General features: G+C 64.5%; 53 protein-coding genes, 1 tRNA gene and 1 pseudogene (1 of these 55 only partly in view). 22 read left to right on the forward strand and 33 right to left on the reverse strand.

All coding sequences use genetic code 11. From position 1 onward, the window contains the following. On the forward strand, window positions 1–1,865 hold the 3' portion of the coding sequence (locus RFN30_RS09460) for a M23 family metallopeptidase (RefSeq protein ID WP_320262078.1). It extends 115 nt beyond the left edge of the window; only the last 1,865 of its 1,980 coding nucleotides appear in the window; its start codon lies beyond the left edge, outside the window; its stop codon occupies window positions 1,863–1,865. Between the two features lie 56 nt (window positions 1,866–1,921). Here the strand turns inward: RFN30_RS09460 and RFN30_RS09465 are convergent, their stop codons facing one another. Beyond that, window positions 1,922–3,478, reverse strand: coding sequence for an MFS transporter (locus RFN30_RS09465; RefSeq protein WP_320261819.1), 1,557 nt, complete (start codon window positions 3,476–3,478; stop codon window positions 1,922–1,924). Window positions 3,479–3,640: 162 nt separating this feature from the next. On the opposite strand from RFN30_RS09465, the gene RFN30_RS09470 reads away from it, so the two are divergent. Further along, a complete protein-coding gene (locus RFN30_RS09470; protein ID WP_320261820.1) occupies window positions 3,641–4,273 on the forward strand; it encodes a TMEM175 family protein in 633 nt (210 codons plus the stop codon). On the opposite strand, the gene RFN30_RS09475 is transcribed toward RFN30_RS09470, so the two are convergent. The 10 genes from RFN30_RS09475 to RFN30_RS09520 all read right to left on the reverse strand — a co-directional run bounded on the left by RFN30_RS09475 (window position 4,247) and on the right by RFN30_RS09520 (window position 17,309). Further along, a complete protein-coding gene (locus tag RFN30_RS09475) occupies window positions 4,247–5,755 on the reverse strand; it encodes a L,D-transpeptidase family protein (RefSeq protein WP_320261821.1) in 1,509 nt (502 codons plus the stop codon). The two genes, RFN30_RS09470 and RFN30_RS09475, sit on opposite strands and share 27 nt — an antisense overlap. Before the next feature lie 141 nt (window positions 5,756–5,896). Next, window positions 5,897–6,256, reverse strand: a complete 360-nt coding sequence (locus RFN30_RS09480) for an MmcQ/YjbR family DNA-binding protein (RefSeq protein WP_320261822.1) — start codon at window positions 6,254–6,256, stop codon at window positions 5,897–5,899. Between the two features lie 176 nt (window positions 6,257–6,432). Next, the gene (gene clpB / locus RFN30_RS09485; RefSeq protein ID WP_320261823.1) at window positions 6,433–9,039 is read right to left on the reverse strand and encodes an ATP-dependent chaperone ClpB; all 2,607 of its coding nucleotides are present in this window, start codon (window positions 9,037–9,039) and stop codon (window positions 6,433–6,435) included. A 267-nt stretch (window positions 9,040–9,306) separates the two neighbouring features. Next, window positions 9,307–9,828, reverse strand: coding sequence for an SRPBCC family protein (locus RFN30_RS09490; RefSeq protein ID WP_320261824.1), 522 nt, complete (start codon window positions 9,826–9,828; stop codon window positions 9,307–9,309). After that, a complete protein-coding gene (locus RFN30_RS09495) occupies window positions 9,806–10,171 on the reverse strand; it encodes an ArsR/SmtB family transcription factor (protein WP_320261825.1) in 366 nt (121 codons plus the stop codon). Before RFN30_RS09495 ends, RFN30_RS09490 begins: the two co-directional genes overlap by 23 nt. Before the next feature lie 195 nt (window positions 10,172–10,366). Next, on the reverse strand, window positions 10,367–11,440 hold the full coding sequence (locus RFN30_RS09500; protein WP_320261826.1) for a DUF4167 domain-containing protein: 1,074 nt from the start codon (window positions 11,438–11,440) through the stop codon (window positions 10,367–10,369). Between the two features lie 310 nt (window positions 11,441–11,750). Next, window positions 11,751–12,620 carry a peptide chain release factor N(5)-glutamine methyltransferase gene (prmC, locus tag RFN30_RS09505; RefSeq protein ID WP_320261827.1) on the reverse strand — a complete coding sequence of 290 codons (870 nt, stop codon included), beginning with the start codon at window positions 12,618–12,620 and terminating at the stop codon, window positions 11,751–11,753. After that, window positions 12,613–13,692: a peptide chain release factor 1 gene (gene prfA / locus RFN30_RS09510; RefSeq protein WP_320261828.1), complete on the reverse strand. Its 1,080-nt coding sequence runs from the start codon at window positions 13,690–13,692 to the stop codon at window positions 12,613–12,615. The genes prmC and prfA overlap by 8 nt, the downstream gene beginning before the upstream one ends. A 9-nt stretch (window positions 13,693–13,701) precedes the next feature. Beyond that, window positions 13,702–15,972, reverse strand: a complete 2,271-nt coding sequence (ptsP, locus tag RFN30_RS09515; protein WP_320261829.1) for a phosphoenolpyruvate--protein phosphotransferase — start codon at window positions 15,970–15,972, stop codon at window positions 13,702–13,704. Window positions 15,973–16,055: 83 nt separating this feature from the next. Beyond that, window positions 16,056–17,309, reverse strand: a complete 1,254-nt coding sequence (locus RFN30_RS09520; protein WP_192257662.1) for an aspartate kinase — start codon at window positions 17,307–17,309, stop codon at window positions 16,056–16,058. Window positions 17,310–17,530: 221 nt separating this feature from the next. Between RFN30_RS09520 and RFN30_RS09525 the strand changes: the two genes are divergently transcribed. Beyond that, complete coding sequence (locus RFN30_RS09525) at window positions 17,531–17,827, forward strand: antibiotic biosynthesis monooxygenase family protein (protein WP_320261830.1); 297 nt, start codon at window positions 17,531–17,533, stop codon at window positions 17,825–17,827. A 127-nt stretch (window positions 17,828–17,954) separates the two neighbouring features. Next, entirely contained in the window at window positions 17,955–18,704 is a 750-nt protein-coding gene (gene ubiG / locus RFN30_RS09530; protein WP_320261831.1) for a bifunctional 2-polyprenyl-6-hydroxyphenol methylase/3-demethylubiquinol 3-O-methyltransferase UbiG, read from the forward strand. Between the two features lie 13 nt (window positions 18,705–18,717). Here ubiG and RFN30_RS09535 read toward each other — a convergent pair whose 3' ends face one another. Together RFN30_RS09535 and RFN30_RS09540 are read right to left on the reverse strand one after the other, a co-directional pair. Next, window positions 18,718–19,227, reverse strand: coding sequence for a flavin reductase family protein (locus RFN30_RS09535; RefSeq protein ID WP_320261832.1), 510 nt, complete (start codon window positions 19,225–19,227; stop codon window positions 18,718–18,720). A gap of 15 nt (window positions 19,228–19,242) precedes the next feature. Then, window positions 19,243–20,361, reverse strand: a complete 1,119-nt coding sequence (locus RFN30_RS09540) for an LLM class flavin-dependent oxidoreductase (RefSeq protein WP_430698832.1) — start codon at window positions 20,359–20,361, stop codon at window positions 19,243–19,245. 117 nt (window positions 20,362–20,478) lie between these two features. Between RFN30_RS09540 and RFN30_RS09545 the strand changes: the two genes are divergently transcribed. Next, window positions 20,479–21,075, forward strand: coding sequence for a winged helix DNA-binding protein (locus RFN30_RS09545; RefSeq protein WP_320261834.1), 597 nt, complete (start codon window positions 20,479–20,481; stop codon window positions 21,073–21,075). Here RFN30_RS09545 and RFN30_RS09550 read toward each other — a convergent pair whose 3' ends face one another. Continuing rightward, window positions 21,076–21,990, reverse strand: a complete 915-nt coding sequence (locus RFN30_RS09550; RefSeq protein WP_320261835.1) for a DMT family transporter — start codon at window positions 21,988–21,990, stop codon at window positions 21,076–21,078. It abuts the gene before it with no gap. A gap of 102 nt (window positions 21,991–22,092) precedes the next feature. Here RFN30_RS09550 and RFN30_RS09555 point away from each other — a divergent pair, with 102 nt between their 5' ends. After that, window positions 22,093–22,578, forward strand: coding sequence for a MarR family winged helix-turn-helix transcriptional regulator (locus RFN30_RS09555; protein WP_320261836.1), 486 nt, complete (start codon window positions 22,093–22,095; stop codon window positions 22,576–22,578). Window positions 22,579–22,600: 22 nt separating this feature from the next. Here the strand turns inward: RFN30_RS09555 and RFN30_RS09560 are convergent, their stop codons facing one another. The 4 genes from RFN30_RS09560 to RFN30_RS09575 form a co-directional block, all read right to left on the reverse strand. Then, window positions 22,601–23,026 carry a DUF1178 family protein gene (locus RFN30_RS09560; RefSeq protein ID WP_320261837.1) on the reverse strand — a complete coding sequence of 142 codons (426 nt, stop codon included), beginning with the start codon at window positions 23,024–23,026 and terminating at the stop codon, window positions 22,601–22,603. After that, a complete protein-coding gene (locus RFN30_RS09565) occupies window positions 23,023–23,883 on the reverse strand; it encodes a carbon-nitrogen hydrolase family protein (RefSeq protein ID WP_320262079.1) in 861 nt (286 codons plus the stop codon). The genes RFN30_RS09560 and RFN30_RS09565 overlap by 4 nt, the downstream gene beginning before the upstream one ends. A 2-nt stretch (window positions 23,884–23,885) precedes the next feature. Then, the gene (grxC, locus tag RFN30_RS09570) at window positions 23,886–24,155 is read right to left on the reverse strand and encodes a glutaredoxin 3 (protein WP_040998470.1); all 270 of its coding nucleotides are present in this window, start codon (window positions 24,153–24,155) and stop codon (window positions 23,886–23,888) included. Between the two features lie 76 nt (window positions 24,156–24,231). Next, complete coding sequence (locus RFN30_RS09575) at window positions 24,232–25,032, reverse strand: ComF family protein (RefSeq protein WP_320262080.1); 801 nt, start codon at window positions 25,030–25,032, stop codon at window positions 24,232–24,234. 64 nt (window positions 25,033–25,096) lie between these two features. Between RFN30_RS09575 and RFN30_RS09580 the strand changes: the two genes are divergently transcribed. Further along, window positions 25,097–25,969 carry a methyltransferase domain-containing protein gene (locus RFN30_RS09580; protein WP_320261838.1) on the forward strand — a complete coding sequence of 291 codons (873 nt, stop codon included), beginning with the start codon at window positions 25,097–25,099 and terminating at the stop codon, window positions 25,967–25,969. Between the two features lie 193 nt (window positions 25,970–26,162). On the opposite strand, the gene RFN30_RS09585 is transcribed toward RFN30_RS09580, so the two are convergent. The 5 genes from RFN30_RS09585 to argJ all read right to left on the reverse strand — a co-directional run bounded on the left by RFN30_RS09585 (window position 26,163) and on the right by argJ (window position 29,334). Further along, a complete protein-coding gene (locus RFN30_RS09585) occupies window positions 26,163–26,345 on the reverse strand; it encodes a Flp family type IVb pilin (protein WP_320261839.1) in 183 nt (60 codons plus the stop codon). 111 nt (window positions 26,346–26,456) lie between these two features. Then, entirely contained in the window at window positions 26,457–26,774 is a 318-nt protein-coding gene (locus tag RFN30_RS09590) for a hypothetical protein (protein ID WP_320261840.1), read from the reverse strand. A gap of 120 nt (window positions 26,775–26,894) precedes the next feature. Further along, window positions 26,895–27,317, reverse strand: a complete 423-nt coding sequence (locus tag RFN30_RS09595) for a (deoxy)nucleoside triphosphate pyrophosphohydrolase (RefSeq protein ID WP_278206507.1) — start codon at window positions 27,315–27,317, stop codon at window positions 26,895–26,897. Beyond that, window positions 27,314–28,093, reverse strand: a complete 780-nt coding sequence (locus RFN30_RS09600) for a GNAT family N-acetyltransferase (RefSeq protein ID WP_320261841.1) — start codon at window positions 28,091–28,093, stop codon at window positions 27,314–27,316. The genes RFN30_RS09595 and RFN30_RS09600 overlap by 4 nt, the downstream gene beginning before the upstream one ends. Continuing rightward, the gene (argJ, locus tag RFN30_RS09605) at window positions 28,093–29,334 is read right to left on the reverse strand and encodes a bifunctional glutamate N-acetyltransferase/amino-acid acetyltransferase ArgJ (RefSeq protein WP_320261842.1); all 1,242 of its coding nucleotides are present in this window, start codon (window positions 29,332–29,334) and stop codon (window positions 28,093–28,095) included. Before argJ ends, RFN30_RS09600 begins: the two co-directional genes overlap by 1 nt. Window positions 29,335–29,519: 185 nt before the next feature. On the opposite strand from argJ, the gene RFN30_RS09610 reads away from it, so the two are divergent. After that, window positions 29,520–30,113, forward strand: coding sequence for a TetR/AcrR family transcriptional regulator (locus RFN30_RS09610; protein WP_320261843.1), 594 nt, complete (start codon window positions 29,520–29,522; stop codon window positions 30,111–30,113). Between the two features lie 58 nt (window positions 30,114–30,171). On the opposite strand, the gene RFN30_RS09615 is transcribed toward RFN30_RS09610, so the two are convergent. Then, complete coding sequence (locus tag RFN30_RS09615) at window positions 30,172–31,089, reverse strand: peptidylprolyl isomerase (RefSeq protein WP_320261844.1); 918 nt, start codon at window positions 31,087–31,089, stop codon at window positions 30,172–30,174. A gap of 264 nt (window positions 31,090–31,353) precedes the next feature. Between RFN30_RS09615 and secA the strand changes: the two genes are divergently transcribed. Then, on the forward strand, window positions 31,354–34,086 hold the full coding sequence (gene secA / locus RFN30_RS09620) for a preprotein translocase subunit SecA (protein WP_320261845.1): 2,733 nt from the start codon (window positions 31,354–31,356) through the stop codon (window positions 34,084–34,086). 116 nt (window positions 34,087–34,202) lie between these two features. On the opposite strand, the gene RFN30_RS09625 is transcribed toward secA, so the two are convergent. After that, the gene (locus RFN30_RS09625) at window positions 34,203–36,803 is read right to left on the reverse strand and encodes a helix-turn-helix transcriptional regulator (RefSeq protein WP_320261846.1); all 2,601 of its coding nucleotides are present in this window, start codon (window positions 36,801–36,803) and stop codon (window positions 34,203–34,205) included. Window positions 36,804–37,047: 244 nt separating this feature from the next. Here RFN30_RS09625 and RFN30_RS09630 point away from each other — a divergent pair, with 244 nt between their 5' ends. The 5 genes from RFN30_RS09630 to RFN30_RS09650 all read left to right on the forward strand — a co-directional run bounded on the left by RFN30_RS09630 (window position 37,048) and on the right by RFN30_RS09650 (window position 42,558). Then, a complete protein-coding gene (locus RFN30_RS09630; RefSeq protein ID WP_126091742.1) occupies window positions 37,048–37,320 on the forward strand; it encodes a DUF4242 domain-containing protein in 273 nt (90 codons plus the stop codon). 495 nt (window positions 37,321–37,815) lie between these two features. Next, window positions 37,816–38,319: a hypothetical protein gene (locus RFN30_RS09635; protein WP_320261847.1), complete on the forward strand. Its 504-nt coding sequence runs from the start codon at window positions 37,816–37,818 to the stop codon at window positions 38,317–38,319. 322 nt (window positions 38,320–38,641) lie between these two features. Then, a complete protein-coding gene (locus RFN30_RS09640; RefSeq protein ID WP_320261848.1) occupies window positions 38,642–40,045 on the forward strand; it encodes a lipopolysaccharide biosynthesis protein in 1,404 nt (467 codons plus the stop codon). After that, complete coding sequence (locus RFN30_RS09645; protein ID WP_320261849.1) at window positions 40,045–41,325, forward strand: GNAT family N-acetyltransferase; 1,281 nt, start codon at window positions 40,045–40,047, stop codon at window positions 41,323–41,325. The genes RFN30_RS09640 and RFN30_RS09645 overlap by 1 nt, the downstream gene beginning before the upstream one ends. Window positions 41,326–41,397: 72 nt before the next feature. Then, the gene (locus RFN30_RS09650) at window positions 41,398–42,558 is read left to right on the forward strand and encodes a YncE family protein (RefSeq protein WP_320261850.1); all 1,161 of its coding nucleotides are present in this window, start codon (window positions 41,398–41,400) and stop codon (window positions 42,556–42,558) included. Between the two features lie 105 nt (window positions 42,559–42,663). Here RFN30_RS09650 and RFN30_RS09655 read toward each other — a convergent pair. The 3 genes and pseudogenes from RFN30_RS09655 to RFN30_RS09665 all read right to left on the reverse strand — a co-directional run bounded on the left by RFN30_RS09655 (window position 42,664) and on the right by RFN30_RS09665 (window position 45,174). Next, window positions 42,664–43,073, reverse strand: a pseudogene (locus tag RFN30_RS09655) (organic hydroperoxide resistance protein). Window positions 43,074–43,107: 34 nt separating this feature from the next. Then, window positions 43,108–44,142 (reverse strand): alpha/beta fold hydrolase, encoded by a 1,035-nt coding sequence (locus tag RFN30_RS09660; RefSeq protein WP_320261851.1) that lies wholly within the window; start codon window positions 44,140–44,142, stop codon window positions 43,108–43,110. A 30-nt stretch (window positions 44,143–44,172) separates the two neighbouring features. Next, the gene (locus RFN30_RS09665; RefSeq protein WP_320261852.1) at window positions 44,173–45,174 is read right to left on the reverse strand and encodes an aldo/keto reductase; all 1,002 of its coding nucleotides are present in this window, start codon (window positions 45,172–45,174) and stop codon (window positions 44,173–44,175) included. Window positions 45,175–45,326: 152 nt separating this feature from the next. Here RFN30_RS09665 and RFN30_RS09670 point away from each other — a divergent pair, with 152 nt between their 5' ends. The 4 genes from RFN30_RS09670 to RFN30_RS09685 all read left to right on the forward strand — a co-directional run bounded on the left by RFN30_RS09670 (window position 45,327) and on the right by RFN30_RS09685 (window position 49,319). Continuing rightward, a complete protein-coding gene (locus RFN30_RS09670; RefSeq protein ID WP_320261853.1) occupies window positions 45,327–46,211 on the forward strand; it encodes an AraC family transcriptional regulator in 885 nt (294 codons plus the stop codon). A gap of 245 nt (window positions 46,212–46,456) precedes the next feature. Next, the gene (locus RFN30_RS09675; RefSeq protein ID WP_320261854.1) at window positions 46,457–47,221 is read left to right on the forward strand and encodes a glucose 1-dehydrogenase; all 765 of its coding nucleotides are present in this window, start codon (window positions 46,457–46,459) and stop codon (window positions 47,219–47,221) included. 53 nt (window positions 47,222–47,274) lie between these two features. Next, the gene (locus RFN30_RS09680) at window positions 47,275–48,252 is read left to right on the forward strand and encodes an oxidoreductase (protein ID WP_320261855.1); all 978 of its coding nucleotides are present in this window, start codon (window positions 47,275–47,277) and stop codon (window positions 48,250–48,252) included. A 200-nt stretch (window positions 48,253–48,452) separates the two neighbouring features. Beyond that, window positions 48,453–49,319, forward strand: coding sequence for a YncE family protein (locus RFN30_RS09685; protein WP_320261856.1), 867 nt, complete (start codon window positions 48,453–48,455; stop codon window positions 49,317–49,319). Between the two features lie 43 nt (window positions 49,320–49,362). On the opposite strand, the gene RFN30_RS09690 is transcribed toward RFN30_RS09685, so the two are convergent. After that, window positions 49,363–49,447, reverse strand: a tRNA-Leu gene (locus RFN30_RS09690). Between the two features lie 329 nt (window positions 49,448–49,776). Here RFN30_RS09690 and RFN30_RS09695 point away from each other — a divergent pair. After that, window positions 49,777–50,364 (forward strand): YqaA family protein, encoded by a 588-nt coding sequence (locus RFN30_RS09695; RefSeq protein WP_320261857.1) that lies wholly within the window; start codon window positions 49,777–49,779, stop codon window positions 50,362–50,364. 24 nt (window positions 50,365–50,388) lie between these two features. Beyond that, a complete protein-coding gene (locus RFN30_RS09700; RefSeq protein ID WP_320261858.1) occupies window positions 50,389–50,907 on the forward strand; it encodes a disulfide bond formation protein B in 519 nt (172 codons plus the stop codon). Between the two features lie 221 nt (window positions 50,908–51,128). On the opposite strand, the gene RFN30_RS09705 is transcribed toward RFN30_RS09700, so the two are convergent. Beyond that, entirely contained in the window at window positions 51,129–51,686 is a 558-nt protein-coding gene (locus tag RFN30_RS09705; protein ID WP_040970486.1) for an HNH endonuclease, read from the reverse strand. A gap of 111 nt (window positions 51,687–51,797) precedes the next feature. Further along, window positions 51,798–52,457, reverse strand: coding sequence for a DNA-3-methyladenine glycosylase family protein (locus RFN30_RS09710; protein WP_320261859.1), 660 nt, complete (start codon window positions 52,455–52,457; stop codon window positions 51,798–51,800). A 239-nt stretch (window positions 52,458–52,696) separates the two neighbouring features. Between RFN30_RS09710 and gluQRS the strand changes: the two genes are divergently transcribed. Further along, window positions 52,697–53,572 carry a tRNA glutamyl-Q(34) synthetase GluQRS gene (gene gluQRS / locus RFN30_RS09715; protein ID WP_320261860.1) on the forward strand — a complete coding sequence of 292 codons (876 nt, stop codon included), beginning with the start codon at window positions 52,697–52,699 and terminating at the stop codon, window positions 53,570–53,572. A gap of 217 nt (window positions 53,573–53,789) precedes the next feature. Here gluQRS and RFN30_RS09720 read toward each other — a convergent pair whose 3' ends face one another. Beyond that, a complete protein-coding gene (locus RFN30_RS09720) occupies window positions 53,790–54,077 on the reverse strand; it encodes a hypothetical protein (RefSeq protein WP_126087443.1) in 288 nt (95 codons plus the stop codon). A 160-nt stretch (window positions 54,078–54,237) separates the two neighbouring features. On the opposite strand from RFN30_RS09720, the gene RFN30_RS09725 reads away from it, so the two are divergent. Next, the gene (locus RFN30_RS09725; RefSeq protein WP_320261861.1) at window positions 54,238–55,140 is read left to right on the forward strand and encodes a DMT family transporter; all 903 of its coding nucleotides are present in this window, start codon (window positions 54,238–54,240) and stop codon (window positions 55,138–55,140) included. On the opposite strand, the gene RFN30_RS09730 is transcribed toward RFN30_RS09725, so the two are convergent. Then, complete coding sequence (locus RFN30_RS09730) at window positions 55,110–55,961, reverse strand: YihY/virulence factor BrkB family protein (protein WP_320261862.1); 852 nt, start codon at window positions 55,959–55,961, stop codon at window positions 55,110–55,112. The genes RFN30_RS09725 and RFN30_RS09730 overlap by 31 nt on opposite strands. Window positions 55,962–55,976 lie beyond the last annotated feature (15 nt).

Raw genomic sequence — 55,976 nt, forward strand, 5'->3', positions numbered from 1 at the left:
CTTTTCTGACCGGCGTGACGTCGAGCGTGCTGATGGGCGTGGCCCTGTTCGCGGCGCTTGACGGGCGCCAGCAGCTGGCGACGCCGCCGGAAATCGCCGAGCTCATCAACCTTGCCAGCGGCGGCGATGATTCCGGCGAGCAGGCCAAGACGACCAGGCTGGTCGCGCCGCGCCAGATCGCCAGGGCCAAGGACCGCCGGCGCATGGAAGTGTCAATGGTCACCAAGGTCGGCGATCGCGACGTTATCCACACCATGCCCTTCGTGCAGATCAAGATGGCGCTCGCGGCCGGCCACACCACGAACCGCCCCTACCCGCCATTCGATCCGCTACAGGTCTTCGGTGACGACGGCGACGACAACGCCCAACCGGCCACTGCCGCCGCGGTTGCCGGCCAGATCTACGGCGCGAAGGTCGAAAGCGAGATGAGCCTGAAGACGGTCGATTTCCCGATCGAGACGGCATCCTTCGACGAGAAGAGCGACCTCTCCGCCGACGAAGTCGAAAAGGTCGTGCGCGAAGCCGGCAACGGCTTGAGCGACGGCGCCATCCAGGTGGCGGCGCTGCATTATGTCGATCCGCAGCGATTCGGCGATGCCTTCGCCGAGAGCATGGCCGGCTCCTACGACGTCAAGATCACGCCGGAAAACGTCTCGGTGACGACGCGAGCCACGCCGGACGACCAGGCGCCGGCCTTTGCCGAGGAAATCATCCCTTTCACGCAGGATACGGATATCGCCGAGGCTTTCGCTGATTCCGGCTACACCGGCGATGACGCGACCGGCATGGCGGAAGCGATCGGCAAGCTCTTGAACGCGACGGCGCTGAAGGCGGGAACCGTGCTGCGCGTCGGCCTCGAGGTGCGCGGCGATATCGCCAAGGTGGTCCGCACCAGCGTTTACGACCGCACCACCCATATCGTGACCATCGCGCTCGACGATCGCGGGCAGTTGGTGCCGGCGCAGGAGCCGGAGCCCAATCCCGAATTGCTGACGGCATTCGATGATTCGCCGCCGGTGGTGGTGCGCGGCAACCTGCCCAATGTCTATGACGGCATCTATCGTGCCGCCTATTCCTACGGCATGTCGAAATCGATGACGCAGAAGCTGATCAAGCTTCTTGCCTCGGACGTCGATTTCCAGTCGCGGCTTTCGCCCTCCGACCGGCTTGAGGTCCTCTTCTCGCAGCCTGACGGCGACGACCAGACTTCCGACAATTCCGAGCTTCTCTACGTTTCGGCCAACTTCGGCGGACAGATGCGGAATTTCTACCGCTTCCAGATGCAGGACGGCAGCGTCGACTATTTCGACGAGAACGGGTCGAGCGCCAAGCAGTTCCTGCTGCGCAACCCGCTGCCGAACGGCCGCTTCACCTCCGGCTTCGGTGCCCGCCGGCATCCGATTCTCGGCTATGTGCGCATGCACACGGGCACAGACTGGGCCGCTCCGATAGGATCGCCGATCATCGCCGCCGGCAATGGCGTGGTCGAAAAGGCCGGCTGGGCCGGCGGCTACGGCAAGCAGATTATCATCCGCCACGCCAACGGCTACGAGACGTCCTACAATCACCAGAGCGCTTTTGCCAAAGGCATCGAGCCGGGTGTTCACGTCCGCCAGGGCCAGGTCATCGGCTATCTCGGCCAGACCGGCCTCTCCACCGGCCCGCATCTCCACTACGAGCTGATCGTCAACGGCACCAAGGTCGATTCGATGCGTGTCCGCCTGCCGGTCGGCAAGGTGCTGAAGGGCGACGACCTCGTCGCCTTCAAGAAAGAGCGCGAGCGCATCGACGATCTGCTTAAGCAGGAAGACGGCAATTCCCTGAAGGTCGCCAGCGCCAAGACCGATTCGCAGGTTCCCAACTGAGCAATTCCAGGAAAAGTGCGTAGCGGTTTTCCGTTCCGGAATTGCGTCAAACCGCTTTAATCCTGCGAATCGCCCGTTTGCCGCGGCCAGAGCAGCGCCTGTCCAGGCACGGTGAACCAGGCGACGATCGACGACAGCAGGCAAAGCAGCGCCGTGACGGCGGCAACCGCGGCAAAAGCCGAATCGCTTGCCGCAATCCGCAATGCATCGAGATTGGCCGCGAGGGGGGACTTTGGCGGCTCGCCGAAACCGGGGATGCCGGCAGGATTGCCGGTCGATCGCGCGTAGACGAAAGCCGCGAGCGAGCCCATCGCCGCCACCGCGATCAGTCCGCCGATGCGCGAGACGGCGTTGTTGATGCCTGACGCCGCGCCCGTGTCCTTGTCCTCGACCGAGGTCATGACCGCCGTCGACAGCGGCGACACCACAAGCGCCATGCCGAGCCCCATCAAGGCCATCAGCGGAAAGGTCCCGGTCCAGAAATTATGGATGCCGGCATGGGCGAGCAGCGCCATGCCGGAAAAGGCGATGGCGACCACGAAGCTGCCGGCGGAGATCGGCAGTCGCGGGCCGATCTTGTCCGACCATTGGCCGACCGGCCCCGACAACAGCGCGATCGATGCCGACAGCGGCAGGAAGATGAAGCCGACCTCGGCCGAGCTCAGTCCCCAGCCCGCGATCAGAACCATCGGCAGGTAGAAGAGGTTCGCCGACAGCGCGAAATAGAGGAAGAAGGTCGCGAGGTTGGCGCCGGCGAAGGCGCCGATGCGAAACAGGCTGAGATCGATCATCGGCTCGCGCTGCCGGCGCTCGTAGAAGATGAAGACGAAAAGCAGGACGACGCCGGCAATGATCGCCGGCCCGGCCATCATCCCGCCGCCCTCGGCGTTCATTGCGGTGAGCCCATAAGCCAGCGCTCCGAAGGCAAGTGTGGCGAGCGCCGCGCTCCCGAGGTCGAGGCTGCGCTTTTCGGTCGGCTGGTCGGCCGGTATCTTGGCGATGAGCAGATAGATCGAAACCAGTCCGAGCGGCAGGTTGACGGCAAAGATCGCGCGCCAGACGCCGTTGCCGAAGGTCGACAAGACGAAGCCGCCCAGCACCGGCCCTAGCGCCGTCGTCAGCGCGGAAGCGGCCGCCCAGATGCCGATCGCCCGGCCGCGCTCCTTTTTTGGATAGGCCTTGGCGATGATGGCGAGGCTGCCCGGCACCATGATGGCGGCGCCGATGCCCTGGATGGCGCGGAAGCCGATCAGCACCGCCGGATCGGGCGCCAGCGCGCAGGCGAGCGAAGCGGCGATAAAAAGCGCAATGCCGGTGACGAAGGCGCGCCTGAGGCCGAATCGGTCGCCGGCGGCACCACCAGCCAGGATCAGCGCCGACAATGTCAGCGCGTAAGCGTTGGAAATCCACTGCGCCTCCGCGAGGCTGGCGCCGAGATTGACGCGCAGCGCCGGCATGGCGATCGCCAGGACAGAACCGTCGATGAAGCCGAGCGCCGAAGCCAGGATCGCCGCCACCAGCACGAACTTGCGCCGCGTCTGCGGGCAGAACGTTCCGTTCGTGCGCGTCGCGGTCGAAATCGAATCGGCAGTGGCTTCACTCGAGGAAGGCATGAAGGCCTGCATAGCTCTCTGGCGCACTCGTAACAACGAGCCAGAAGATTGCAGTTCTTGAAACCAGCTTGCACTGACCGCATGGCCAGGAAACCAGCAATCGTAATGCAAACGAGCCGTCGCGTGCTAGGTTCCGGCCGGTCATTGCCAAAGGGGGAAGTCATGAAGCGGCCGCTCGAACCGTCAGCCGAGGGGCGCGGGCGCATCGTCGGCATAACTGACGGCGTCTTTGCCATCGCGCTCACCTTGATCGTGCTGGAGATCAGGGTGCCGGCGCATGAAGCGGTGCATTCGGAGCGCGAACTGCTTGCGGCGATCCTGGCGCTCGCGCCGCGTTTCCTGACCTATGCGCTGAGCTTCCTGACGTTGACCATCTTCTGGTTCGGCCAGCAGGCGCAGCATGGCCTGATCGCGAAATCGGACCGGCGGCTCGCAACGCTCAATCTCTGCTTTCTCGCCTTCATCGCGCTGCTGCCGTTCTCCACCGACTTGCTGGCCGATTTCCTGGAGTTCCGCGTCGCGGTGCTCGTCTACTGGCTGAACCTTCTGATGCTTGGCGTGACACTTTTCGCGAGCTGGTGGTACGCCGACAGGAACGGCATGCTGGCGGATGACGTCGATGCGGAAACGAGGCGTACCGTCTATCAGCGCATCTTCAAGGCGCAGATGCTTTGGGCGATCGGCACCGCGCTTTGCCTCATCACCCCGCTGGCGAGCATCGCCTTCATCCTGCTCGTGCAGTTGATCTATGCCGCCGCGCTGCGCGGCTCATTGCTGGGCAAAATCATCGGCTGACGATCCGCCGACAAACTCCACGGTGACGCCGGGCGAGACCAGCTTGGCAAGCTCGCGAGCGTCCCAATTGGTCAGTCGCACGCAGCCATGGCTTTCGGTCTTGCCGATCTTGGACGGATCGGGCGTGCCATGGATGCCGTAGGTCGGCTTGTCCAGCGCGATCCAGACCGAGCCCACCGGACCGTTCGGCCCAGGCGGAATAGTCAGGATCTTGTCGTTCTGACCCTGCTTGAAATTGATGTTGGGGTTGTAGGTGTAGTTAGGGTCGAGCGCGATGCGCGACACGGTATGGATGCCGGTGGGCGACGGCGTGTCGGCCGAACCGATGGTGGCCGGATAGGCCGCGACCAGCTTGCCGCCGGCGTCATAGGCGAAGACTTCCTTCTTGTCCTTGTCGGCAACGATGCGGGCAACCGGCGTCGACACCAGCCTGCCGAAATTGGCGACTTTGATGATCGTGCCGGGACGGTTGAAGTCGAGCCCCTTGTTGATCGACTTCAGATAGTTCTCGTCCATATGGAAGCGCTCGGCGAGCGCCTCGGTGACGGAGGTGTAGCCCATGCGGTCGAGCTTGGCCTTCTGGCTGTAATCTTCCGGGATCGAAGCGACATAAGGCCCGGCCGCATCCTCCGGCGTGATCGTGTAGGACGCGAAGGCGTCGCCACCAGACTGCGCCAGCGCCGTCTTGATGCCGACCGCATCGGTCGATTTCAGATTGCTGCCGGTGATCTGGTTATAGGCGGCCAAGGCCTTGTCGACATTCGAGCCGAAGCGCCCGTCGATGACACCCGGCGAAGCGCCGGCGCGGTCGAACAGGACCTGCAGGTCGGCCACGTCCTGGCGCACGCCGAGCGACAGCGACGGATCGACGGTGGCCTTGCCGCCCGTGTCCGGCGGCAGCGCGGCCTGGGCGTCCGGGTTGGTCTGCAGCACGTCCCCCTGCCCAGGCTGCGGTTCGATCGACGCTTCGTTCAGCGGCTGGCGATTGATGGTGTTCGGCGCCTCCGGATAGGTGGTGGCATAACCCTCGTCATTCGGCGCCGGCGGATAGGCGTCGACGGAATTGTCGTTATAGGGGTCGTTCTCGTCGATCGGCGGCGGAATGACCCTGCCGTTCTCTTCCAACTGCTTGCGGCGGAAGCGGGCCATGTCGTCGGGATTGTCGAGATAGTAGCGGTCGTCGTCCTCGACCGGCGCGCGCCCGAGCTCCTGCATCCGCAGCTGGCGGCGCAGCGCCCGGCGGTCGAGCCTGGTCTGCGGCGGCTGGATGGCGATGACCTTGCCGGTGTCGGCGTCGACAAGAACCCGATTGCCCCTGGCATCGTAATAGATGTCAACATTGCCGTCCTGGGCGAGCAGGAGCGCGCCGTGCTGAGCGGGCCGCACCGTCTTCTGCGCGTCATCCCCGCTCGGTGCCGCGAGCGCGCCAGAAGAGACCAGCCCGGCCGCGAGTGCCGAAAGGGAAAAGATCGTGCGCAGCATGTAGGTCAGGCTCTCCGGTCGGCTCGGTCTTGCCGGGCGAATCCCTCGCCAGCAAACCAGTTACCAAAATTAAGGTTCCAACATGAACCGGGCATGAAGATGGCGGATTTCCGGCGTTTCACCATGATCCCGAACCGAATGTCAGCCTAGCCCCAGTTCGCTGCGTGCCAGTTTCGTCAGCTTCAGCACGACGAGACGGTGGCTTTCGCGCAGATAGTCCTTCAACGCCGCATCATCCATGCTCTGGCTTGTCTGGCGCTGGATCCATTTCATGCCGCGTGAGGCGAGATAGGGCGCGGGCCGGCAGCCAGGCTGCTCCTTCAGTACGTCAAAGGCCATGTCGGAACATTTGAAGGTGACGAATATCTTCCCGTCCCGGTCATGCCCGCCGATCGCGAACACTTTGCCGCCGACCTTCCAGACATGGGCGCCGCCCCACTGCACGACATGCGTCGCGGCGGGCAGCGAGGCGCAGAAGCCGTTATACTCCTCGAGCTTCATTGGAATCGGCCCCTCCGAAAACCGCGATCGAGGTCGGTTTTGCAGTAAGGGCCTATCGAAATGCAAGAGCGCGCCGCACCGGCCGGGTACGACGCGCTCCTGGTATTTTGCTTCACGCAATTCCGGACGGAAAACTGCCAAGCACTTCTCCTGGAATTGCTCCGCTCTGGCTCGAATCAGGCGGCGGCTTCGGCCGCCACCACGGTCGGCTTCGAGCGGAAGTTCAGGCGATCGGAACCGGCGGTGACCTTGACGGTCGAGCCGTCGAGGATTTCGCCGAGCAGGATCTTCTCCGCCAGCGGGTCCTGCAGTTCCTTCTGCATCACCCGCTTCAGCGGCCTGGCGCCATAGGCCGGATCGTAGCCCTTGGCCGCCAGCCACTCGATCGCATCGTGATCGAGCGACAGCGTGATCTTGCGATCGACAAGCAGGTTCTCCAGCCGCTTGAGCTGTATCTCGACGATGCGGTCCATGTCCTGCCGGCGCAGCCGGTGGAACAGGATCACCTCGTCGACGCGGTTGAGGAACTCCGGACGGAACGAGGCTCTCACCACGCCCATCACCTCGTCGCGCACGGCATCGACGTCCTGGTCGTCGCGCAGATTGACCAGATACTCGGCGCCGAGGTTCGACGTCATGATGATCAGCGTGTTGCGGAAGTCGACCGTACGGCCCTGGCCGTCGGTGAGCCGGCCGTCGTCGAGCACCTGCAGGAGCACGTTGAACACGTCCGGATGCGCCTTCTCGATCTCGTCGAACAGCACGACCTGATAGGGCCGGCGCCGCACCGCCTCGGTGAGCGCGCCACCCTCCTCATAGCCGACATAGCCGGGAGGCGCGCCGATCAGCCGGGCGACGGAGTGCTTCTCCATGAACTCCGACATGTCGATGCGCACCAAGGCGTTCTCATCGTCGAACAGGAAGGCGGCGAGCGCCTTGGTGAGCTCCGTCTTGCCGACGCCGGTCGGGCCAAGGAACATGAACGAGCCGATCGGCCGGTTCGGATCCTGCAGGCCCGCGCGGGCGCGCCGCACGGCCTTGGACACCGCCTGCACCGCCTCGCCCTGTCCGACGACGCGCTTGCCGATCTCGTCTTCCATGCGCAAGAGCTTCTCGCGCTGTCCTTCCAGCATCTTGTCGACAGGAATGCCGGTCCAGCGCGACACGACATGGGCGACGTGGTCGGGCGTGACCACCTCTTCCACCATGCCGGCCTTGCCGTCCTGGGCTTCGGCTTCCTTGAGCTTCTTCTCCAGCTCCGGGATCTTGCCATAGGCAAGCTCGCCGGCGCGCTGGAACTCGCCCTTGCGCTGGGCAATCGCCAGCTCGTTGCGCATCTCGTCGAGCTGCTTCTTCAGGTCGGCGGCAAGGCCAAGCTTCTGCTTTTCGGCCTGCCACTTGGCCGTCAGCTCGGTCGACTGCTCCTCGAGGTCGGCCAGCTCCTTCTCCAGCTTTGCCAGCCGGTCCTTCGAGGCGTCGTCCTTCTCGACCTTCAGCGCCTCGCGCTCGATCTTGAGCTGCATGATGCGCCGGTCGATCTCGTCCAGCGCCTCGGGCTTGGAATCGACCTGCATCCTCAGCCGCGACGCGGCCTCGTCGACCAGGTCGATCGCCTTGTCCGGCAGGAAGCGATCGGCGATGTAGCGGTTGGAAAGCGTCGCTGCCGACACCAGCGCCGAATCGGAGATGCGCACCTTGTGATGCTGCTCGTATTTCTCCTTCAGGCCGCGCAGGATCGAGACGGTGTCCTCGACCGTCGGCTCGTCGACGAAGACGGGCTGGAAGCGGCGGGCGAGCGCGGCGTCCTTCTCGACATGCTTGCGGTATTCGTCGAGCGTGGTCGCGCCGACGCAGTGCAATTCGCCGCGCGCCAGCGCCGGCTTCAGAAGGTTCGATGCGTCCATCGCGCCGTCGGCCTTACCGGCACCGACCAGCGTGTGCATCTCGTCGATGAACAGGATGATGTTGCCGTTGGCCGAGGTGACCTCATTGAGCACGGCCTTCAGCCGCTCCTCGAACTCGCCGCGATACTTGGCGCCGGCAATCAGCGCGCCCATGTCGAGCGCCATCAGCTGCTTGTCCTTCAGCGATTCCGGTACGTCGCCATTGACGATGCGCAGCGCCAGGCCTTCGGCGATCGCCGTCTTGCCGACGCCGGGCTCGCCGATCAGCACGGGATTGTTCTTGGTGCGCCGCGACAGCACCTGGATGGTGCGGCGGATCTCGTCGTCGCGGCCGATGACCGGATCGAGCTTGCCGGCGCGAGCGTCGGCGGTGAGGTCCCGCGCGTATTTCTTCAGCGCGTCATAGCCCTGCTCGGCATTGGCCGAATCGGCCGTGCGGCCCTTGCGGACGTCGTTGATGACCTGGTTCAGCGCCTGCGCGGTGACGCCGGCCTTGGCCAGGATATCGGCGGTCTTGGCCGACTTCTCCATGGCGAGCGCCTGCAGCAGCCGCTCGACGGTGACGAAGCTGTCGCCGGCCTTCTTGGCCAGTTCCTCGGCGGTCGAGAACACCTTGGCGAGCGGCTGAGCAAGGTAGAGCTGGCCGTTACCGCCTTCGACCTTGGGCATTGCCTCGAGCGCCGCCTCGACGCCGAGCTTGACGTCGCGGATACGGCCGCCGGCGCGCTCGATCAAGGACGCGGCAAGGCCCTCGTCGTCGTCGACGAGCACCTTGAGCATATGTTCGGGGGTGAATTGCTGGTGGTTGCGCGAGAGCGCCATGGTCTGCGCGGACTGGATGAAACCGCGCACGCGCTCGGAGTATTTCTCAATATTCATATGTGTCTCCTTCCATCACCGGCCCGCTTTGCGGCACCGGATCAGATTGCGGTGACGGACCCGCTCATTCGAGCCGGGCCCTGTTCAGCCGAGATATGGTGTATGGGCCCAGGCCTCTCAAGACGCATTGATGTCGGTCAACGCAGAATATTCTAATGCATGTCGCCCAAAGCGCGCAGCGGTTTTGGGCGAACGACATGGGTCAAAACAAAGGCTTGAAGCCGTGCGGCTGAATCCGTTTCTGCGTGACGCGCGAGATCGACGGCTTTATGAGCTTCCCACGCTCGGGCCCAGCGTGACGAGAAGCTCGTCCAGTTGCTCGAACGTCTCGCCCATCGCATCCGCCGCTCCGGTGCCGGCAGCGTCGAGAGCTTCCTTCGAGGTATAGAGCTCGTGCAGGACCAGCAGCGTCTTGCCGTCTTTTTCCTCGAAGGTCACCGTCGTGACGGGTCCACCGTCACCACCTTCGTCATTGGTCCAGACGAGGCGCGAGTGCGGCGTCACTTCGATGTACCTACCGAAGAACTCGTCAGGGTTTGAGGCATCGTGACCGAACACCAAACGGTACCTGCCCCCGACACGAACATCCATCTCGCAGGAACGCAGGAACATGCCCATCGACTTCGGCGCCCACCACTGCTTGAACAGCTCAGGCTTGGTCCACGCCTCGAACACGATGCGCGCCGGAGCGTTGAAGGTTCGCGTGACGACGAGCTCACGGTCGGACTTCCGTTCCACAGTCAAGCGGTTCTTCGTCGGTGTGGCCTCACTCTCTCTTCTTGCGTCCATCGACCTTCTCCTTTCGTTTCAGTTCCTCGACTACCTTGTCCAACTCGTCGAAGCGTGCGTCCCAGAGCTGGCGGTACCTCTCGATCCATACCGCCTCTTCCTCCAGCCCGCTTAGGCCGAGCTTGCAGGTCCGCACGCGCCCGACCTTCTGCGTGGCGACGAGCCCCGCTTGCTCCAAGACACCGACGTGCTTCTTCATGCCCGTGAGGGTCATGTGGAACTTTTCGGCTAGCTCCGTGATCGAAGCGTCTCCACGTCCGAGCTGCTCCAGAACGCCGCGTCGGGTGGCGTCCGAGAGCGCGGCGAATGAGGCATCGAGGCGGGTTTTCGTATACTGAACCATATGGTTCAGTATATAACGCACGGATTGCCGGCATGCAAGGGGGAGACCTGGCGCGCTGCGGTGCCGGCCGCCTTCCCCAGACCGACCCGTCGCCGCTTTGACTCTCACGATGAATCTCAACACGCCCTGGGCACGCACAACGAAAAACGGCGGAGATTTCTCTCCGCCGTTCGAATGCCTGAAAATGGACCTGGATCAGTTATTTGCGTCGGCGACAGCCGATTCGCTGATGCCGCTTGCCGGCTCGCCGGCGCCATTCTCGCTCGGCGCTGCATTTACCTCTTTGGCGGCAGTTGCGACCGCGTCGCTGCCGCTGTCCGCGGCGTTGCCCTCATCGGCGGGGCTGACCGCCCGGCCGGCATTTCCTTCATCGGCATTGGTCCGCTCGGCGCTATAGCCCTGCTCGGCATTGCCGCGACCACGGCGCGGACGTCTCTGCCGACGTCCGCCGCCATTGTCCGCGCCGGCTTCGTTGCGCTCGGCCTGGGCGGCAAGGGCCGCCGGCGAGAAACTGTCGAACAGCGGAGCCTGCTCGGCCAAGTCTTCGGCGGAGCCCTCAGGCTGCGCCTGTACCTCGTTGCGGCGATTCTGGTCGAACGGCTGGCCACCATGTTCGCCGCGCTGGCCTTCGCCGCGTTGGCCCTCACCGCGCTGGCCCCCGTCACGTTGGCCCCCGTCACGCTGGCCCCCGTCACGCTGGCCCCCGTCACGCTGGCCATTGTCGCCGCGCTGGCCATTCTGGCCGTACTGGCCATAGGCGCCATTGCGGCGGTCGCGATGCCTGTCACGACCATCGCGCCGGTTGTTGTCGCGGCCGTTTTCCTGGTTGAAGCCGAGCTCGGCCGGCGTGCCTTCGATCACCGGCTGCGGCCCGGAACCGTTCGCCGCGGCCTGCGACTCGCCGGCATTGGCATTGCCGGCGGTGTCGAACTCGTCGCGATCCTCGTCGACATCGTCGTCGAAATCGTCGCGGTTCTGCTGGGCGTTCTGGATCGGCATCTGCGCCTGCGCGGCCGCGATGATGCGATTGTAGTGTTCAGCGTGCTGGAGGTAGTTCTCTGCCATCACCCGGTCGCCGGAGCTTTGCGCGTCACGGGCGAGTGCGGCGTATTTTTCGGCGATCTGCTGAGCCGATCCGCGGATCTTCACGTCCGGGCCGTTGCTCTCGTAGTTGCGCGTCAGGGGATTGGGTCCCTTGCGGTTGTTGTTGCCACCGCCGCCATTATTGTTGCGACCGCGCATACGCCTGTTCTGCTGTTGTGGCCTCATTCGACTCTCTTCATGTGAATTTTCTAAAACTCTTCGCGAACGGTGGCGCTCATGCAGCCAACCGTTTCGTTTTTTCACCGGCGTTCGCCCGCATCAATTGCGTTGGCGCCACGTGCCATCCTGTTCCGGTTACATCACTTGCCGGACGATTCCCGCACGAAGCATGGGCGTCGTTTGCGCAAGGAGGCAGCTATTTCCAAGGAAAACCGAATCGCTAAGAGCACTGCCTGCTTCGTCTCATCCGGTCAAGCCGGAACCTAGCTGCATTCCCTAATGTTGCCAAGCGTTTTTTCGCACTGCATTAGGGGTTTCAACGCTCGAACACCAGAACCCTGTCGTTTCCGCCGAGATCACGCTGCGCCTCCGCCAGCCTGTAGCCGGCTGCCGCGAAGATCGCGGTGACCTCGCTTTGCTGCGTGTGGCCGATCTCGACCGCTACCTTGCCCTGTGCTTCCAGAAACCCTTCCGCCTCTCCGGCGATGATCCTGTAGGGGACCAGACCGTCCACGCCGCCATTGAGGGCCTGGCGTGGGTCGAAATCGCGGACCTCGTCCTGCAGATTTCCAATGTCTCGACTGGGTATATAGGGTGGGTTCGCGGCAATTACATGGTACCGGCCCAAAACTTTTTCGAACCAGTTGGAATGCAAGGCCTTGAAGCGCCCGCTGAGCCCCAGATCCCCGGCGTTTTGCGTGGCGGTCGCCAGCGCGCCGGGCGAAATGTCGACGCCGGTCGCGGTCGCGGCCGGAACGGCGCTGAGCAGCGCCAGCGCGATGGCGCCGGTTCCGGTGCCGAGATCGAGGATACGGCATTCGCCGAGCCTTTCGGCCGTCGCCCTGGCGAAGGGCAGGATCGCGTCGACCAGCGTCTCGGTGTCCGGGCGCGGCTCCAGCGTATCCGGCGACAGCGACAGCCGCAGCCCATAGAATTCGCGGTAGCCGAGGATGCGATGCACCGGCTCGCCTGCGACGCGACGTCTCAGGGCTGCCTCGATTGCCGCAAGCGCCGTAGAATCCACCGTTCGGCCCGGCTCCGTGATGGCCTGGATGCGCGTGGTTTCGGAGAAATGCTCGACGATCAGCCTGGAATCGAGCGTCGGATCGGCAATGCCGGCGGCAGCGAGCCGCGCCTTCGCAGCGCGCAGCAGCGGCCCGAGCGCGGCGGGCAAAGGATCAGCCATCAATGCCCATGTCGGCGAGCAGCTTCGACTGGTGGTCGGCGATCAGCGCGTCGATCACCTCGTCGAGCTCGCCCATCATCACCCGGTCGAGCTTGTAAAGGGTGAGGTTGATCCGGTGGTCGGTGACGCGCCCCTGCGGGAAATTATAGGTGCGGATGCGTTCCGACCGGTCGCCGGAGCCGACCTGCGATTTTCGCGAAGACGAGCGCTCTTCATCCGCGCGGCTGCGCTCCAGATCATAGAGCCGCGCGCGTAAAATCTGCATGGCACGCGCCCGGTTCTGGTGCTGCGACTTTTCCGCCTGGACCACCATGATGCCGGTCGGCAGGTGGGTGATGCGCACCGCCGAATCGGTGGTGTTGACGTGCTGGCCGCCGGAGCCAGAGGCGCGCATCGTATCGATGCGGATGTCCTCGGGCCGGATATCGATATCGACCTCCTCGGCCTCGGGCAGCACGGCCACCGTCGCCGCCGAGGTGTGGATGCGCCCGCCGGCCTCGGTTTCCGGCACGCGCTGCACACGGTGCACGCCGGATTCGAATTTCAGATGCGCGAACACGCCCTTGCCCGACACCGAAGCGATGATTTCCTTGTAGCCGCCGACCTCGCCTTCGCTGGCCGAAACGACCTCGAAACGCCAGCCGCGCGAGGCGGCGTAGCGCTCATACATGCGAAACAGATCGCCGGCGAACAAGGCCGCCTCGTCGCCGCCGGTGCCGGCGCGGATTTCGAGGATGGCGTTCCTGTCGTCGGCCGCATCCTTGGGCAGGAGCAGGATCTGGATGTCCTTCTGCAGTGCCTCGATCCGCTCCTCGACCTCCGGCAGGTCGGCCTCGGCCAGCGCCCGCATCTCGGCATCGGTCGCCTTGTCGGCGAGCATCGCCTCAAGGTCGGCCTGTTCCTGCTCGGCGGCGCGCAACGCCCGGATCTTGCCGACCATCTCCTGGATGTCGGCATATTCCGAGGCCATTTTGACATAGGCATCGGCGGCGGGTCCGGCCGACATCTGCGCTTCGAGCATGTCGAAACGCTTGACGACTTGATCCATACGGTCGCGGGGCAGGTTGATCATGGCAGAATGCTATAGCGGAATGGAGCGATCGTCGGCAAAGGCTTGCAGCAGCGCCCGCATCGGCGTCCCCTGGGCGGGCGCCATCAGATTGTCCTTGAAGAAGGCTTCCAGCTCCTGCAGCGGCAGCTCGGTCAGCATCGCCTTGACCGGGCCGATCGAGGCCGGCGACATCGAGATCGAGCGGAAGCCGAGTCCGATCAGTGCCATGGCCGAGATCGGCTTGCCGGCCAGCTCGCCGCAGAGCGTCACCGGTGTATGGTTGCGCGCGCCGGCATCGGCGATCTGCTTCAGCACGCGCAGGAACGGCGCCGACAGCGTGTCGAAACGGTCGGCAAGCTGCGTGTTGCCGCGGTCGACCGCCATGATGAACTGGAAGAGGTCGTTGGAGCCGACCGAAACGAAATCGACCGCCTTCATCAGCTCGTCGAGCTGGAACAATAGCGACGGCACCTCCAGCATCGCCCCGAGCTTGAGGCTCGTCGGCAGATGATGCGCAAAGCGCGACAGGTGCCGGACTTCGCGGTCGATGATCTCGCGCGCCTGCGCGATTTCCGAGAGCTCCGTCACCATCGGCAGCATCAGCTTCAGCTCGCGCCCGCCGCAGGCCTTGAGCAGCGCGCGGATCTGGGTCCTGAGCAGGCCGGGACGGTCGAGGGTGAGCCGGATCGCCCGCCAGCCGAGCGCCGGGTTCTCCTCCTGCAGCGCGCCCTTGAAATAGGGCAGCACCTTGTCACCGCCGATGTCGATGGTGCGGAAGGTGACCGGCTTGCCGCGCGCGGCGTCGAGCACGTCGCGGTAGAGCCGTTCCTGCGCCTCGGCGCGCGGGAAGGTCGAGGCGACCATGAACTGCAATTCGGTGCGGAACAGACCGATGCCGGCCGCACCCGATTCTGAAAGTTGCGGCAAGTCGACCGCCAGGCCCGCATTCATCAGAAGATCGACCGGAACGCCGTCCTTGGTCAGCGACGGCTTCTTGCGCAGTTCCCGGTAGACCTCCTGCCGCCGCGCCCGGAAGCGGACCTTTTCGGCGTAGGCGGCCTCGAGATCGGACTGGGGCCTGAGGTGGATGGTGCCTTCCTCGCCGTCGACGATGATGGCGTCGCCGTTTTCCGCCATGGAGACGGCGCCCTTGACCTGTCCGGCGACCGGAATGCCCATGGCGCGCGCGACGATGACGACATGGCTGGTCGCAGCGCCGTCCTCCAGCACCAGGCCGCGCAGCTTATCCCGCGGGTAGTCTAGCAATTCGGCGGCGCCCATAGAGCGGGCGACGATGATGGCGTCCTTGGGCAGCGAGGCCGCGACATCCTCCGGTCCGCGCCCCATCAGCTGGCGCAAGAGCCGGTTGGCGAGATCGTCGAAATCGCTCATCCGCTCGCGCAGATAAGGGTCCGTCATGTGCAGCATGCGCGCGCGCATGTCGCTCTGCACCTTTTCTACCGCCGCTTCCGCCGTCAGGCCGTTGCGAATCGCCTCTTCCAGCCGGCGCACCCAGCCGCGGTCGTTGGCGAACATCCGGTAGGCCTCGAGCACCTCGCGATGCTCGCCCTCGAAGGCGACGTCGCGGCGCTCCAGCATGTCGTCGATCGACAGCCTCAGCGACCCGAGCGAGCGGTCGAGGCGGCGCACCTCCTCCTCGCTGTCCTCGTTGAACAGGTTGGTGACGACGATGCGCGGCTCGTGCAGCACGACATGGCCGAGCCCTACGCCATCATTGAAGGAAAGGCCGGTGAAGCTTGCCGGGCGGCTGAGGTCGAGCTCGAGCCCGGGACGGGTGAGGCGGGCGAGATCGCCGGTGGCGATCATCTCGGCGATCACCATCGCCGTCGTTTCCAGCGCCTCTATCTCGTCTTCGCGATATTGGCGCATCGTCTTGTTCTGCACCACCAGGACGCCCAGCGTGCGCCCTGCCCGCAGCACCGGCACGCCGAGGAAGGAATGGTAGATCTCTTCGCCGGTCTCCGGCAGATACTGGAAGGCCGGGTGTTCCTGCGCGTTAGAGAGATTGAGCGGCCGCGCGCTGGCGGCGATCGTGCCAACCAGGCCCTGGCCGAGCCTCAGTTGCGCGAGGTGGACGGCCTTGGGGTTGAGACCCTCGGTGGCGTAGAGCTCGAGCACCGAATCGGCGCGCAGCACATAGAGCGAGCAGACCTCGGCGACCATGTTGGAGGCGATGTCGCGCACGATGCGGTCGAGCCGCTCCTGCGGCTCCAGCGGCTCCTGCATGAGCTCGCGGAGCCGTTTCAGCAGAACGCGCGGGCCGCCGGCCATGTCACGCATCGCGGCTTGTTCTCCAATGGGCACGTTGCCCGCCGCAGTTTCTCCCGCGGCCGGCGCTCACGCAACAACTGACTCAGTTCTTGCTATTGCTTATCGAGCCCGTACACGGAATGCAAAGTACGAACTGCAAGTTCCGTATAGGGACCGTCGATCAGTATCGAGATTTTGATCTCGGACGTCGTGATCGCCCGGATATTGATCGCCTTGTCGGCCAGCGCCTTGAAGGCGGTGGCGGCGACGCCCGCATGGCTGCGCATGCCGATGCCGATGACCGAGACCTTCGACATGCCGGCTTCAGACTGCACGACGTCGTAGCCGACATCGGCCTTCAGCCGCTCGAGCACGGCCAGCGCCTTGTCGACGTCGCCCGACGGTACCGTGAAGGTCATGTCGGTGAACTTGCCGTCCTCGGAGATGTTCTGGACGATCATGTCGACATTGATGTTGGCCTCGGCCAGCGGGCCGAAGATGCCGGCGGCGACGCCTGGGCGGTCGCCGACGCGGCGCAGCGAAATCTGCGCTTCGTCCTTGGCGTAGGCAATTCCGGTGACGACCTGCTGTTCCACGATCTCTTCCTCGTCGCAAATAAGCGTTCCGGGCGGATTGAGCAAATCCCCCATTCCGGGCGCGTCGGGATCGTCGAAGGACGACCGCACAAAGGTACGCACCCTGTGCACCATGGCAAGCTCGACCGACCGCACCTGCAGCACCTTGGCGCCGAGCGAGGCCATTTCGAGCATTTCCTCGAATGAAATCTTGGCCAGCCGCCGCGCTTTCGGCTCGATGCGCGGGTCGGTCGTGTAGACGCCGTCGACATCGGTATAGATGTCGCAGCGGTCGGCCTTGACCGCCGCGGCGATCGCCACCGCGCTCGTGTCGGAGCCGCCACGGCCGAGCGTGGCGATGCGATTGTCCGGTCCGATGCCCTGGAAACCGGCGATGACCGCCACCTGGCCCTCGCCGAAGCGCTTGATCAGGAACGCGCCGTCGATGTCGAGGATGCGCGCCGCGCCATGGGCGTTGTCGGTCTTGATCGGGATCTGCCAGCCCTGCCAGGACCGGGCGTGGACGCCCATGTTCTGCAGGGTGATCGCCAACAGCCCGGCCGTAACCTGCTCGCCGGAAGCGACGACGGCGTCATATTCGCGCGCGTCGTGCATCGGCGAGGCCTCGCGCGTCCAGGCGACCAGCTCGTTGGTCTTGCCGGCCATGGCCGAAACCACCACCGCGACGTCATGGCCGGCATCGACCTCGCGTTTGACATGGCGCGCCACATTGCGGATGCGGGCGATGTCGGCGACCGAGGTTCCGCCGAATTTCATCACGATACGCGCCATGGGAGCGAGATGCCTTTGACTGAAGCCGGCTCAGGGCCGGAACGGAAACATGCGCCCGGCAAGGCCGAGCCGCGGAAATGCGCGGCCTCCTTAGCCAAAACATCAAAGCTTCGCAAGCGATGGCGGGATAAGAGGGCGCTGGCCGGGCGTGAGGTCTCCTGACAGATTCCTGCGACCCTCATGCGATAAGATCTAGGAAAACGCACCCTGTGGAGGAATTCATGACCGAGACGCTGGAAATCGTGACCTTCCGCCTCAAGCCGAATGCTGCGGGCGATTTTGTCGCCCGAAATGGCGTCGTCACCGACTGGCTCGCGCGCCAGCCCGGCTTTCTCAGCCGCCATCTCGGCGAACGCGAGGATGGAAGCTGGGTCGATGTCGTGCGCTGGCAAAGCCTCGAACAGGCCCAGGCGGCGGCGCAGCGCATCATGGCCGAGATCGGCGATTGCGAGGCGATGCGGGCGATCGAGCCGGCTAGTGTCGCCATGAGCCATGCGGAGGTTGCGCTGTCGCGTTAGGCAAGATTGCCTCCCGAAGCGCGGCCCAATCATGGCAGCAGCAGAAAAAACCTGCCTTGACTTTCTTCGCCGTGGACCCGACTTCCTAGCGTTCCCCGACTTCCCAGCGTTCGAGGAGACCCGCTTTATGCCTGAGCCCCGCCGATCGACCATCGATGCCGGAGAAGTCGAGCGCTTTTCCGCCCTTGCCGCCGAATGGTGGAACCCGAACGGCAAGTTCCGGCCGCTGCACAAGTTCAACCCTGTGCGGCTTGCCTATATTCGCGACCAGGTGGCGGCGCGCTTCGGCCGCGATCCGCGCGCGGCCAGGCCGTTCGAGGGCCTGCGCTTCCTCGACATCGGCTGCGGCGGCGGGCTTTTGTGCGAACCGATGGCGCGGCTTGGCGCCGAGGTGGTCGGCGCCGATGCCTCGGCCACCAACATCGAGGTCGCCAAGCTGCATGCGGCGGAGGCCGGCGTCAGCGTCGACTATCGCGCCACCACGGCCGAGGCGCTCGCCGACGCCGGCGAGACATTCGACGTCATCCTCAACATGGAGGTGGTCGAGCATGTCGCCGATGTCGATCTGTTCGTCGCCAAATGCAGTGAGATGGTCCGGCCCGGCGGCATCATGTTCGTCGCCACCATCAACCGCACGCTGAAGGCGCTGGGCCTCGCCATCATCGGCGCAGAATACGTGCTGCGCTGGCTGCCGCGCGGCACCCACCAGTTCGGCAAGCTGGTGCGGCCCGAAGAGCTGGCAAAGGCGCTCGGCGCGGCGGGGCTGACGGTCATCGACCGCACCGGCGTCATCTATCATCCGCTGGCCGACCGCTGGCAAAAGTCCAGGGACATGGACGTCAACTACATGGTGCTGGCCGAAAAAGCCTCGGTCTGATCTCGACCGGCCCTCAGGCTTCCAACGGCCGGTACCCGCCGCGCCAGTAGATCAATGCCTGGCCGGCATCCTTGGTCTTCACCGCCTCGACGGTTCCGATGACGACCGAGTGCGTGCCGCGATCGATCATCTCGTCCAGGCTGCAGTCGAAGGCCGCCACCGCATCGGTAAGCAATAACGCGCCCGTTTTCAGCGTCGTCCATTCGGCGCCCTCATAGCGGTCCTTGCCCTTGATGCCGCCGAAGCCCGAAAAGCGCTCGGCCACGCGCTGGTGCTGGGGACCGAGCGAATTGACGCCGAAATGTCGGTAGCGCTCGATGATCGGCCAGGTGGATGAGGAGCGGTTGACGCAGGCGATCACCTTCGGCGGCTCCGCGGACAGCGACACGACGGAGATGACGACGAGGCCGGAGCGGTCGTCGCCGACGCCTGCGGTGATCACGCTGACATTGCCGACGATGAGTCGCATCGCGGCGCGGAAATCCGCTACGCTGACGGGTCCCTCTGACGCGGGTTTGGACATTGCGTCCTCCTGATCCTAAGCCGCCGACTGCATCGCGGCCGGCGCGATGCGGATGCCCCTCTGCTCGAGGATAGGCAGCACCGTATCGCGGAAATAGGGGAATTCCTCGACATAGTCGACGAAGGACAGGGTCGAGCCGCGGAAGCCGGCCGCGTGCAGGGCGGTGATGCCGTCGGCCACCTGCTCCGGCGTGCCGGTAAGCGGGAAACCGCCGTGGCCTGCCGCCATGCGATCGCGGATGAGCGCCAGAAGATCATGCGGGAAAGATTGCGCATGCGCGAACTGCAGCCGCACCAGATTGTCGACCGCCGCCCAATCGGCGTTGGTCCGACCGAAATGCTCGAGATAGTCCCTGGCTTCCTTTTCCGTCGGCCGGCAGACGACATGGGCGAAGGTCAGCACATCGACATTCCTGCCGGCCGCATTGGCCTGCTCTTTCAGCGCCGCGATCTCATCCTTCGAGCGCGAGAGATCGATCGCCGGCGTGAACAGGAAATCGGCATTGCGGACGGCGAATTTCCGGCCCTCGTCGGAGCCGGCCGCATTGAGGATCGGCAACGGCGCCGACGGGCGCGGGTCGCCGAGCACGTTCCTGAGCTTGAACCAGGTGCCGTCCCAGTCGAAAGCCTCCATGCGGCTCCACAGCGCCCTGACGATGTCGAACCATTCCTGCGCATAGCCGTAACGGGCGGTGTGATCGTCGGGCAGCGTCAGACCGAGCGCCTCATATTCCGGCTTGTTCCAGCCGGCGACGATGTTGAGGCCGATGCGGCCGCCGCTGATCTGGTCGATGGTCGCCAATTGCTTGGCGACGACGACCGGATGGTTCGCCGCCGTATGGGTGGTGGCGAACACCGTGATGTTTTGGGTGAGCGCCAGGAGCCCGGCGGCCCAGGTGATGGTTTCCAGCACGTTGCCGTGGAAGTTGGTCTCGCCGCCGTAGCCGATCCAGCGCGCGATCGGCAGCATGAAGTCGATGCCGGCCTCGTCGAGCAGACGTGCGAGGCGCAGATTGTTGTCCCAGGAATTGGCCCAGCGTTCGGGGACCTTGGTGACGGTCATGCCGCCGGAACAGTTGGACGCGAACGTGCCGAGAAAGAAAGGCTGCGTGTCAGGCGCGGACTTGTCGAGCATGCCCATAACGATGTTCTCCTCATATTTTTGATTATATTTTATGATAAAAAGTCTATCATAAATTCATGTGGACGCAATCGCCTCGGTCGGCGCATGCTGTCGGCGAGGGACAGGCGGATGAACGATCGGCGCAAATCTCTGGAAACACAGGAAGAACTGCTCGACCGCGGCTGGCATCTGGCGCGAACGCCGCTGGAGATCGACGTCACCGAGGTCGAATACGCGCTGATGCGTTCCTACGAGGCCTTCGGCCACTGGCAGGCCGAATGCCTCGCCACGGTGATCGAATTTTCAGCCAGCGGACCGGAGAACGCGCTGCTCCACATCATCAGGATGAACGACCGGCCGAAAAGCGTCCGCGACCTCGCCCAGATGACCAACCGCGACGACATCCCGAACATCCAGTACAGCCTGCGCAAGCTCTTGAAGGGAGGGCTGATCACGCGTACCGGTAGCGGTAGATCCGGCGTCACCTATGAAGTGACGCCGCTCGGCCATCGGGTAACCGAGCGCTATGCCGACATCCGCTCGGTCCTGCTTATCGAGGCGGTGAAGCGCATCCCGGAAATGGCCGACAAGCTCGAGGATGTCGCGCGCACGCTGGAGCTGATGACCGGCATCTACGAGCAGGCGGCGCGCGCCGCCGCCACCCATCGCCGCCGCCACCCGCGGCCTGAACCCGGCGGCAGCGAAGACAAAAGTGGCGGGGACTAACTAGGCCGCCTGGCTTTGCATCTTGATGCTCGGCAGGCTCTGCGCCTTGGTGGTGATGAACACGCCGGCGGTGATGATGGCCGCACCCAGCCAGGTCAGCAACTGATAGTGCTCGCCGAGGAAGATCGTGCCGGCAAAAAGCCCGACGGCCGCCGCCACATAGCCGATCTGGCTGAGATAGACCGGGCCGCCGACCGCTTGCAGCCTGAAGAAGAAGGCAAACATCGCCGAAGCCGACGCTACCTGTCCGGCGACCACCAGCGGCACGCCGCCGAGTGGCGCAAACGCTTGCCAGCCGAACAGCGTCAGGATGCCGAGGAGAAGCAGGGTCGCCGACGCCAGATGACTGCCGACGGCGAGCTCGATCGGGCCCGTATCTTCGGGCCAGTCGACGGTGCGGTAGATGTTGCCGGCGGCGAGGCTGACCGGGATGAGCAGGCCGATCGCCACCCAGAAATAATCGGCCGGCTGGCCGGCCTCGCCGCGCGTGAGCGCGACCATCACCGCGCCGATAAAACCGACGGCAATGCCGATGACGCCGAGCAGGTTGGGGCGCCGCACACCGAGCAGGATCGAGAACACCAGCGTGATGACCGGCGACAGCGTGAACATGATGCCGGTGTAGCCGGCGCCGAGATGCGGAATGGCCGAGAACATCAAGAGATTGGGAAAGGCATAGGACACGGCCGCGGTGACGAAGAAATAGCGCAGCTTGTGCGCCGTCAGCCGGACGCGCTGGCCAAGCAGCAGAAGCGCGATCAACAACACGCCGCCGGCGCCGAGCGAGATGACGAAGGCCCAGACCATGGCCGGCACGCCGGCGGCGGTCGCAAGCTTGCCGAAGGGCAGCGTCATGCCGAGCAATCCGCCGGTGACGATCAGAAGGCCGAGTGCCGAGTCCCAGAGAAATTTCATCAGCGTGATCCTGTCGCCGCGCGGCCGAGCTTGGCGGCTGCTCCAACTTGAGATAACATAGAGAAAAGATTCTTAACGTCAAGATACTTTGCGGTGAGGCACATGGACCGTGCGGCGAGAGCGATCGAGCAATGGCGGAAGGAGCGGCCCGACCTTGACGTCTCGCCGATGGGCGTGATCGGACGGTTGAGCGAAGCCGCGTCGCTGATCTCGCGAGAGCGGCTGGCGCCGCTCTTCGCCCGCTTCGGATTGCAGCAAGGCGAGTTCGACGTGCTGGCGACGCTTCGTCGTTCAGGCGCGCCTTACGCCCTGACACCGACCGAGCTTTACGAGGCGACGATGGTCACATCCGGCGCCATGACCGCCCGGCTCGACCGGCTGGAAAAGGCCGGCCTGATCCAGCGCGCGCCGCATCCCAGCGACCGGCGCGGCATCGTGGTCCAGCTCACCCCAAAAGGTCTTGCACTGGTCGATGAGGCGCTTACCGCCCATGTCGCGAATGAGCATCAAATCCTCAACGGGCTGACACGCGAGGAGCGGGAAATGCTGGCGACGCTGCTGAAAAAACTGATCGGAAACCTGAGCTAAGGTGTGTTGAGATCAACACACCTTAGTTTCGGTCCTCTGGGAAGCTCGGGATCGGCATGAACTCGACGCCGTCCTCGGCGAGGCTTTGCGCCTCTTCCGGCGTCGCCTCGCCATAGATGCCGCGCGGATCGGTCTCGCCGAAATGGATCTTGCGCGCCTCCTCGGCGAATTTGTCGCCGACATAGTCGGCGTTCTCGCGCACCTTTTCGGCCAGCTCTTTGAGCTGCGCCAGCGCCTGTTTCTGCGCCTCGCCCATGGCTAAAGCCATCTTCTCCTGCTTGCGGGACGTCGACACGGCCGGCGCCATCAGCGCCTTCTCGACCTTGTGCGAGCCGCAGGTCGGGCAATCGACGAAGCCACGCTTCTTCTGCGTGTCGAAGTCGTCATTGCTGCGGAACCAGGCTTCGAACTCGTGCTCGTGTTCACAGATAAGCGAAAATCGGATCAAGAGGCTGCACCCCTGAGGCGCGGCGCCTCGCCGGCATTGACGGTGAAATCCCGCGCGTTCTTCAGATTGGGAATTTTCCGGCGCGCGGCGGCCGACTGCGCCGGATCGATCTCGGCCACGACCACGCCCGGCTCGTCATGTGCGGCCTCGGCGATGATGCGGCCCCACGGGTCGACGATCAGCGAGTGGCCATAGGTCTCGCGACCGTCCTCATGCAGGCCGCCCTGCGCGGCAGCGATGACATAGGCGCCGTTCTCGATCGCGCGCGCCCTGAGCAGCACATGCCAGTGCGCCTCGCCGGTCTGGCGGGTGAAGGCTGCAGGCACCGAAAGCACCTGAGCCCCCGCCAGCGCCTCGGCGCGGAACAGCTGAGGGAAGCGCAGGTCATAGCAGACGGCAAAGCCCAGCCTCGCGCCATCGATGTCGGTGACGATGGCCTCCGTCCCCGGCTCGTAAGAGGCGGATTCACGCCAGCTTTCGCCATTGTCGAGGTCGACGTCGAACATGTGGATCTTGTCGTAATTGGCGATCGTGCCGCCATCGGGCGCGAACAGGAACGCACGGTTGGCAAGCTTGCCGTCGGCGCGCAAGATGGCCGTCGAGCCGACATGCAGGAAGATGCCGAGTTCCTTGGCCAGTTTCCGCGCGGTCGAGATGACGACGTCCTTGTCCTCTGTGGTGAAAGCGGCACCGCCCGCTTGCTTGTCGCGGACGAGCGCGCCGGTCATTTCCGGCGTCTGGACATAGGTGGCGCCCTGGCTTGCCGCCTCGCGCACCAGCCTTTCCATGTCGGCCGCGTTGCGCTCCGGGCCGGTCCCCGAACGCATCTGCACCGCCGCCGCCTTGAAAACGCCCATGATCAAGCCCTCGCTCCGTTGGCAAGCAGCACGTCCAGCCGGCCCTGAGACTCCAGTTCGTGGAGGTCGTCGCAGCCGCCAACATGCGTGTCGCCGATGAATATCTGCGGAAAAGTGGTGCGCCCGTGCGCCCGGGAAATCATTTCCTGGCGCAATTCCGGCGAGAACGACGCGTCGTGCTCGGTGTAAGCCACACCCTTGCGCTCGAGCAGCCGCTTGGCGGCCGTACAATAACCGCACATCATCCGGGTGTAGATCGTCACATCGACCATCGATCAGCAATCCTGCCTGTGCACGTCGCCCCATGGTTGTGCGAAAGCGACCTGCACCAAAACAACAACTCAAACCCTATATAGTCGCGGTCTCATCGGCCCGAAAGTCCCCCGGCAGGACGCGCGCGAAGGTCAGTACGTCGACGGCACCGGCGCCGCCCTTCTTCAGCGCCTTGGCCACCGACCGCACGGTGGCGCCGGTGGTGAAGACATCGTCGATGACGAGCACCCGGCGCCCGGCGATCTCGATCTCGGCTTCCGGCGGGACCCGGAAAGCGGCGCGCACATTCTCCTCGCGCTCGTGCCGCTCCAGGCCGACCTGCTGGCGCGTGAGTTTTACGCGCCTGACGGCGGAGGGCGAGAAAGGCAGGTTGCTCAGCTGCGATACCGCCCTGGCAAGTTCCGCCGACTGGTTGAATTGTCTGCGCAAGAACCGCCGCCAGTGCAGCGGCACAGGCACCACAACATCGGCTTCGGCGATCAGCTCGGCACCGGCGCGCATCATCCAGCGCGCCATCCACGGCGCGAGATCCGTGCGATCCTGGTATTTCAGCCCCTGCACCATCTGGCGCGCGACGCCTGAATAGACGACCGCCGACCGCGCCCGCTCAAAAGGCGGCGGATCGGCGATCGCCTCGGCGGAGAGGAAGCCCTCGCCCATGTCATGGGTAAAAGGCGTGCCCATCACCGGACACCAGGGCTTCTCCAGCAGACGAAGCTTCGGCCAGCAGGCGCCGCACAGCACGCCGGGCTGCGAGACATGGCGGCGGCAGCCGGCGCAGACCGGCGGGAACAGCATACGCGCCGGCCAGCCGAACGCCTGCCGCGCCATATCCTTGATCGCAATGGTCTTGATCTTGTGCACCGGATCGGCCACGTGAAGGAAAACCCCACGCCACCATAGCATCGGTCCGCCCTGCGCGGACAACAGGAATAGCCCATTGCAGCCCTTGATCGACACGGAGGTCTGGCTTGCGCACAAGCGCCGGGCGCTCATGCACCCGGTCGACAGCGCCGATTTCCTGATGCGGCGGGCGGCGGAAGACCTTGCCGACCGGTTGGGTGCGGTCGAGCGCAAATTCGGCAAGGCGGCGGCGCTGTTTTGCCAGACATCGGCTGCGACCAGGGCGCTCGCCGGCAGCGGCAAGGTGGCCGAAATCGTTCGCGTGGAGGCGGATGACGCCTTCCTGGCCGGCGAAGCCGGGGTCGTCGTCCCCACGGAAACCGTGCCATTCGAAGCCGAAAGCCTCGATCTCGTCGTCTCGCTGCTGTCGCTGCAGGCGATGAACGACATTCCCGGCGTGCTGGCGCAAATCCGTCGCGCGCTGAAGCCCGACGGGCTGTTCCTCGGCGCTTTAGCCGGCGCCGGCACGCTTGCGGAGCTGCGCGAAAGCCTGCTTGCCGCCGAGACCGAGCTTTATGGCGGCGCGAGCCCCCGCGTTCTGCCATTCACCGACGTGCGCGACGCCGGCGCGCTGCTGCAGCGTGCCGGCCTGGCGCTGCCGGTCGCCGACGTCGAGACGGTCACGGTGCGCTACTCCTCGCTGTTCGGACTTGCCGCCGATCTGCGCGCCATGGGCGAGACCAGCCCGCTTTTAGACCGCAGCCGGCGTCCGGCCACCAGGCGGTTGTTCGCCCGCGCCGCCGAAATTTATGCCGAACGTTTTTCGGACCCGGACGGCCGCATCCGGGCGAGCTTTTCGATCGTGTGGATGTCAGGCTGGGCGCCCGACGCCTCACAGCAGAAGCCGCTCAAACCAGGCTCGGCCAAGGTCTCGCTGAAGACGATCCTGGAGAAGCCGGCGGGGCACTAACCCACCCTAGCAGGGTTAGAGCAATTCCAGGAAAAATGCGTAGCGGTTTTCCGTCCGGAATTTCGTAAAAACAAAGAGATAGAGCGGTTCGCCGTTTCCGTGAAACGGTGAAACGCTCTTGAGCAATTCCAGGAAAAGTGTGCAACGGTTTCTGCGCAAGACAGATAACCGACGTCGGACCGCTCTAACGCGGTCAGTGCTTCGCAAAGGCGTTGGCAAGTTTGCTGTTGTTGTCGGAGAACAGCCACTGGAGCGCATCGGCGGCCTTGCCGACGCCGCCGACGATTGCAAGCGACAGCACGGCAACGATCAGGCCATATTCGATGGCCGTGGCGCCCGTTTCATCCTGTAGGAATTGCTGCAGCAGGTTTTTCATGGTCGTCGATCCCTCTTGTCGGGAACCATAAGGCCTACCCGTTAAGAAAGGTTAACGGCAAAAGCTTAACAGGGGGTGAAATAGCCTCTTCTCGCTGAATTTGTTAACCAATTAGCAGTCACCGTAGCGGCTGCCATCGTTGCGGATCACGCAGATGGAACTCGGCAGCGGCTGCAGAACGCTTCGCCGCAATGTGTAGGTGTCGCGGCGGCCGATCGAGCCGGTGCTGGACATGTCGAGCCCGCTGGTCAGACCGTTACGTGCGCCCTGCGGCCGCGTCTGGCTGTCGAGGAAAGGCGTTGCGATCAGCGCCAGCGCCACCGCGGCCGACCCGAAAAGCAAGGCGATCCGCAAAATACCCATGCCGGCATCGGCGGCGCGGAAAGTGCGGTCGGGCCGGATCGAGTCCCATTCTCTCTCGAGGCTCATGGATTGGCTCCAAGCAAATCTGCATGCCGCCGCGCGGACGACTTTGCCTCAATCTTCCATGTCGAGATAAATCTTCCATTAACGCTGCCTAAAACAGGCGAGGCAACGACTGTTTAATGATCACAAGAGATCGATGAGGAACTGGATCAGCGGCGCGTCAGCCGGCGGCATCGGGTAGTCGCGCATCTGGCGCGGCCTGACCCATTTCAGCCCCTGCCCTTCCTTCGGCTGCGCGATGCCGCGGAACTTCCGGCAGACATAAAGCGGCATCAGCAGGTGGAAATCGTCATAGCTGTGGCTGGCGAAGGTGAGCGGCGCGAGGCAAGGGATCTCGGTCTCGATGCCGAGTTCCTCATGCAGCTCGCGCACCAGGCATTCCTCGGGCGTCTCGCCCGGCTCGACCTTGCCGCCCGGAAACTCCCACAAGCCGGCGAGCTGCTTGCCTTCGGGGCGCTGCGCCAGAAGCACGCGCCGGTCGGCGTCGACCAGCGCGCAGGCCGCGACGAGGAGCAGACGCTTTCCGGCTGGCTTGATCTCGCTCATGCGCCAGGCGGCCGGCGATAGTGGTAGCGATAGACTTCCTCGAAGCCGAGCGACCGATAGAGCGAGAGCGCCGCAACATTGCCGGCCTCGACCTGCAGCCAGGCTTCGCGCGCACCGCGCAGCCGCGCCCATTTCAACGCCGACAGGATGAGGTTGCGGCCATGGCCCTTTTTGCGCGCCGATTTTTCGGTGGCGACTTCGAACAGTCCGGCGAGGTCGCCGTCATGAACGCAGATCAGCGTCGCCAGCGGGTCGTTGCCGTCCTCGAGCGCAAACAGCCCCGCCTCAGGCTGGATGGCGCCGATGACTTCCGACAGGCCGGGGCGCAGCGAGGCGTCCGAGCCGTTCGTCCTGATCGCCGCGCCGATGAAGCGGCTGATGTCCTTCAGCGGGATCTGGTCCATCGCCGCGTCGAGCTCGGCCTCCTTGAGCGGCAGCCGCATCACCAGCGATTCGTCGAACCGGCTCCAGCTCGCCTCGTCGAGATGCTTCGACAGCACCTTCCCCGAAAGCGGCGACATGCGAAAGGTCAGCGGCCGGCCATAGGCATCGAAGCGGCGGCTGGCGCGCGCGATGCGCTCGGCAATGTGCTGGGTGTCGCCCGGATCGAGCGGATTGACCGAATTCAGGCGCTTTGCCGGATGGCCGGCCGTCAGCCGCACCACCCATGTCCCGTCATAATGGACGGCCGCCGCCGGCCAGGCGCGAAAGCCCGCCGCCTCGTAGCGACGCACGATCGCGAGCACGCTTGCCGGATGTCCGGACACCGGCGCCATCAGCTCCGGTAGTCGCCATTGATGGCGACATATTCCTTGGTGAGGTCGCAGGTCCACACCGTCGCCCTGCCGCGGCCGATGCCGAGGTCGGCGCGGATGCGGATGTCGTCGCGCTTCATATAGGCCGAGGTCGCTTCTTCCGAGTAAGCCGGATCGCGCTCACCCTCATGCGCCAGCCGGTTGTCGCCGAACCAGATCGACAGCCGGTCGCGGTCGGCTGGTTCGCCGGCCTTGCCGACGGCCATGACGACGCGGCCCCAATTGGCGTCCTCGCCGGCGACTGCCGTCTTGACCAGTGGCGAATTGGCGATCGAAAGCGCGATGCGCTTGGCCGAGCGGGCGGACTTGGCGCCGGTGACGGTAACCTCGACCTGTTTGCGCGCGCCCTCGCCGTCGCGCACCACTTGCAGCGCCAGCGACTTCAGCACCTTGCCGAGCGCGCGGCGGAAGGCGCCGAGCCGCGCATCCTTCGGATCGCTGATCGTCGGCGCGCCGCGCGCGGCGGCCTTGCCGGTGGCGAAGATGAGCAGCGTGTCGCTGGTCGAGGTGTCGCTGTCGACGGTGACCGCGTTGAAGGTCTTGGCCGTGCCGCGCGACAACAGATCCTGCAGCACGGGTGCCGCGATCGGCGCATCGGTGGCGATGAAGGAGAGCATCGTGGCCATATCGGGCGCGATCATGCCGGCGCCCTTGGCAATGCCGTTGATGGTGACTTCGGCGTCGCCGAGCTTCACCGTCTGGGTTGCCACCTTCGGATAGGTGTCCGTGGTCATGATGGCCTTCGCCGCCTCGGTCCACAGATCCGGCTTGCCGTCCTTGACCAGTCCGGCGAGCAGGTGGCTGAATTTGTTGGTGTCGAGCGGCTCGCCGATGACGCCGGTCGAGGCGAGGAACACCTCGCTCTCGGAGCATCCGCCGGCCTTCGCCGCCGCCTCGCCCGTCAAAGCCGTGGAAGCGCGGCCCTTCTTGCCGGTGAAGGCGTTGGCGTTGCCGGAATTGACAACCAGCACGCGCGCCTTGCCGGCGGGCAGGTTCTGGCGGCAATAATCGACCGGCGCCGAGGGACATTTCGACTTGGTGAAGACACCGGCAACAGCCGTGCCGGGATCGAAGACCATGGCAAGCAGATCAGTGCGATTCCGGTATTTGATCCCGGCCTCGGCGGTCGCGATGCGCACGCCCTCGATGACCGGCATCTTGGGGTATTTCTTCGGTGCGAGCGGCGAAATCGTTGCGGACATGGGGACCCCGGGCGGCAGAACGCGAAAGGAAGGCCGGTTTGCCCGATAGCGCGCGCCGGCGCAAGAGGCGTTCTGGCCACGCTTCAAGGGCTCCGTTTGCGGTTCAGCAATCTAAAACGGTCCGTTTCGTTTGGCCTAGAGACCCAATATGATCGCCAGGAGATTCATCGGCTAAGGACGGAGAAATGGGCGAACTCGCCGCCCCGGGACGCAAATCGATCGGCGCAAAGCGAAACCCGGAAAGCGCCGACGCCATCATCGAGGCGGCAGAAGCGGTGCTGGCGGAGGCCGGCTATTCCGGCTTCTCGATCGAGGCCGTCGCGCGCCGGGCGAGGGCCGGCAAACCGACCATCTATCGCTGGTGGCCGAGCAAGGCGGCGCTGCTGATCGAGGTCTACCAGCGGCAAAAGCGCGTCGAGGTGCCCGATACCGGCAGGATCGAGGAGGATCTTGCCGGCTTCCTCATAAATCTTTTCGCGCACTGGCGTGACACTTCGTCCGGCAATGTCTTCCGGTCGCTGGTCGCCGAAGCGCAGTCCGACGAGACCGCCGCGGTGGCGCTTGCCGACTATGCGAAAGGACGGCGCGCCCATACCGGCGGGATGATCGAGCGAGCCAAGGCGCGCGGCGAGGTGGCGGCGGACGTCGATGCCGGGATCGTGGCCGACCTGATCGCCTCCTACGCCTGGAGACATCTTTTGACCAACCGCCTCGACGAAGACGAGACGGCCATCCGGACCGCGGTGCGATATGTGGTGCACGGCATAGCGCCCGCCTGAAATGCGAAAGGGCGCCCGAAGGCGCCCTCTGCAGCATCTTTTAGCTATGTATGCCGGATTACTTGCCGCTCTCCAGCGTGTTGACCGCCGCCTTGAGCTTCTCGTCCTGAATCTCGACCTTGGCGGCACCGCGCAATTCCTTGACCATGGCGAAGTACTTGTCGCGGATCACGGCCTGCCTGGCCTGGTCCTTGACGTCGTCGAAGGCCGGCGGCTGCTTGGCGCGCTTGTCCTCGACCTTGATGACATGCCAGCCGAACTGCGACTGCACCGGCTCCTTGGAATATTTGCCGACCTCGAGCGCAAACGCCGCCTTGTCGAACTCCGGCACCATCTGTCCCGGGCCGAACCAGCCGAGGTCGCCGCCGCTCGACTTACCGCTCGGGTCGCTGGTGTGCTCGTTGGCGAGCTTCTGGAAATCGGCCCCGCCATCGAGCTGCTTGATGATCGCCTCGGCCTCTTCCTTCGTCTTCACGAGGATGTGACGGGCGTGGATCTCGTTGACCGGCGGCGTGTTGGCTATTTCCTGGTCGTAGCGGGCGCGGACATCGGCATCCGTCACCTTGTTGACGACCTCCTTCTCGACCACCTCACCATGCAGGGCGCGCTGCTGCAGGAAGGCCATGCGGCGCTGGAAGTCAGGATCCTTGTCGAGGCCGCTGTCGACCGCCTTCTTGGCCATGACACGGATTTCGATGGCCGCCGAAAGGGCGGCGGCGCGGCGCTGTTCCGGCGGCAGCTGCGCAAACTGCTGCGACAGCTCGCCTTCGGCGAGCGCGAGGTCGGCCTCGGTCAGCTTCTCGCCGTTGATGGTGGCGACCACGGCGTTCGGATCGACCGGTGCGGCGGCGGGAGCAGCGGCGTCCGGCTGGGCGGGCTTGGTTTCCTGCGCCATCAGCGACGACAGCGAAAGAGCCGAGAGCCCGAAGGCCAAGCCAAGGCTGGCGAGCGACGCGCGGCGGAACGACAGGGACATCAAGATAAACTCCAATGGGGATTGCCAATAAGGATCGCTTGAGCGGAAAGGTTCCAGATCAGTCCGATTGTGGCGGAATTTGGCGCTGCCCATAGGGTCAACGCGGCGTTGACATCGATTGAGCCCCCTCTTATCTGTCCAACGACTTGGCGTCCAGAACCGTTTTCCGGGCGCTATTTGCGTTTGTCCGCATTCACGCGGATTTGATGGGGCCGCCAGGTGCCTGTCGCAAACGGCTAAAATTGCTATCGAAAGGACCATTGGATGGTCAGTCTCGGCGCTCTCGCGCGTAAGGTTTTCGGCTCTTCCAACGACCGCCGAGTCAAGTCGACCCGGCCCCGGGTCGAGGCAATCAATGCCATGGAAAACGAGATGCGGGCGCTCTCCGATGCCGAGCTTGCGGGCCGCACGGAAAAATTCCGCCAGGATCTCGCCAACGGCGCTTCGCTCGACGACTTGCTTGTACCGGCCTTCGCCACCGTGCGCGAGGCGGCCCGCCGCGCGCTGGGCATGCGTCCTTTTGACGTGCAATTGATCGGCGGCATGGTGCTGCACAATGGCGGCATCGCCGAAATGCGCACCGGCGAGGGCAAGACGCTGGTCGCCACCTTGCCGGTCTATCTCAACGCTCTCGCCGGCAAGGGCGTCCATGTCGTCACCGTCAACGACTATCTCGCCAAGCGCGACGCCGAATGGATGGGCCGCATCTACAAGTTCCTTGGCCTCACCGTCGGCATCATCGTTCATGGCCTCTCCGACGACGAGCGCCGCGAAGCTTACGCAGCCGACGTCACCTACGCCACCAACAACGAGCTCGGCTTCGACTATCTGCGCGACAACATGAAGTACGAGCGCTCGCAGATGGTTCAGCGCGGCCATGCCTACGCCATCGTCGACGAGGTCGATTCCATCCTGGTCGACGAGGCGCGCACGCCGCTGATCATTTCCGGTCCGCTCGAGGACCGCTCGGAAATGTACAACACCATCGACGCCTTCATGCTGAGGCTCGGTCCGGCCGACTACGAGGTCGACGAGAAGCAGAAGACCACGATCTTCACCGAGGACGGCACCGAGAAGCTGGAAAACATGCTGCGCGACGCCGGCCTGTTGAAGGGCGAGTCGCTCTACGACGTCGAGAACGTCGCCATCGTCCACCACGTCAACAACGCGCTGAAGGCGCACCTCCTGTTCCAGAAGGACAGGGACTACATCGTGCGCAACGGCGAGATCGTCATCATCGACGAGTTCACCGGCCGCATGATGCCCGGACGCCGCTATTCGGAAGGCCTGCACCAGGCGCTCGAGGCCAAGGAGCATGTGCAGATCCAGCCGGAGAACCAGACGCTGGCCTCCGTCACCTTCCAGAACTATTTCCGCCTCTACAAGAAGCTCGCCGGCATGACCGGCACGGCGCTGACCGAGGCCGAGGAATTCGCCAACATCTACAATCTCGAAGTCACCGAGATCCCGACCAACCTGCCGGTCGTCCGCAAGGACGAGGACGACGAGGTCTATCGGACGGTGGACGAGAAGTACAAGGCGATCGTCAAGGAGATCAAGGAAGCGCGCGACAAGGGCCAGCCGATCCTGGTGGGCACCACCTCGATCGAGAAGTCCGAGCAGCTGGCCGAACGCCTGCGCAAGGACGGCTTCAAGAATTTCGAGGTGCTCAACGCCCGCCACCACGAGCGCGAGGCGGCCATCGTCGCCCAGGCCGGCAAGCCCGGTGCCATCACCATCGCCACCAACATGGCCGGCCGCGGCACCGACATCCAGCTCGGCGGCAATGCCGACATGCGCATCGCTGAGGAGCTGGCAGAGGTTCCGGCCGGACCGGAGCGCGATGCGCAGGAAAAGCAGATCCGCGACGACGTCGCGCAGCTGAAGGAGAAGGCGCTTGCCGCCGGCGGCCTCTACGTTTTGGCCACCGAACGCCATGAATCGCGCCGCATCGACAACCAGCTCCGTGGCCGCTCCGGCCGTCAGGGCGACCCTGGCCGCTCGAAATTCTTCCTGTCGTTGCAGGACGATCTGATGCGCATCTTTGGCTCCGAGCGCATGGACGGCATGCTGCAGAAGCTCGGCCTCAAGGAAGACGAAGCGATCATCCACCCGTGGATCAACAAGGCGCTGGAAAAGGCGCAGAAGAAGGTCGAGGCGCGCAACTTCGACATCCGCAAGAATCTGCTGAAGTACGACGACGTCTCCAACGACCAGCGCAAGGTGGTGTTCGAGCAGCGAATCGAGCTGATGGACGGCGAAGGGCTGTCCGAGACGGTCACTGAAATGCGCGAGGGCGTCATCGAGGAAGTCGTCGCCAAGAACATTCCCGAAAACGCCTATGCCGAACAGTGGAATGTCGCCGGCCTGAAGGAGGAAGTGGCGCAATACCTCAATCTCGACCTGCCGATCGAGGAGTGGGTCAAGGAAGAAGGCATTGCCGAGGACGATATCCGTGAGCGTATCTCGGCCGCCGCCGAGGCAGCCGCCAAGGAACGCGCCGAGCGCTTCGGCCCCGACGTGATGAGCTATGTCGAGCGTTCGGTCGTGCTGCAGACGCTCGATCATCTGTGGCGCGAGCACATCGTCAATCTCGACCACCTGCGCTCGGTCGTCGGCTTCCGCGGCTATGCCCAGCGCGATCCGCTGCAGGAATACAAGGGCGAGGCCTTCGAGCTGTTCCAGGGCATGCTCGGCAATCTGCGCCAGGCCGTCACCGCGCAGCTGATGCGCGTCGAACTGGTCCGTCAGGCCGCTGAAGCGCCGCCGCCGGCAGCGCCCGACATGTTCGGCAGCCACATCGACGGCACCACCGGCGAGGACGACTTCCAGGGCGGCGAAACGGCGTTGCTGGTTCGCCAGGAATCCAATGCCATCGTCGCGCCGGAAAATCGCGACCCGAAGAACCCGGCGACCTGGGGCAAGATCGGCCGCAACGAAGCCTGTCCCTGCGGCTCCGGCAAGAAATACAAGCACTGCCACGGCGCCTTCGCTTAATCTCCTTCCTTCTCCCCGTTAACGGGGAGAAGGTGCCCGAAGGGCGGATGAGGGGCAGCGCCGGCGCGCGATCGTGCGAACGCCAAGCTTCTCCAGGCGTTCCCGCCCGACAACCGTCACAACAACCCCGACGCCCGCGCCGCGGCCGTCGCCTCGCCGCGCGAGACAGCTTCCAGTTTCTCCAGCACAGCCGAGACATGGTGATCGACCGTCTTCGGCGAGATGGTCAGGTGTGCGGCGATCTTCTTGTTGGAGAAGCCGCGCTCGATCAGTTGCAGCACCTCCATCTGGCGTTGGGTGAGGCCGGCAAGGTTGGCGCGCGTTGCCTGCCTTGGCCCTCTCGCGATATGGCCGACCCCGCTCTGCCGCATCAGGCCGCGCACATGCTGCGCCACCGGCCTTGCGCCAAGACCTTCAAGAATGTCGAGCGCCTCGCGCAGCGCCGCCTCGTCGCCATGCAGCAAGGCGAGCGCGCGCTCGAAGGGAGCGTCCATCCCGGCCCAGAACGCCGCGGCACCGCGCCAGTCGCCGCCAAGCAAAAGCCGATGCGGCTCGGCCATGCCGCTGGTCTCACCGGGATCGCTGTCAGGCGACAGAAGTTGGCGCCAAGTTACGAGCTCGCCGACCACGGCGCGCGTCGGCGACAGGCTTTCGGCAAGATCGATAAGGCGCAGAGCCTCGTCCGCATCGCCTTGCCCTAGCCATGCGAGCTCGGCCATCACCGCCGCGTAAGGCACCAGCCGCTGCAGCTCCATGCCTTTGTCCAGGAAGCGCCTCATCTCGTCCAGCACCGGCTCCGCCGATGGATCGCCCCGCCGGATGCGCAGTCTCGCCAGCGCCACCAGCGAAGGGTAGCGCACCAGCGCAGTGGTTGCGTCGTCATCGATGACGTCATGCGCCATCATCGCCGCGTCGTTCCACAGGCCGCGCCGCAGCAGCAGCTGCGCCTGCACGCCGCGCATGTAATCGCGCCAGGTCGCCAGATCGTTCTCGACGCAATAAGCGATGCCGCGCTCGAGGAAGGCTTCCGCCTCATTGAGGTTGAGCCTGTTCATCTCGACGCAGGCGCAATTGGTGAAGGCGCGCGCCGCATGCTCCTGGAAATTCCCCGCAAGGGCGATTCCAAGGCTGCGGGCGAGATCGCGTCGCCCTTTGGCGAAATCCAGCCATTGTCCGGCGGCGCCGACATTGTTGAGCGCGTGACAGAGAATGTCCGGCCGGTTCAGTCGCTCCGCCAGCTCGACGGCCTTGGCTCCGAGCGAAACCGTCTCCTCGAGCCTTTCGGCCAGCATGGCCAGTTGGGAAAGGTTCGAGTAGGCCATGGCAAGCTCGGCGCTGTCGGGCGCCGTTTCCAGAAGCTCGACGGCCTGCACGCCGAACCGGTCCGCGGCCGCGCGGTCGCCGACGAGATAAGCGAAGCGCGACAGGCATCTGAGGCTGTCGCCTTCCTTCAGCCTGTCGCCCAGCGCCTGCCACAGACGGCGCGCCTCGCCCTGCGCCGCCATGGCCGCGTCGATGCGGCCGATCAAATGGCATTCGAAGGCATGGCCTTCGTGCAGCGCCGCCTGGCTTTCCATCGGCAGGGCGTCAGAATAGCGCAAGGCGACCTCGTAATGGCCGGCTGCATCGCGATGCGCGCCGACCCGCGAGGCCTCGCGCGCGGCGAGCGGCGCAAGTGTGCGAACGGCCTCCAGGTTCTGCGCCTCCACCGCATGATGCACCAGCCTCGCGGTGGCCACATCCGGGTTTTCCTGCAGCGCTGCGAGCGCGCGCTGGTTGTATTCGCGCCGCCGGCTCGGCGTCAGCGCCATCTCGACGGCGCGGCGGGCGATCTCGTGGCGGAAGGCGTAGCCGTCGCCAAAGTCCTCGAGCAGGCCTTGGCTGACGCATTCGGCGAGTTGCCCGGCGGCGGCGATCCCGCAGAGGCCCTGCAGCGCCCAGCCGTCGGCGCGGCGCGGAAACACGGACACCGCGTCTAGCATCGAGCGAGCGCCGGGCGACAGCCGCTCTGCCCGCGCCAGCACGGCATCGCGAACGCTCGCCGGTAGCGCGGTATCGCTTTCGGCGGCGAGCAGCTCCGTGACGAAGAAGGCATTCCCGGCGGTGGCCCGGTAGATGGCGTCGCCATCGCGGCCGGCCAGCTCCGCCAGCGACAGCACCGCGGCCGCGCTGAGCAGCGGCACCTCGATACGCACGACATTGCCGGCCGGGATCTCGCCAAGCGCGCGGCGCACGCGCGCCTGTCCCTCGCTGCGGTCCGTCCGCGCCGTGACCAGCAGCAGGATGTGGGAGTTTGCAACACGCCGGCCGAGGAAGCGGACGAAATCGAGCGTCGCGTCATCCGCCCAATGCAGATCCTCGATGACCAGCAGGCTCGGACCTTTCGCCTCGAAAACGTCGAGCGCATCGGAAAACAGCGGCAGGCGCTGCCCCTGCCGATCGTCGATCGCGCGCGGCAGTTCCCACTGCGCCTCGCGGGCGAGGTCGTAGAGCGGCCCCAGCGGATCGGGGATCGACAGGTCCTCGCAGGCGCTGCGCAGCAGGGTCACCCCTTGCCCCAAACGATCCACGCCCACATGATCCACGAAAGCCTCGACCAGCGCCGTCTTGCCGGCGCCGGCCTCGCCTGACAGCGCCGCGACGCGGCCGCAGCCTTGCATCGCGTCCGCCAGCAGGGCCTCCAGTTGCCGCAGCTGCGTCTGCCTTTCCAGAAGCATTGTCGTTTCTCTCGCGAAGTCAGGATTCAACCGCGGCGGGGTACCGCCTCGATAGTCCGGATGGGTGCTCGGAAATGTGACCTTCCACACATTGAGGTGCCCCTCTCCACAAATAACGTTCCTAACATGGGGAATCGTCCCACCCAATATGGGGAAAGGCTCCGATGCGCGGATTTTGCGAGCGTGGTTTTAGTCCGGCCGCGCTCGAACCGAGCGCGATTCAATCACCAAAGGAAAACCAATCATGCCTCGCTATCTGGTTGAACGTACATTTCCCGACGGGCTCAACGTGCCGATGAACGATGCCGGCGCGACCGCCATGGGCGGCGTCATCGCCCGCAACGCCGAAAAGGGCGTGACCTGGGTGCAGTCCTTCGTCTCGCCCGACAAGTCGAAGAGCTTCTGCATCTACGACGCGCCCTCGCCCGAGGCGATCCGAAGCACCGCGCAGAAGAATTCGCTTCCCGTCGACAAGATCACGGAGGTGCGGGTCCTCGACCCCTACTTTTATCGCTGATCGAACAGCCGAGCGAGAGAACGATGCGCTTCAGATCGTCCCTGCCGGTGGCGGACCTGATGTCATGCCGGACAGCGAGGAAAATACCCGTCCCGGCGGATATCCTCAGGCCACGGCGCGGTTTTATCCGGCGGGCCGTGGCGGGGCTGCTTTCGCCTTTGCGAAACCGGCGCCGCCGGTTGCCCCCACGGGACGACTATCTGAGACGCGACATCGGCCTCGAGGAGCGCGAGATGCCACGCGAATACTGGGAATATTGGTGGCATCACCGCTGATTTTTGAACGGCGGGCCCGAACGGCCCGCCACGGCAACAGAGCAATTCCAGGAAAAGTGTGTAACGGTTTTCCGTCCGGAATTGCGTCAAAATAAAAAGATGGAGCGGTTCGCCGTTTCCATGAAACGGTGAACCGCTCTAGCAGGCGCGACAGACCTTTGGATCCGGTCTTCAACCGACCGGCTATGCGTTGCGCGCCTCAACCGAATTGGAGAGGAAAATGAACATCAACAACTGGTCCCGGTGCCTCATCGCGGCATCGGCCCTGACCGTGATGGCGGCCGGCGCCGTCAGCGCCGAAACCTTGAATCCCCTCGCCGAGAAGGTGCGGGCGGTCGACGGCCGCTTCGAGGACGTCGCGACGGCGAAAGCCGAGGGCTATGCGCCGATCCCTTGCGCCAGCGGCCTCACCGGCGGCGCCATGGGCATCCACTACGTCAATGCCGACTACCTGAAGGACGACGCCGTCGATGTCGCGAAGCCCGAGGCGGTGATGTACGAGCCGATGGCCGACGGCACGCTGAAGCTGGTTGCCGTCGAGTACATCACCTCGAAGGGCCCGGCCTCGCTCGAAGGCCATCTCTTCAACTTCAACACGGCGCCCAATCGCTACGGCCTCGGCCCGTTCTACGAACTGCATGTCTGGGCCTGGAAGCCGAACCCGACCGGCGCCTTCGCCGATATGAACCCGAACGTGTCGTGTGATGCGATGAAGGGAATGTAGGAGCGCCCTTCCCTTCTCCCCGTCACTATACGGGAGAGGGTGGCCCGAAGGGCCGGATGAGGGGCGGCGCCAACGGTTGAGATTGTCGAATCCAGGCATCCGAAGGAGGTAGCTCCATTTGCTGAGGGCGATTGGCCCCACAAGTTCGATATGCGCGCTGTAGCGCAAAATCTTCCAAAGCCTGCGCTGCCCCTCATCCGCCTGCCGGCACCTTCTCCCCGTATAGTGACGGGGAGAAGGAAGCACTCCACCCAACCGTTTCTTAATGTGTTTCGAATACAACCGACCGCTGCAAAGAGGCGGAAAACGGAGAGTATTCGGGGTGCGCTTTTCCGCGGCGACGACTGCCGGGCGGTTCCTGCCGCAGCGCTGGGCGCTGCGCATGCGGCCGTTGCTTGGCCGCATCGATGCCGTGCTGTTCACCGCCGACGAACGCGGCGAAGCCGGCCGCATGTCGCTGATCGCCTTTTCCATCCGCATCGTCAGCGCCGTCATCGCCTTCGTCAGCCAGGTGCTGATGGCGCGCTGGATGGGCTCGTTCGAATACGGCATCTTCGTGCTGATCTGGGTGACGATGGTCATCGTCGGCAACCTTGCCTGCCTCGGCTTCCACACCTCGGTCATCCGCTTCATTCCCGAATATCGCGAGCGCGGCATGCTCGCCGAACTGCGCGGCATCGTGATGGCGAGTCGGCTGTTCGTATTGATCGCCTCGACGATGATTGCCGGCCTCGGCGCGCTCGGCGTCTGGCTGTTCTCGCCCTGGATCGAGAACTACTACGTCGTTCCCTTCATCCTTGGCGTCATCTGCCTGCCGATGATCGCGATGGGCGATCTGCTGCAGGGGCTGGCGCGGGCGAACTCATGGGCGCTGTTCGCGCTGTCGCCGACCTATCTCGTGCGGCCGGTGCTGATCCTGGTGTTCATGGCGGCAATGCTCGCCATGCACTACCTGCCCGATGCCAAGACCGCGATCTTTGCCTCGATCGCCGCCACCTATGTCACGACGCTCGGTCAGTTGATGGGTGTCACCTCGCGCATGGACAGGAAGATCCCGGCCGGACCGATAACCGTGCATTTCGGCCAGTGGTTTCTCGTCTCGCTGCCGATCTTCCTGGTCGAAAGTTTTTTCTTCCTGCTCACCAATGCCGACGTGCTGATGGTCGGCGCCTATCTCGACCCCAATGACGTCGCCGTCTATTTCGCCACCGTGAAGACGCTGGCGCTGGTGCATTTCGTCTATTTCGCCGTCAAGGCGGGCGTTGCCCAGCGCTATGCGCAATTCACCCATGGCGAACCGGAAAGGCTCGCCGCCTTCGCCCGCGAGACCGTTTCCTGGACCTTCTGGCCCTCGCTGGCGATGGCGCTTTTGGTGCTGGCGCTCGGCGAGCCGATGCTGGTGCTGTTCGGCCCTGAATTCACCGCCGGCTACCCGCTGCTTTTCCTGCTGGTCCTCGGCGTCGTCGCGCGCGGCGCCGTCGGCCCCTGCGAAAGCCTGCTCACCATGAGCGGCAACCAGAACATCTGCGCCGCCGTCTATGCCATGACGCTTGCCCTGAACATCGGCCTCAACGTGGTGCTGATCCCGCTCTTCGGCCTCTGGGGCGCGGCGATCGCCACCAGCCTCGCCATGATCTTCGAGGCCGGCGCGCTGTCCTTCACCGTCTGGCGCAAGCTCGGCATCGTCATGGCGATTTTCGTGCCTGCAAATAAGGAAGTCGCCTGATGGCCGCCGTTCCCTTGCTTGAAGAGACCAGCGGCGGCCCCGCCGGCGCCATGGTGTCGGGCCTTGCGGGCCTCGCCAGGGAGGCCGACCCCGCCCACATCGAGCTCTTCGCCAACAACCGGCCGGAGCGCAAACTCGCGATCTATCCGGCCTCGGCCGGCTTCGACCTCGTCGAGGAGCTCGACTATCTCAGCGCCCGCACGATCGAGCCCAACGTCTTCTTCAATCCGCGCTTCGTGGCGCCCGCCATGCCGAGGCTCGAGGATCGCGAGGTGCGGCTGGCCGTCATCCGCGACGGCGACGAGTTCCGCAATCGGCTGCGGCTCCTGGTGCCGTTCTCGGTCGAGCGCCCGGCGATCCCGCTCGGCGTCCCGGTCATGCGCACCTGGTCGAGCCCGTTCGGCCCGCTCGGCACGCCGCTGGTCGACCGCGACGATCCGGTCGGCGTCATCGAGGATTTCTTCTCGATGCTGTCCAGGCCGCATCTCAAATTGCCGAAAGTGTTCGTGCTGCCCGACATGAAGCTGGACGGCCCGGTGGCGAGCCTGCTCACCTCCTTTGCCGACAGCCGCGGCCTTGCCCTGGTCGTCACCGGCAAGGCCGAGCGACCGGTGCTGGAAAGCGACGCCGACGGCGACGACTATCTCAAGGCCTCGCTGCGCGCGCATCACCATCGCGAATTCCGCCGCCTGAAGCGGCGCCTCGCCGACCTTGGCAAGCTGGAGCATGTGGTGGCGCGCGTACCGGACGAGATCCGCCACGCCATCGAAAGCTTCCTGACGCTGGAGGCTGCCGGCTGGAAAGGCCGCGAGCGCACGGCCATGGCGATCGACCGCTTCCGCGCCGCCTTCGCCCGCGAGGCCGTGCACAGGCTGGCCGAGCACGACATGTGCCGCATCCATTCGCTGAAGCTCGACGGCCGCACCATCGCCTGCCTGGTGGTCTTCGTCGAGGCGGGTGTCGCCTACACCTGGAAGACGGCCTATGACGAGACGCTTGCCGCCTATTCGCCGGGCACGCTGCTGATGATCGAGGTGACGAAGCAGCATCTCGAGGATCCCAACGTCGCCATGACCGATTCCTGCGCGGTGCCCGACCATCCGGTGATGAGTCGCCTGTGGATGGAGCGCAAGCCCATGGGCACGCTGGTGGTCGGCCTGACGCCCGACGCCGACCGGCTGGCCCGCCAGGCGGCCTCGCAGCTGCATCTCTACCGCGAGACCCGCAACATGGCGCGCATCCTGCGCAATCGCATGCGGAGCCTCTTGAAAAGACGCTAGATGAAAGGCTGCACACCGGCTATGGCATCCGCTGGCCGGATCCGGCCGGCTCTCTTCACAAAGCATTCCCACATGATCGAAACCTTCCTGCGCTTCGCCCGCCTTTGTGCGCCGCTTGTCCTGCTCGCCACGCTCCCGTCCCGGGCCTTCGCCGATTCCTGCCCCGAGGATTGCTCCGAGCCTGCGCCGCCGCCCGTCAACATCTACAGCCACACCACTGCCGGCCATCTCGACGCCGCCACAGTCGGTGCGCTGCCGCGCATCTATGTGCCCAACCGCTCCTCGAACAGCGTTTCCGTCATCGACCCGGCGACGTTGAAGGAGGTCGACAGGTTTCCGGTCGGCAGCAAGCCGCAGCACGTCGTTCCTTCCTGGGACCTGAAGACGCTCTGGGTGGCCAACAACGGCACCGGCAGGAACGGCAGCCTGACGCCGATCGACCCGACGACCGGAAAACCCGGCAAGCAGGTGCCGGTCGACGACCCCTACAACATGTATTTCATGCCGGATGGCAGCGCCGCCATCATCGTCGACGAGGCCCTGAGGCAGCTCGACCTGCGCGACCCGCAGACCATGGCCCTGAAATCGATCATCCCGACGCCGACCTGCCCCGGCATCAACCATGCCGATTTCGCGGCCGACAATTCCTATGCGATCTTCACCTGCGAATATGGCGACGGCGGGCTCGCCAAGATCGATCTGAAGAACCAGAAGGTGCTCGGCCATCTCGATCTCTCGAAGATGGGCATGCCGCAGGACATCAGGCTCTCGCCCGACGGCAAGGTCTTCTACGTCGCCGACATGATGAATGACGGCGTCTTCCTCATCGACGGCAACAGCTTCAAGGAGATCGGCTTCATTCCGACCGGAATTGGCGCGCACGGCTTCGTCGTCAGCCGCGACGGCAAGCGGCTCTATGTCTCGAACCGCGGCTCGCACAAGATGGAACAGGGCCGCGCCGGGGGGCCGGGCAGCGTGACCGTGATCGACTTCGCCACCCGCTCGGTCGTCGCGCAATGGCCGATCCCGGACGGCGGCAGCCCCGACATGGGCAATGTCAGCGCTGACGGCAAGCAGCTATGGCTCTCCGGCCGCTTCGACAGCGAGGTCTACATGATCGACACGACGTCAGGCACCGTGACCAAGATCCGCGTCGGAGTGGAACCGCATGGGCTGACGGTGTGGCCGCAGCCGGGACGGTATTCGCAGGGGCATACGGGGAATATGCGGTAAGGCCAAGGCTTACCGCCATCGATCTCGCGCAGATCGGCCACTGCGCCGGCAACGAGGTTGGAAAAACTGAGGCCGGCATTTCCGCCGGCCCGCCGCACTTCATTTCTATGCGAGCTTCATCTCGACGCCGATGTTGCCGCGTGTGGCTTTCGAATAGGGGCAGGTCAGATGCGCCTCAGTTCGCGCGCCAGTTCCGGAGCTAGGCCGGGCAGGCTGACATTGAGGCGTGCCTGCAGGAAATAGGCTCCCTCCGCCGTGCCCAAATCAACCTCGGCATCGACGGCCAGCCCGGACGGCAGAGCGATCTTGCGCTTGCTCGCCGCGATGCCCATCGCACCGATGAAGCAGGCCGACCAGCCAGCGGCGAAAAGCTGTTCGGGATTAGTGCCCGTGCCCTTGCTGCCCGGGGGCGACAGCTTGATGTTGAGATGTCCGTCGGAACTGCACGAGGCGCCGTCGCGGCCGCCGGTGGTGTGGGTCTTGCCGGTATAGAGAACCTTTTCGATCTTGGTCATGATGTGCTCCTTCTCGTTTGCTTGCGTGGTCATCTCAAAGCCGATCGGCGTCGATGACGGCCTTTGCGAATTGCTCTGGTGCTTCCTGCGGTGGGTTGTGACCGATGCCGCCGGTGAACAGTCGGTGCTCGTACTTGCCGGTGAAGCGCTTGGCGTAGGCCGCCGGATCGGGATGCGGGGCGCCGTTAGCGTCGCCCTCGATTGTGACGGTTGGCACGCCGATGCTGGGGAAAGTCGCGAGCTTCCTTTCGATCTCATCGAATTTCGCTTCGCCCTGCGCCAGGCCGAGACGCCAGCGGTAGTTGTGGATCGAGACCGCGACATGGTCGGGATTGTCGAAGGCCGGCGCCGAGCGGTTGAAAGTGGCGTCGTCGAACTTCCACTGCGGTGAAGCCAGCTCCCAGATCAGGCGGACGAAATCATGGGTGTATTTGGCGTATCCGGCGGCGCCTCGCTCGGTGGCGAAGTAGTATTGATACCACCACTGCAATTCGGCCTTCGGCGGCAGCGGCGTCTTGTTGAGCTCCTGGCTGCCGATGAGGTAGCCGCTGACTGAGACCAGCGCCTTGCACCGCTCGGGCCAGAGCGCGGCGATGATATCGGCGGTACGAGCGCCCCAGTCATAGGCGCCGATCACGGCCTTCTCGATCTTTAGCGCGTCCATGAAGGCGATGATGTCGACGGCGATCGCCGCCTGCTGGCCGTTGCGCGGGGTTTCGGCCGAGAGAAAGCGGGTGGTGCCGTAGCCGCGCAGATAAGGCACGATCACCCGGTATCCAGCCTTGGCCAGGATGGGGGCAACGTCGACATAGCTATGGATGTCGTAGGGCCAGCCGTGCAGGAGCAGCACAGGCGGACCATCCGACGGGCCGTCCTCGGCGTAGCCGACATCGAGAACACCGGCCTTGATCTGCTTCAGGGAAGCGAACGAGGTGTGTCCGCGTTGCCCGGCAGCGACCGGTGGCGTCTGGGCGCGAGCGCCGCTCAAGGCGCCGAACTGCGCGAAGGCTACTCCGAGTGCCAGCGTGCCAAGAATGCTGCGACGGGATTGATCGATTTGGTCCGACATGGTGTTGCTCCTGGGTTGAACGGTGAGAGATCAATGGCCGAGCGTCGCCATCATTCCTGGCAAGTAGCGTTCGCCAGCGACCGCGCCGAAGGGGGCCGCTTGCTCAAGCGCGGCCAGTTCGTCCGGGGTCAGCGCGATGTCGGCCGCAGCGACATTTTCTTCGAGATACTTGATGCGACGCGTGCCGGGGATAGGCACCGTGCCGGCCTGGATCGTCCAGGCGATAGCGAGTTGGGAAGGCTTGACGCCCTTCGCTTCGGCAATTTCGGTTAGCCGCTCGACCAGCCGCAGATTGGCCCGAAGGTTTTCGCCCTGGAAGCGCGGATCAAGGCGGCGGAAGTCGGTCGGATGCAGATTATCGAGATCCTTCAGCGCGCCCGTCAGGAAACCGCGGCCGAGCGGCGAGTAGGAGACGAAACCGATCCCAAGTTCGCGGACTGCCGCCAGCACACCGTTGTGCTCCGCCTCGCGTTCGAACAGCGAATATTCCATCTGGACGGCCGTGAGCGGGTGCACGGCATGCGCCTTGCGGATGGTCGTCGCCGACGCTTCGGACAGGCCGATGTAACGGACCTTGCCGTCATGCACGAGGCCGGCAAGTGCGCCGATCGTCACCTCGATCGGCGTCGTCGGGTCGATGCGGTGCAGATAGATAAGGTCGATGACGTCGGTTCTGAGCCGCCGCAGCGATCCCTCGACCGCCTTGCGAACGCGGGTCGGGTCGCCGGTGACGCGGGGTTTGCCATCGTCCATGGCGAGCTTGCCGTCTTCAGTATAACGGAAGCCGACCTTAGTTGCGAGAACGATCCTATCGCGCTTGCCGACAAAGGCCTTGCCGACCAGCTCCTCGTTCATGAACGGGCCATAGGCTTCGGCGGTGTCGAAGAACGTCACGCCGAGGTCGAGCGCCCGGCCGAGCGTCGCAAGACCTTCCTGCTCGTCGCTCGGACCATAGGTGGTGCTCATTCCCATGCAGCCGAGACCTTCGGCGGAGACAACCAGCCCCTGGCTACCGAGTGTTGTGGTGTGCATTTTCTGCTCCTAACGATCTGGGGTTCGGATGCTTGATTGAACCGCAGACGCCGTTCGGAGCGGTAGCGGGAAGCCATCAGCCTCTTGCACAATCCTATCAAACAATGTCTTCTGATGAACGCGTTACGCCTTAAATGCGCCAGGAGGCGCCCTTGGAGCATCTGTACGAACTTCGCACGCTCGTAGAGGGCCACGGTCAGGAAGGGGCAACCGAGACAGCCGTCACAGGACTGACGCTCTATGTCGAAACCGATCCTGAAGTGGTCGCCTATGTCGTCCACCGGCCGGTCCTTGCCCTGATCCTCGGCGGCGGGAAGCGGACGGTGCTGGGAGGACGAGTGTTCGACATCGGGCCGGGCGACTATGTGGCGGTGTCTGTCGACCTTCCGGCGACCGGACAGGTGACAAAGGCTCCATACTCCGCCGTAACGCTCGATCTGGATCTCGGCATGATCGCTGAGCTGATCTCCGAGCCCATGGCTCCGGCATGGGGCGCCGCGGCCGGCGTCGAGATGAACCGGGCCGGCCCGGATCTCCTCGATGCGATGTTGAGACTGGTCAGGTTGCTCGACCGGCAGCAGGATGTTGCGGTCCTTGCGCCGATGATCCGGCGCGAGGTGTTCTGGCGGATACTGCAAAGCCCTTGCGGCCCCATGGTGCGCCAGATCGCCCTGGCAGACAGCCGCCTTTCGCAGGTGAGTCGGGCGGTGGCGTGGCTACGCACCAACTATGCTGAGCCCGTCCGCATAGAACGCCTTGCCGATTTGGCCGGCATGAGCCCGGCGTCGTTCCATCGCCATTTCAAGGCGGCGACTGCGATGAGTCCGGTCCAGTATCAGAAGCGGATTCGCCTGCAGACCGCCCGCGCCCAATTGCTCGCACGACCGGGCGATGTTGCGGGCGTCGGCTTCAGCGTCGGGTACGAAAGCCCCAGCCAGTTCAGCCGCGAATATGCGCGCCTGTTCGGTGCTCCACCGGCGCGTGACGTTGCCAACTTCCACGAGGCGCGTGCAACGGCGCCCGGCGCAACAAACTGACGGCGCCACGACGTGCCGGGGCGTGGCCGCCGCGCTGTGACTCCCCCGCCTTCCATGTGCTGGTAAGCGTCCAAATTCGACGATTGATACGATTGTGCAATAGGTCGGCGGCATCGAGCTACCGCCTCATACTGATCCCGCGCTCTATTTCTTCCCATCGATCACACCGAAGGCGACCGGAAGTAACCGGCCACCGCTGTTCGGGCTTCGTGACGGGAAACACCAGAGTTGAAGAGGATCATGCAATGAGCAAGCAGTTTACTGGAAGAACCGCATTCATCACCGGCGGCGGAACCGGCATCGGCCGCGCCGCAGCACTGGCGCTGGCAGCGGAAGGCTGCACCGTGACCATCGCCGGACGGACGTCGCGCACGCTGGAGACCACCGTGCGCGACATCGAGGCCGCTGGCGGGTCCGCCCGCTACGCGATCTGTGACGTCGCCGATGAAGATGCGGTGGCTGCGGCGGTGAAGACGGCGGTCGGAGATAGCGGCCGCCTGGACTTCGCCATCAACAGCGCGGGCGTCGACGGCGAAGGCCCGGAGCTGACCACGGATTACCCGATGGACAAGTTCGATCGCATGATGGCGACCAACGTGCGCGGCGTGTTCCTGTCGATGAAGCACGAGGTGCTTCAAATGCAGAAACAGGGCTTCGGCGCGATCGTCAACATCGCCTCCGGTGCCGGGCTGATTGGTGTCCCCGGCTATGCGGCCTATTCCGCCTCCAAATGGGCGGAGATCGGCATGACCAAGAGTGCGGCACTGGAATATGCCCGGCATGGCATCCGCATCAACGCGGTCTGCCCTGGCCTGGTGGATACGCCGCTCTGGGCGCAGAGCGCGGCAGCCGACAAGGAAAACGCCGACCGGCTCATCGCCGCCCATCCGATCGGGCGTATCGCAAAACCGGAAGAGATCGCCGACGCCATTGTCTGGCTGTGCTCGGAACGGTCGAGCTATCTCGTCGGCACCGCGCTGCCGCTCGACGGCGGCTATACCGCGCAGTGATCGCGCCTGAAGCCGACAATCCTCAATCCCATTATAGTTGAAAGGACTTCACCATGGACACCCTCCAGGTTCCCATCGCCTCGCCCTTCGGCGCGGCCAGCACGGCGCGCGAGGTTATCAAGGGCATCGACCTATCCGGCCGCGTGGCGATCGTCACCGGCGGTCACTCCGGTATCGGCCTCGAAACCACCCGTGCGCTTTCCGAGGCCGGTGCAACAGTCATCGTGGCGGCGCGCAACCCCGACAAGGCACGCGCCGCGGTCGGCAGATCGCACAATGTCGAGATCGAGGTGCTCGACCTGATCGATCCGGCCTCGATCGACGCCTTCGCGGAACGCTTCCTGCAGAAACACCGCGAACTCCACCTGCTGATCAACAACGCCGGCTTCATCAGCTACGCGCTGGAGCGCGATGCGCGCGGCTATGAATCGCAGTTCGCAACCAACCACCTCGGCCATTTCCAGCTCACCGGGCGTCTATGGCCCGCGCTTGCGAAGGGCGCGCGTGTCGTAACGGTATCATCCGTGGGCCACCAGGCCGGGCAGGTGGATTTCGACGACATCAATTTCGAACGCCGTCCCTACGACGCCTATGCGGCTTACGGGCAGTCGAAGTCGGCGAACGCGCTCTTTGCCTTTTGGCTCGATAGGCTCGGCCGACCGGCTGGTATCCGTTCTTTCTCGCTGCATCCTGGCGGTATGATCACGTCCGGCTTCTCCAAGGGCATGAGCGAGGCTGACAAGAAGGCGAGCGGCTTCCTCGACGCCGAAGGCAAACCGGTCGTCGATCCCGCGAACAACATGAAGACGCTGGAACAAGGCGCGGCAACGAGCATCTGGTGCGCCACCAGTAGCCTCCTCGACGGGATGGGCGGCATCTATTGCGAGAACTGCAATATCGCGCGCGCCGTGCCGGCAGACTCGCAGGAACAGCTCGGCGTCCGGCCCTGGGCCATGTCGCCCGATCTGGCCGAGCGGCTGTGGCTGGCCAGCGAGAGACTCACGGGCATTTCGTTTCCCGATCACGGGTGATCGGTATCGCCGCTCCCCGCTTCGCTCGTTGGATCGGGAAGCTAATAATCTCGCTCATTTGTAGGATGAGAGACTGGTTCGGGCGGTCGGACTCGAACCGACATATTGTTGCCAATGGTGGATTTTGAATCCACTGCGTCTACCAATTCCGCCACGCCCGCACTTTTTGCCGCCGATTCTAGCCCAGGCTCTAAGCTCCTATGCTGCACCTGGCGCCTCTCCGGCGACCGGCCAACAACGGCACCGGCAGGAATGGCAGCCTGACGCCGATCGACCCGACGACCGGAAAACCCGGCAAGCAGGTGCCGGTCGACGACCCCTACAACATGTATTTCATGCCGGATGGCAGCGCCGCCATCATCGTCGACGAGGCCCTGAGGCAGCTCGACCTGCGCGACCCGCAGACCATGGCCCTGAAATCGATCATCCCGACGCCGACCTGCCCGGGCATCAACCATGCCGATTTCGCGGCCGACAATTCCTATGCGATCTTCACCTGCGAATATGGCGACGGCGGGCTCGCCAAGATCGATCTGAAGAACCAGAAGGTGCTCGGCCATCTCGATCTCTCGAAGATGGGCATGCCGCAGGACATCAGGCTCTCGCCCGACGGCAAGGTCTTCTACGTCGCCGACATGATGAATGACGGCGTCTTCCTCATCGACGGCAACAGCTTCAAGGAGATCGGCTTCATTCCGACCGGAATTGGCGCGCACGGCTTCGTCGTCAGCCGCGACGGCAAGCGGCTCTATGTCTCGAACCGCGGCTCGCACAAGATGGAACAGGGCCGCGCCGGCGGGCCGGGCAGCGTGACCGTGATCGACTTCGCCACCCGCTCGGTCGTCGCGCAATGGCCGATCCCGGACGGCGGCAGCCCCGACATGGGCAATGTCAGCGCTGACGGCAAGCAGCTATGGCTCTCCGGCCGCTTCGACAGCGAGGTCTACATGATCGACACGACGTCAGGCACCGTGACCAAGATCCGCGTCGGAGTGGAACCGCATGGGCTGACGGTGTGGCCGCAGCCGGGACGGTATTCGCAGGGGCATACGGGGAATATGCGGTAGGGCGCGAGCATGGCCTGCCACCCGAAGCTCGCAGAGCGAAGGGTGGTGCCCCTAGCCGGGATCGAACCAGCACTCCTTGCGGAACTCGATTTTGAGTCGAGCGCGTCTACCAATTCCGCCATAGGGGCTCAGGCCGGGCGGCCTGGATGGGCGCGGACTATACGGTTGGACGGGCTTTCGTCAACTGGCCTGTTGCGGATTCGCCAGCGCCAGCCGCGCCTTGACCGCGCCTTACGGTTTCGTAAGGACGCCGCCATTGTGCGGCGCGGAAAATCTCTCTAGACAGGCGGCGAGCCTGCGCCGAAACCCTTTGCTGCGGCGCTTTGGGTCCTTGTCTTCCTGCCTGTCGTTGCCCAAAACCGCCAAGCGCCTCAGGGTGGCATTGATTAGAGCAATTCCAGGAAAAGTGCGCTGCGGTTTTCCGTCAGGAATTGCGTCAACCACATTAGGAGAGCCGATGCTTCGCGGACTTTACGACTGGACCCTGTCGCTTGCGGCGCGCAAATCCGCCGAATGGTGGCTGGCATTCATCGCCTTCGTCGAGAGCTCGGTGTTCTTCATACCGGCCGACGTGCTGTTCCTGCCCATGGCGTTGGCGCGGCCTAAACGCGCCTATCGCTACGCGCTAACCGCCACTGTTGCGTCCGTGCTGGGCGGCATTGCCGGCTGGTTGATCGGCTACTACGCCTACGACACGATAGCACGGCCGATCCTGGAGCACTTCGGTGGCCTTGCCACGTTCGAGAGGTGGCAGTCGTCAGGCGCTGGGCTAATGCTGGTGCTGCTCGTCACATCCGGCGCCGCGCACCTGCCGCCAATCAAGGTGGTCACTATTCTGGCCGGGGCGCTTCACGTCAATCTTGTCGTCTTCGTCGTCTCGGCCATCGTGGCGCGCGGCGCGCGTTTCCTGCTGCTTGCCTGGCTGTTGCGCCGCTACGGCGAGTCGATCAGGGAGTTCATCGAAAAACGCTTGGGGTTGATCGTCAGCGCCGGCGCCGCTGCCCTTATTTTGCTCTATATCGCGGTCAGATACGCCCACGGATAAGCCCAAGCGAACGGATCAGGACCGATGACAGCGACCATGAATGCCGACACCGGACGCCAGCGGACGCGCGCGGCGCTGTTCCTTGCTGTCGCCATGGCCGCGACGGTCGGCTCGGCGCTGGCTTTCCAGTACATCGGCGGCTACATCCCCTGCCATCTCTGCTTGGAGCAGCGCACGCCCTATTACATCGGCGCGCCGCTGATGCTGGTGGCGATGATCGCCTCGATGCTGCGCGCGCCGGCCTGGGTGACGCGCGGGCTGCTCGCGATCGGCGGCATGTTGATGCTCTACGGCCTCTATCTCGGCGTCTACCACTCCGGCGTCGAATGGGCATGGTGGCCAGGCCCCGCCGACTGCACGGCCGGAGCCGGCCCGGTCGATACCGGCGGCAAGGGCGTGCTCGACGCGCTCGACAAATTCGTGCCGCCCTCCTGCGACAAGGCGGCCTTGCGCATCCTCGGCCTGTCGCTCGCCGGCTGGAACGCCATCGCCAGCTTCATCCTCGCCGTGGTCGCCTTCCGCAGCGCGCTGTCGCGGGATTGAGCCAGCATCAAAGCGCCGACGCGAGATCGTTCAAAGAATTCGGCAGGATGAGTCGTATGAAGTGAGCGTCGAGAACCGGAGCGGAGCGTACTTAAAGTACGTGAACGCCGGCCGTAGCCTTAGCCGCCACGCCACTCTCATGAATGCATGCTTCGGCCGGCGAAGGCCGGAAGCGGAGACACTTGCTTCAGGCGACCAGCCTCCCGAATTATCGAACGATCTCAAGGCTCCAGTTCGACATCCCAGTATAGATAATCCATCCAGCTTTCATGCAGATGGTTGGGCGGGAACAGGCGGCCGTTGTTGTGCAGGTCGTGCACCGTCGGCTGGTAGGGCTTCTGCAGCGGCCACATCTTGGCCTGCGCCGGCATCATGCCGCCCTTCCTGAGATTGCAGGGCGAGCAGGCGGCCACGACATTCTCCCAGGTCGTCGCCCCGCCACGATGGCGCGGGATGACATGGTCGAAGGTGAGGTCGTCGGTCGTGCCGCAATACTGGCACTGGAAGCGGTCGCGCAGGAACACGTTGAAGCGGGTGAAGGCCGGATGCCTGGAGGGCTTCACGTAGGCCTTCAGGCTCACCACGCTCGGCAGCTTCATCGAGAAGGTCGGCGAGGAGACGGCGTGCTCGTATTCGGCAACGATATTGACCCGGTCGAGGAAGACAGCCTTGATGGCGTCCTGCCACGACCAGAGCGACAGGGGGTAGTAGCTGAGCGGGCGATAGTCCGCATTCAGCACCAGCGCGGGAAGCCCATCCGGAGATACGGCAACCGTCACGTTGTTGGCCTCCTTGGTTCTAGAACCGAACGGCGCGGATACTGTAAGCCCGACATGACAAGGATGTGAAGCGGATTGTCGTTCCGCGAAACAGTCAAAAATGCATGATTTTCATGCTTTTTTGGCCATTTCGACAGGGGGCGCCGCGTCCCTGCCCTTCAATTCCCGATAATACGCCCAGAAAAGCCGCGATGCGACACCTCGCCACGGGCTCCATGATTCGGCCAGCCGAATCAGTGTTTTCTCCGGCGGGCGGGGGTCGATGCCCAGCGCATGACCGACTGCCGTCTGCAGCGCGACATCGCGCGCGGGGAAGACATCGGGATGGCCGGCGGCGAAAAGCAGATAGCACTCCGCCGTCCAGGGGCCGATGCCGGGCACCGCCGTCATTGCCGCGATCGCCTCGCCGGCGTCGAGCGAGCAGAGGTGATAAAGATCGAGCCCGGCGGCCACGGCCTTTGCCACCGCGATCAGCCCGCGCTGCTTCGGCCGCGACAAGCCGGCCTCGCGAAAAATGTCCTCGCCGGCGCCAAGTATCCCTTCCGGCGTCAGCGGATCGACCAGTCGGGTCAGCCGGCCGAAGATGGCGTCGGCGCTGGCGCGGGAGACCTGCTGCGAGACGATGATCGAGGCAAGGCTGCCGAACCCTGGTTCGGAGAGCCTCAGCGGCACCTCGCCGGCCATGCCGCGCACCGTCTCCAGCCGCGGATCAATCAGGCAGAGCGCGTCCAGCCCTGCAGCAATGTCGTCGAGCGAGGCGATGCGTTGCACGTTTGCTTGTTCCCTAGGCGCCCGCGAAGTGGCAATTGGTGGCTAAGAGGCTGTTTCGAAATTCGCTCTGGCAAGCCACATGGTGGTGGTTTCGAGAACCGGAGCGCAGCGGGACATTCAGGTCCGTGAGCACCGGAAGCGCAGAAAACGCCGGCAGGTGGCCGCCAGAGTAGAATTTCCAAACAGTCTCTAACTATCAACCGGCAAAAGCGCCCTTCAACCCGAATGCCGCCTCAGACATGACGCTCCTGACATTTCGCTTCGCGCCGAGTCCCAATGGCGAATTGCATCTCGGCCATGCCTATTCGGCCCTGCTCAACCAGCAGATGGCGACGCGGGCGGGCGGGCGGCTGTTGCTGCGCATCGAGGACATCGACATCACGCGCTGCACGCCGGAATTCGAGGCCGGCATTTTTCGCGACCTGGAATGGCTGGGGCTCGATTGGGAAGAGCCGGTGCGACGCCAGTCCGAGCATTTTTCCGAATACAAGGCTGTGCTCGACCGGCTGATCGCCGAGGAACTCGTCTATCCCGCTTTCATGAGCCGGGGCGAGATCCGCGCCTTCATTGCCGAGACCGAAAAACGCGGCCGCGGCTGGCCGCGCGACCCCGACGGCGTGCCGCTCTACCCGCCGGTCGACAAGGCCTTGCCGATGAAGGAGCGCAAGCGGCGCATCGCCGAGAATGCGCCTTTCGCCTGGCGGCTCGACGTCGACGCGGCCATGGCGCGGGTGTCGGATGCCCTGTCATGGTCCGAGTTCACCGACGAGGCCATGGTCGCGACGCGCGCCGTCGAAGCAAGGCCACAGGACTGGGGCGACGTCATCGTGGCGCGCCGCGATATCCCGACCAGCTACCATCTCGCCGTGGTCCTCGACGATGCACTGCAGGGCGTGAGCCATGTCGTGCGCGGTCAGGATCTTTACGCGGCCACCGGCATGCAGCGCCTGCTGCAGGAACTGCTGGGCCTCCCGCCGCCGCGTTACTTCCACCATCGCCTGATCCTCGGACCGGACGGCCGGAAGCTGTCCAAAAGCCTCAAGGACACCGGCCTTGCAGCGCTGAGGCAGGCAGGCATGTCGCCGCAAGAGGTCAGGCGACTGATTGGACTTTAGGCGATCCCAGTGTGTTGAGATTCAGGTCAGGCCGAGCCGAAAGCGGTGGTTTTTGAGAACCGGAGCGGAGCGTACTTTAAGTACGTGAGCACCGGCCTACGCCGGCCGTAGCCTTAACTGCCACGCCACTCATGTCATGATGCTTCGGCCGGCGAAGGCCGGAAGCGCAGGAAGCCGCCGTTCGCAGGCCGGCATCACCTGAATATCAACACACTGGCTAAAGCCGAGCCAGGCCGGCCTTGATCAGCGCCATCACGCTGATGAAAACGAAGGCGCCGCTCAAGCCCCATGCCACCGCGAGCCTGAGGTCCCTGAAGGTGATGCCGTGCTCGTTGGCGACCATCACCGCGACGAAGAACCCCAGCGTGAAGAGCAGCGTGTTGCCGGTCGAGCCGAAACCGTCGTCCTTCATGATGGCATCGAGCGCGGTGCCGAAAAAGAAACCGAAGACGGCGACGGTCGCGACCGCGAACAGGAGCCAAGTCGTACCAAGATGCAAAAGCATGCCTGCCCATGGCGTGCCTTAACGCCATGCCCCTCTGGCACCGTTTGTTGAATTCGAATGAGCTTATGGATCAACCGTTTCGTTTTGCTTGCTGAATTGAACGGCATTAGAGCAATTGCCGTCATCAACTTTTCACCCGCAGCCAGAGCCCTCCCCGAAAATGCACAGCATCGCGCGGTTCATCCCCGCCTCTTTCGTCGTCCTGTGGGCGACCGGCTTCATCGGCGCGCGCTACGCCATGCCGTGGGCGGAGCCTTTCACCTTCCTCGCCATCCGCTTCGTGCTGGCGGCGATCCTGTTTGCGGGCCTGACCGTTCTGCTCGGTTCGCGCGGGGCCACCCACGAGGAGGCGCTTCACGCTACGGTGGCCGGCGTTCTCATGCACGGCGTCTATCTGGGCGGCGTGTTCTGGGCGATCCACCGGGGCATGCCGGCCGGGCTTTCGGCGCTGATCGTCGGCCTGCAGCCGCTGATCACGGCGGTGCTCGCCGGCAAATTCCTCGGGGAGGCGATCCTGCCGCGCCATTGGGCGGGGCTCGCCGTCGGGCTTCTGGGCGTCGTCATCGTGCTCTGGCCGAAGCTCGGCATGATCGGCGGCGGCGTCACCGCGGCAACGCTGACGGCCTCGCTGGTCTCGGTGCTCGGCATGGCCGCCGGAACAATCTGGCAAAAGCGCTTCGCCTCCGGTGGCGACCTCGTCTCGGCGACGATGTGGCAGTATGTCGGCGGCTCCGTCGTGACGATCCTCGGGTCGCTCGCCTTCGAGACGCGCACGCTCACCGTCAACGGCGAGCTCGTCTTCGCCATGGCCTGGCTGGTTCTGGTGCTGTCGGTCGGCGCCATCTTCCTGTTGATGGTGATGATCAGGGATGGCGAGATGTCGAAGGTCGCTTCCCTGTTCTACCTGGTGCCCGCCGTCACCGCCGTCATCGCCTGGGCCTTGTTCGGCGAAGAGCTCAATGCGCTGCAGATCGTGGGCATGGCGATCGCCACGCTGGGCGTCGGCCTGGCCACTGCCCGCCAGAACAGGGCTCAACCAACGCGCGCTCGCGCCTCGAGATAGCGGCTGATCGCGGCGTTGAGCTCGCCGCCAAGGATGAAAATGGCCGAGATGATGTAGAGGAACACCACCGCGATCATGATCGAGGCCAGCCCCGCATAGGTCGTCACATAGGACGAGAAATGGTCGAGATAGGTGGCAAAGATGGTCGAGCCGGCCAGCCAAGCGACCAGGGTGAAGACAATGCCGGGAATGATCGAGACGAAGCGGCGCTTGCCGGCCGGCAGCCAGATATGCACGGCAAAGAGACCGATGATGATGACCGTCGAGGCGATCACGTAACGCCATATGGTGATCGTGCCCATATAGGGCTTGATCCATTCCAAATGCGCCTCGGCCAGCCGCGCGAGCAGCGGCGCGAACACCAAAAGCACGCTGACGGCGAGAAAGCACGCCGTCGCGATCAGCACGAAAATGATGCTCTGCACCCGGCGGTGGATGATGCCGCGCGTCTCGGTCACGCGATAGGCACGGTTGAGCGAGGTGCGCAGCGCCTCGATGCCGTTCGAAGCGAAGTAGGCGGCCAAAAGCACGCCGTAGGTCAGAAGGTCGGTACGCCGCACGGTGAGCACGTTCTGCACCTCGCGCGCGATCGGCTTGGCGATCTGCTCCGGCCAGGTGTCGAAGACCAGATGCACGGCCGTGTCGGCGAAGGCGCGCGCGCCGAGGAAGCTGGCCAGTGTCGTGGCGAAGATCAGGAACGGAAACAGCGCCATCAGCGAGGTGATCGCCAGATGGCTGGCCATTGCCCAACCGTCGTCGGTCGTGAAATGGCCGACCGCATCGTAGAGCACGCGCTTGACCGCGACGATATTCCTGAGCAAGGACCCGCGCTCCGC

Source organism: Mesorhizobium dulcispinae (assembly GCF_033977345.1).
GTDB lineage: Bacteria > Pseudomonadota > Alphaproteobacteria > Rhizobiales > Rhizobiaceae > Mesorhizobium > Mesorhizobium dulcispinae.

Coding starts and splice junctions, on each gene's coding strand:
- RFN30_RS09520 (WP_192257662.1), bottom strand. CDS start 17,309: ATGGCGCGTATCGTGATGAAATTCGGCGGAACCTCGGTCGCCGACATC.
- RFN30_RS09550 (WP_320261835.1), bottom strand. CDS start 21,990: ATGAAATTTCTCTGGGACTCGGCACTCGGCCTTCTGATCGTCACCGGC.
- RFN30_RS09665 (WP_320261852.1), bottom strand. CDS start 45,174: ATGCACACCACAACACTCGGTAGCCAGGGGCTGGTTGTCTCCGCCGAA.
- RFN30_RS09540 (WP_430698832.1), bottom strand. CDS start 20,361: ATGCTCGACAAGTCCGCGCCTGACACGCAGCCTTTCTTTCTCGGCACG.
- RFN30_RS09660 (WP_320261851.1), bottom strand. CDS start 44,142: ATGTCGGACCAAATCGATCAATCCCGTCGCAGCATTCTTGGCACGCTG.
- RFN30_RS09675 (WP_320261854.1), top strand. CDS start 46,457: ATGAGCAAGCAGTTTACTGGAAGAACCGCATTCATCACCGGCGGCGGA.
- secA (WP_320261845.1), top strand. CDS start 31,354: ATGGTCAGTCTCGGCGCTCTCGCGCGTAAGGTTTTCGGCTCTTCCAAC.
- RFN30_RS09500 (WP_320261826.1), bottom strand. CDS start 11,440: ATGAGGCCACAACAGCAGAACAGGCGTATGCGCGGTCGCAACAATAAT.
- RFN30_RS09535 (WP_320261832.1), bottom strand. CDS start 19,227: ATGTCCAAACCCGCGTCAGAGGGACCCGTCAGCGTAGCGGATTTCCGC.
- prfA (WP_320261828.1), bottom strand. CDS start 13,692: ATGATCAACCTGCCCCGCGACCGTATGGATCAAGTCGTCAAGCGTTTC.
- RFN30_RS09720 (WP_126087443.1), bottom strand. CDS start 54,077: ATGCTTTTGCATCTTGGTACGACTTGGCTCCTGTTCGCGGTCGCGACC.
- RFN30_RS09650 (WP_320261850.1), top strand. CDS start 41,398: ATGATCGAAACCTTCCTGCGCTTCGCCCGCCTTTGTGCGCCGCTTGTC.
- RFN30_RS09610 (WP_320261843.1), top strand. CDS start 29,520: ATGGGCGAACTCGCCGCCCCGGGACGCAAATCGATCGGCGCAAAGCGA.
- RFN30_RS09470 (WP_320261820.1), top strand. CDS start 3,641: ATGAAGCGGCCGCTCGAACCGTCAGCCGAGGGGCGCGGGCGCATCGTC.
- argJ (WP_320261842.1), bottom strand. CDS start 29,334: ATGTCCGCAACGATTTCGCCGCTCGCACCGAAGAAATACCCCAAGATG.
- RFN30_RS09475 (WP_320261821.1), bottom strand. CDS start 5,755: ATGCTGCGCACGATCTTTTCCCTTTCGGCACTCGCGGCCGGGCTGGTC.
- RFN30_RS09590 (WP_320261840.1), bottom strand. CDS start 26,774: ATGAGCCTCGAGAGAGAATGGGACTCGATCCGGCCCGACCGCACTTTC.
- RFN30_RS09685 (WP_320261856.1), top strand. CDS start 48,453: ATGCTGCACCTGGCGCCTCTCCGGCGACCGGCCAACAACGGCACCGGC.
- RFN30_RS09725 (WP_320261861.1), top strand. CDS start 54,238: ATGCACAGCATCGCGCGGTTCATCCCCGCCTCTTTCGTCGTCCTGTGG.
- RFN30_RS09680 (WP_320261855.1), top strand. CDS start 47,275: ATGGACACCCTCCAGGTTCCCATCGCCTCGCCCTTCGGCGCGGCCAGC.
- RFN30_RS09615 (WP_320261844.1), bottom strand. CDS start 31,089: ATGTCCCTGTCGTTCCGCCGCGCGTCGCTCGCCAGCCTTGGCTTGGCC.
- RFN30_RS09695 (WP_320261857.1), top strand. CDS start 49,777: ATGCTTCGCGGACTTTACGACTGGACCCTGTCGCTTGCGGCGCGCAAA.
- RFN30_RS09480 (WP_320261822.1), bottom strand. CDS start 6,256: ATGAAGCTCGAGGAGTATAACGGCTTCTGCGCCTCGCTGCCCGCCGCG.
- RFN30_RS09465 (WP_320261819.1), bottom strand. CDS start 3,478: ATGCCTTCCTCGAGTGAAGCCACTGCCGATTCGATTTCGACCGCGACG.
- RFN30_RS09700 (WP_320261858.1), top strand. CDS start 50,389: ATGACAGCGACCATGAATGCCGACACCGGACGCCAGCGGACGCGCGCG.
- gluQRS (WP_320261860.1), top strand. CDS start 52,697: ATGACGCTCCTGACATTTCGCTTCGCGCCGAGTCCCAATGGCGAATTG.
- RFN30_RS09555 (WP_320261836.1), top strand. CDS start 22,093: ATGGACCGTGCGGCGAGAGCGATCGAGCAATGGCGGAAGGAGCGGCCC.
- grxC (WP_040998470.1), bottom strand. CDS start 24,155: ATGGTCGATGTGACGATCTACACCCGGATGATGTGCGGTTATTGTACG.
- ptsP (WP_320261829.1), bottom strand. CDS start 15,972: ATGCGTGACATGGCCGGCGGCCCGCGCGTTCTGCTGAAACGGCTCCGC.
- RFN30_RS09600 (WP_320261841.1), bottom strand. CDS start 28,093: ATGGCGCCGGTGTCCGGACATCCGGCAAGCGTGCTCGCGATCGTGCGT.
- prmC (WP_320261827.1), bottom strand. CDS start 12,620: ATGGCTGATCCTTTGCCCGCCGCGCTCGGGCCGCTGCTGCGCGCTGCG.
- RFN30_RS09585 (WP_320261839.1), bottom strand. CDS start 26,345: ATGAAAAACCTGCTGCAGCAATTCCTACAGGATGAAACGGGCGCCACG.
- RFN30_RS09635 (WP_320261847.1), top strand. CDS start 37,816: ATGAACATCAACAACTGGTCCCGGTGCCTCATCGCGGCATCGGCCCTG.
- RFN30_RS09545 (WP_320261834.1), top strand. CDS start 20,479: ATGAACGATCGGCGCAAATCTCTGGAAACACAGGAAGAACTGCTCGAC.
- RFN30_RS09565 (WP_320262079.1), bottom strand. CDS start 23,883: ATGGGCGTTTTCAAGGCGGCGGCGGTGCAGATGCGTTCGGGGACCGGC.
- ubiG (WP_320261831.1), top strand. CDS start 17,955: ATGCCTGAGCCCCGCCGATCGACCATCGATGCCGGAGAAGTCGAGCGC.
- RFN30_RS09625 (WP_320261846.1), bottom strand. CDS start 36,803: ATGCTTCTGGAAAGGCAGACGCAGCTGCGGCAACTGGAGGCCCTGCTG.
- clpB (WP_320261823.1), bottom strand. CDS start 9,039: ATGAATATTGAGAAATACTCCGAGCGCGTGCGCGGTTTCATCCAGTCC.
- RFN30_RS09645 (WP_320261849.1), top strand. CDS start 40,045: ATGGCCGCCGTTCCCTTGCTTGAAGAGACCAGCGGCGGCCCCGCCGGC.
- RFN30_RS09490 (WP_320261824.1), bottom strand. CDS start 9,828: ATGGACGCAAGAAGAGAGAGTGAGGCCACACCGACGAAGAACCGCTTG.
- RFN30_RS09525 (WP_320261830.1), top strand. CDS start 17,531: ATGACCGAGACGCTGGAAATCGTGACCTTCCGCCTCAAGCCGAATGCT.
- RFN30_RS09495 (WP_320261825.1), bottom strand. CDS start 10,171: ATGGTTCAGTATACGAAAACCCGCCTCGATGCCTCATTCGCCGCGCTC.
- RFN30_RS09630 (WP_126091742.1), top strand. CDS start 37,048: ATGCCTCGCTATCTGGTTGAACGTACATTTCCCGACGGGCTCAACGTG.
- RFN30_RS09595 (WP_278206507.1), bottom strand. CDS start 27,317: ATGAGCGAGATCAAGCCAGCCGGAAAGCGTCTGCTCCTCGTCGCGGCC.